The sequence below is a fragment of the Brevibacterium daeguense genome (assembly GCF_021729135.1).
In the GTDB taxonomy this organism is placed as follows: Bacteria; Actinomycetota; Actinomycetes; order Actinomycetales; family Brevibacteriaceae; genus Brevibacterium; species Brevibacterium daeguense.
Window position 1 is genome coordinate 1 of sequence record NZ_JAJTWW010000019.1, and the last position, 57,111, is coordinate 57,111.

The following is a 57,111-nucleotide window of genomic DNA, read 5'->3' on the forward strand; positions in this document are numbered from 1 at the left end:
CTAGGCTTGCGGTCGAGATCGAGACCTGGCCCTGGGCGCGGCGCCCGCCGACGGTCGAGACCGACAGAAGGATGGAACACTGACCATGCAGCTGCTGACCAATACGGTGCGCGACTACGCCTGGGGCAGCCCGACGGGCATCCCCGAGATCCTCGGGCGCGAGCCCGACGGAACTCCGGCGGCCGAGCTCTGGGTCGGCGCACATCACGGCGCCCCGTCGCAGATCGATGACACCGGCCTGGACGCGTGGATAGAGCAAGCCCCCGTCGACCGCCTCGGGCAGTCCTCCGTCGCCGCCTTCGGGGAGCGCCTGCCCTTCCTGCTCAAGATCCTGTCGGCGGAGACCGCGCTGTCCATCCAGGCTCACCCGACTCTTGAGCAGGCGCGAACGGGCTTCGAACAGGAGACCTCGACCGGAGTGCCGCTCGATGCGCCGCACCGGAATTACAAGGACGCCTGGCACAAGCCGGAGCTCATCCACGCCCTCAGCGACTTCTCCGCACTGTGCGGATTTCGTCCGATTCCGGCCGTGCTGGCCACGATCGCGCGGTTCGAGGTCGCTGCCGACGACGCGGACCGGGGGTTCCTGCGGGAGTGGCGCCGGACCCTGGAGCGGCCCGAGGAGTCCGAAGCGCTGCGCACCGCCACGAGTCTGGTCCTCGGCCGGGCGAGCGAATTCGGCCGACTGGCCGATCGCTTGGCGGCCCTCGAAATTCCCGAGGCGCCGGCCGACGATCCGTCACGGGTGGGCTCCGCAGTCGATCCGGTGGAGACGCTGCGCCAGGTGAACCGTGACTTCCCGAGCGACGCAGGAGCCCTCGTGGCTCTCATGCTCAACCGCATCAGCCTCCGGGCGGGGGAGTCGATGGCGCTCGACGCCGGAGTGCTGCACGCCTACCTGGGCGGCCTGGGCGTGGAGATCATGGCCTCGTCCGACAACGTCATGCGCGGCGGCCTGACGTCCAAGCACATCGACCTGGCCGAGCTCGACACCGTGGTGCGGTTCGAGAGCGCAGAGCCGCAGCTCGTCAGCGCGGACGATCGTGGGGTGCTGCGCGGTGTCACCGAGGACTTCGCGCTGCAGCGGATCGATGATGCCGCCGACGTGCCCGTGGCCCGCAGCGGCGCGGTCGTGCTGCTGTGCACCGCCGGCTCCTTCCGGGTGTCCTCGGGTTCCGAGACGCTCGAACTGCGCAGCGGGGACGCCGTCTTCATCGGCGCGGACGAACCCCAACCCGTCGTCACCGGATCCGGCGCACTGTTCGCCGCGACCACGGGACTGCCGCCCGAGGAGTGAGCCTCCCTGCTGACAGACTCAACGCCCCGCTTCCGGTGGGAAACGGGACGATGATCCGGGATCCGGTCCTTCTCGCAGTGGTCAGCCGACGTGGGCGGGAATGCGCATCTCCGGCACTTCTGCGGGCACTTCGAGGCTGCCTCCGGTCTTCTCGCGGATCTCGTCGATCTCGATGCCGGGGGCGCGCTCGACCAGGCGGAACCCATCGCCGGTGACGTCGAGGACTGCGAGGTTGGTGATGACCCGTTCGACGACTCCCTTGCCGGTCAGCGGCAGCTCGCAGGAGTCGAGCAGCTTGTGCGAGCCGTCCTTGGCGACGTGCTCCATCACGACGAGGACCCGCTTGGCGCCGTGGACGAGGTCCATCGCCCCGCCCATGCCCTTGACCATCTTGCCGGGGATCATCCAGTTGGCGATGTCGCCGTTGCCGGCCACCTGCATCGCCCCGAGGATCGCGACGTCGATCTTGCCGCCGCGGATCATGCCGAAGCTGGTCGCCGAGTCGAAGAAGCTGGCGCCGGGCAGCACCGTGACGGTCTCCTTGCCGGCGTTGATGAGGTCCGGGTCCAGCTCGTCCTCGGTGGGGTAGGGGCCGACGCCGAGCAGACCGTTCTCCGACTGCAGCACCAGGTGCACTCCGTCGGGCACGTAGTTCGGGACCAGGGTCGGCAGCCCGATGCCGAGGTTGACGTAGGCGCCGTCGCTGAGCTCGGCGGCGGCACGGGCCGCCATCTGGTTGCGTGTCAGTGTCATGTCAGGCCTCCCGCAGTGTGCGCTTCTCGATGGGCTTCTGAGCCGCCTGCTCCGGGGTCAGGGCGACGACGCGGTGGACGAACACACCGGGCAGGTGGACGTCGTCGGGAGCGATCTCGCCGGGCTCGACGAGCTTCTCGACCTCGGCGATGGTGATCTTCGCGGCCTGGGCCGCCGGGGGATTGAAGTTGCGGGCCGAGCGGTGGAAGACGAGATTGCCGTGCCGATCGCCCACCGCGGCGCGCACGAGCGCGAAGTCCGGGGCGAGCGCGTGCTCGAGGACGTACTCCTGCTCCTCGCCGAAGGTGTCGAGCACCTTCGTCTCCTTCGCCGGGGAGGTCTTGGTGACGTTGCCCTCGCTGTCGTAGCGCCAGGGGATGCCGCCGTCGGCCACCTGGGTGCCCGACCCGGTGATGGTGTAGAACGCGGGGATTCCGGCGCCACCGGCGCGCAGCTTCTCCGCGAGAGTGCCCTGGGGAGTGAGCTCCAGCTCGAGCTCGCCCTCGAGGTACTGGCGGGCGAATTCCTTGTTCTCGCCGACGTAGGAGGCGATCACCCTGCTGATCTGATGCGTTTCGAGCAGCTTCGCCAGGCCGAAGCCGTTGGCCCCGGCATTGTTCGAGATGACTTCCAGGTCGCCGGTGCCCTGGTCGCGCAGCGCTTCGATGAGGGTCTCGGGCACTCCGACGAGCCCGAATCCGCCCACCGCCAGCTGCGCGCCGGAGAAGACGTCGGCAACCGCTTCTGCGGCTGATGCAACTACTTTGTCCATGTGCCGATTGTGCCATGGACCACCTGCTCACCGTCCAACCTGCGCTGCAGCCGTGAGTCGTCGGCGATGTCGGTGAGGATCAGTGTGCCGCGGATGAGCACGTTCAGCAGCTCGGACCATTCGTCGGCGCTGCGGGGAAGCCCCGCCAGGAGCGCCGTCCCGCTGGTGTCTGCTGTCCGGGAGTCGGGACCGGGTGCGCTCTCACCGGCCGACGCGCTGCCGGTGGCGCCGCCGGCACCGGCGACCCGCGCCCCCGCTCCTGCCTCAGCTTCCGGAACCGGGATGCGATGTGCTTCCCCGGACACATCCACGAGATCGAGGTGCGTGGGCGCACCGAGGGCTGTGACGTCCGGGTAGGCGCGGACTGCGGAGTTGTAATCGATGCAGCCGGCTGGCGCCTCGGCGCTCAGGGCGAGGGCACCGGTGGCGTAGACCAGCACCTCGGCGGCGGAGTCGTCGACCGGCGGGGGCGAGGCCGGTGCCCGGGAGTCGTCGAGGTGTTCGGGCCGCATCGCCACCCACTCGTCCTCCGGCGGTTCGCCGTGCGGGTCGAGGAGCGACACCTGCGCGCCCAGCGACCAGGCAGCCAGCATCGCTGCCAGCACCCGCCAGTGGAGATGCGGTGGGCTCGGGCACACCACGCCGAATCCCACCTGCGGCCCGACCCCGAGCTCGCCGAGCAGGCCTGCGGTCTTGTAGACCCAGTTGGCGCTCACGCGGCCGGTGAGCTCGAGCCGCTCGCCGCTCTCGGCGAGGAAGACCAGGGCCGGGTCCGGCCGAGCAGACAGCTGGGCGATGAGATCTCTCATGCATCCTCCATGACGAGTTCGATGGTGAGTTCGGCCCCGGACGGGGCGCCGTTCGATGACCAGGTGTAGCGGACGCGTGCGCCGAGCTCCTCGGCGAACAGGGCCGAATGCAGCCGATCGACCAGCGCCCCCAGGCCGATCGCCGCCTCCACGAGGCGATGACCGCCGGCCTCGGAGCTGCGGCCGGACCCGCTGGGGGAGATGAGGATCCGCGAGCCGGCTCCGGTGACCCGCATCCGCCAGTGGTCCTGCCCGGGAGTGCGAGCTCGGGTTCCCCGCGCCGCCGCCAGCGCGCGCGAGACCCGCGTCAGCATGTCGTCATCGCCGTCGGCAGACGCCGGGGGAGCGGCGGGTTCCGAGCCCAGTGCGGCGTGCACGGCCTCGACGTGCCCGTGGCGGAACCAGTCCTCGGCTTCGTCCCGATTGAGCTCGCCGGCTCCGGGATGGTCGGAGTCGAGCAGGTCGCCGAGTCCGCGCACCACTGCGACCGGCAGGCCGCGCGCCGCGCCCTTGACGAGATCTGCGGCAGCGGCGATCTCGTCGGCCACGGCACGCTCGGTGACCTGCTGGGTCCGCCCGGAGTCATCGGGGCGGCCGCGCTGGGAGTCCAGTCCGCGCACCCCCGAGGCGCCGAGAGCGAAGTCGACCACTCCGCGTCGCCAGGGGCGGGACGTGGTGTCGGAGACGATGACTCCGAGCCGGACGCCGAAATATCGCTCCAGTCCGGAGCGGAGCTGGGCAGCGGCCGCATCGGGATCACTCGGATGCAGCACCACCGCGCCGTCCGCATTCGATCGGTCGAGCCCGGCAGCCGCCTGCACCGTCCCGGCGCTCGTGCGGACGATCGCGACCGTGGCGGGGCCCTGCGCGGAGGAGAAGCTGCGCGCGGCGATCACACCGTGGGAATGCTGCGCGACGAGGTCCTCGAACTGCGCACGGTCGCCGACCTGCGCCAGCCGGCCCTCGGCCTTGGCGACCACCTTCGAGGCGACCACGAGGATGTCGCCGTCCTTGATCTCCACCCGGTCGCGGTCGATCGCGCTGCAGATCAGGGCAGCGAGCTCACCGCCGGGCGCGACTGCGCCGATCCCGGCCACTGCGTAGACGGTCAGCAGCCTGCTGGGGGAGAGTCCCATCACCGGTCCCAGACGGTCCGCGTCGCGGTCGAGGTCGGCAGGTCGGAGCATGCCTCGGCGATCGTGCCGGTGACCTCGCGGCCGCCGAGGCGCCTGCGCAGCTCGTCGGGGAGGAACTCGGCTCCCAGCGTGAGCAGGCGGGCGCGGGTGCCGGTGAGCGCGTCGATCACTCCTGGCAGCTGGAGCATCGGAACGGTGTCGTAGGCGGCGAACTCATCGGCGCGGACGAGCACCACATCCGCTTGGCGGATGGCCTTGAGGACGCCCGGGGCCGCCTTGGCACCTTCGAAACCGCTGCGGACGACGCGCTGGACCGCCGGCGAGGGATCGGCGCGGTAGCGGCGGGCCGGCCAGGCTTCCTCGTGATCGTCCTGCTTCACCACCACGAGGGTCTCCACGGAGTCATCGGAAGCCGGCAGCAGCGTGAACGACGGGGTGTAGCGGGTGGCCATCGCCTGGACGACCTGCGACAGCGGATAGCCCAGCCCGAGCAGCCGGGTGCGCAGCACAGCTGCGGCCAGCGAGGCCTCCGTCATGCGGAACCACTCCGCGTCGACGTGGTAGGCGGCCAGCTCCTGCACCGCGCCCCCCGGCACAGCAGTGCCGGGCGGGAGCAGGCAGGCGTCGAGATCCGGAGTGAAGCGCAGCCCATGGACGGTGACATCGGTGAAGGTCGATGCGATCACGGTGGCCTGGGACCGGGGCAGCGACGCGGCGAAGTCGACGACGTCGGCGAGCACGCCGGTGGAGGTGTCCGTCAGAGGGAGAGCGGTGATCTTCATGGTTCCCATGATCCCAGGAAATCTCCTGTGATTCGTACGACTTCCGGATCCAGTGCTGAATCAACCGGGAAAAATCTCGGGAGGCACAGATTGTGGTCACCGGGCGCTCCGTCCACCAAATGTAGTGGTCGAGCAGTGGGCGCCTGGGAACGCGCGTTCGAATACTGAGACGAGGGGGCGCGGTCATACCAGGTCGAGGGTTGACTAAAGTCGAATGACACGCGTGTAATTTTCATAGGGGGAAGTCGGAGCGACGCCGGGAACACGGTGTCGACCCCGACGAAGAAAGGGGAGGAACTCGTGTCAGAAGCGCGGAAGTACGCCGAGGAGTGGCGAACATCACAACAGCCTGGAGTGATCTCCCGGACTGCCGAAGACTGGTTCGTGGACCCGACCCGACCGGAACCGTCCTTCGTGCCGGATCCGCTGTCGCTGGATCCGACGAGCCTGCAGCCTGTGCCGACTGCAGAAGAATCATATGCCGCAGTCTCGCCGTTGTCACTGCTCCTCAGCGGTGCCGGAGAGGGAGTGTTGGGATGGCAGGACCAGGCGCTGTGCGCCCAGACCGATCCGGAGGCGTTCTTCCCGGAGAAGGGCGGGTCCACCCGTGAGGCCAAGAGGGTCTGCGCCTCCTGCGATGTGCGTGCTCAGTGCCTTGAGTACGCGCTGGAGAACGACGAGCGGTTCGGCATCTGGGGCGGACTGTCCGAGCGTGAGCGCCGCCGGCTGAAGAAGCGGGTTGTGTGAGCTTTGCCGTCACAGCAGTCGTCGACATCGACGACTGCCCTGCCGAGCCCAGCCGGCTGCTCGCGCTGCGCGAGCGCTTCGCCGACCTCACCACAGTCGTGCTCGCCTCAGCGGCCGGTTCGCCGGGTGACGCGGCGGGTTCGGCGAATTCCGTCCTGCAGCCCGGTGTGCTCCACGTTGCGGACTCCGAGGTGGCACAGCTTCCTTCCGTGGCCGGCGCCCAATTCGTATGGTTCCTCCCCGCAGGTGCAGTGCCGGACCCCGAATCCCTCCCCGCGCTCATCGAAGCACTCACCACCGCGGAGTCCCTCGGCGCGGCCGGCCCCAAGCTGCTTGCCGGCGCCGAGGGCGACAGGCGCAGTCTGGTCTCAGCCGGCGTCACCACCACCCCCCAGGGGCTGCGGGTCAATCCGGTCGCCCCCGGGGAGGTCGACCAGGGGCAGTACGACAGACGGCAGGACACCCTCGCTGTCGATGTGCCCGGCATGCTCGTCCGCGCAGAGCTGGTGTCGTCTATCGGCGTCCCCTCCCGAGTTCTGTCGAGCGCTTATCGAGGCATCGAGTACAGCCGCCGCGTGCGCGGAGCCGGATATCGCGTGGGCCTGGTGCCCCAGGCGAGCGTGCGCCTGCCCGCCGCTGCCGCCGCGGGCTATCGGTCTTCCGCCCGGCCGCTGACCGGTCAGCAGGCGCTGCGCGAGGAGCACCGCTACCGACTGGCGGTGACGCCTCGCAGTCGCGTCTCGTGGACGGTGCTCAAGCTGTTCGCCGCCGCGCTGCTGGCCGGTCTCGGCAGACTGCTGGCCAACGACCCCAGCCGTGCGCTGTGGTGCCTGCGCAGCGCATTCGCCCTGCCTGCCGACGTGCGCGCCACCTCGAAGCTGCGTCGCTCCCGGTCCGGGCACGACGGCTCGGCGCAGCTGTTCGCCGGCCGGCGTGAGCTCGAGATCATCCGCCGGGAGCTGCGGGGGAACCCGGCGACCGAACAGCCGGACGAGGACGCCGGCGGCGCCCGTCGAGACGTGGCGCTCAACACCTCCGGCGAGGTCGCGGGCTTCTCCGGGATCGACACGCGCAGCCGCCGCAGCCTGCTCTTCCACCCGCTGACGGCCGTGCTGTTCGTGACCCTGCTCGGCTCCGGACTGCTCTTCCATTCGCTCATCGGCCCCGGTGCCGTCGGCGGCGGTGCACTGCCGCGCTTCGATGTCGCCTATCCAGCGCTCATCGAGCGCATCCTGGTGCCCGTCTCCGAGCTGGGGCTCGGCAGTGTGACGGTGGCAGACCCGGTGCTCAGCGTTTTCGCGGTGCTCGGGCTGCTGTTCCTCGGAGACCTCGACCTCATGATCCGGGTCCTGTGGTTCGCGGCACTGCCGCTGGCGGCGCTCGTCATGTACCTGTGCGCCGGCCGGATCGCGCCACCGTCCGGAGTCCGCGGCCTGCTCGCTCTCGTGTGGGCCTGCTCCCCGGCATTCCTCTTCTCCCTGATCGAGGGTCGCTACGGCACGGTGCTGGCCTGGATCTGCGCCCCAGCCGCCTGCTGGGCGCTCGAGCGGGCTGTTCGACTGCGCCGCTCCACCGCCGCCGCTGGAGCAGGACTGGCACTGGCAGTGATGCTGGCCGGCAGTCCCGTCCTCGTGGTGCCGGTGCTGGGGGGACTCATCGTCCTGCTGGCAGTGCTGCGGCGATCCGGGCTCGTGTGGACCATCCTGCCGTCGCTCGCGCTGCTGGCTCCGTGGCTGCTGGCGGCGGTCGATCACCTCGACGTCTTCCTCACCAATCCCGGCCGGGTGTTCGACTACGCGACGCCCGCGAGCTTCGAGCTCGCATTCGGCTACCCCGCGCAGCCGCAGTCGGCGCTGCTCGCAGCCCTGCTTCCCGACGCTGCGGTGCCGTGGGTGCTGTTGGCGATCATGCTGCCTCTCCTGTTCGCCGGAGTGCTCGCCCTGACCCGGATCCAGAACTCCCTGGCTCTGCTCGCGGCCTCCACCGTGCTCTACGGCACGGGACTGGCGGGCGGGGTCCTGCAGGCCGCGTTCGGGTCCGGACTCACCGCGGACGGCCTCGTCGCCTCGTTCACCGGCGACTCCCTGCTGATCATGGGTCTCGGCGCCGTCGGATTCGTCGCGTCGGCTCTGTGGCCGACGGACTATGACCGGGCCTCCCGGCTGCGCGCGCTGTCGGTGCGCCTGCTGGTGCCGGCAACCGCGCTCATCGTCCTCACCCTGTTCGTCGGGCAGTCGCTGCTGGCCGGAATCGCCCTCCAGCGGTCGACGTCCTCGGTGCTGCCCGCCTTCGCCGCCGAGCGCAGCGCCGGTCCCCTCGGTCAGCGCACCCTGGTGCTGCAGGAGCGGGGCGGGCAGCTCTACGGCACGCTCGCCTCGGCGTCCTCCGGCACCGTGGTGCAGACCGCGACCCTGCACGAAGCGGCCGCCGTCGACGGCGGATTGCTCGAGCGCCGACCCGTGGCACTCGACGAGGCCGATACGGCGCTGGCGATCACGATCGGCCGACTCACCGCCGGCGACGGCGCCGACGCCCGCGACGGGCTGAGGTCCATCGGCGTCGGATTCGTCGTCGTCACCCCCGATTCCGGAGAGTCGCTCACCAGGCTGGTCTCCGTCTCCCCGGGGCTGACCCGGCTGGGCGACACCGACCTGGGCCACCTGTGGCAGGTGGTCTCGGAGACGGCCCCGATCTCCTACGCCTCGGTCGTCGCCGATGACGGAGCGGTCGAGGCGGTCGAGGTCCGTGACGGGACCGCGCAGATCCCGCCCGGAGACTCCGAGCGGCGGCTGGTGCTGGCGGAGCGGGCGGGGCTCACCCGGGCCGCGATCGACGGCACGGAGCTGCCGGTTCTCGATGGGGACTGGCAGGCCGCCTTCGCAGTGCCTGCCGACGGCGGTGAGCTGCGCCTGACCGGCACGCGCCCCGCTCATGCGGCGACGGTGCTCGTCGGGTGGGCTGTCGTCCTCGTGGCCGTGCTCGTCGCGATCCCGTTCGGCGCGGCTGCGCAGACGAATGGTCGGGCAGGCGGCGGCAGTCGTGCGAGCGATCGTGCGCCCGTCCTCGGCTCCCGGGGGAGTGGTCGGGCAACCGCCGACGGCCCTCCTGCGGGCGATCGTGAACCCGTCCGAGACACTGTGAGCGCCCGCTCCGGTGCTCGCAGTGGAGATGGAGACAGCTGATGGCGCTGAATCGACGCAATGGGCGATCGCTGGTGACCTTCGCGGGCTTCGCGGTGCCCGGCCTGCTGATCGCGACCACCGGCTTCCTCACGCCGTTGGCGAGCGGCTCGATCAATCGGGGAGCGGAGCAGATCCGCCTGCCCGCCTCCGACACTGTCTCCTGGTGTCCCGGTCCGCTCGACGTCGCCGGTCAGGCGGCCGGCACCGACGAGGAGTTCACGACGTCGCCGGTCCCGCCGACCACCGTCCAATCGGCCTCCGTGCAGACCTCCGCCCCCGACGGCAGCCGCGCGGCCGCAGGCGTGAGATCGCAGGCACTGGGCGGGCAGGAGAACTTCACCGTGGGGTCGTCAGGCGGGTTCGCCTCCGGTGACGACTCCGTCACCGAGCCGACACTCGTCATCGGTCAGGCGGAGTCGGAGCATCCGGCGCTCGTCTCGGCCGGGCAGACGGTGCAGGCCTCGGAGGGCGACTTCGCCGGGCTGGCTGCGCTCAGCTGCGTGCGGCCGCGCACGCAGGTCGACTTCACCGCGGGGGACACCTCGACGGGGGTCGACTCCCGGCTGCTGATCGCCAACCCGTCCCAGGCGCCCATCACCGTCGCGATCTCCCTGACCGGCGAGATGGGGCCGATCACCCCGGCCGGTGACGACACCCTGAGCCTGCAGCCCGGCGAGCAGCGATCCGTCGTGCTCGGCGCTCTCGCCCCTGAGCAGACGGTGCTCGGCGTCCGAGCGGAGGCGACAGGCGGGCTGATGGCGGCGGTGCTGCAGCAGACCCGGCTCGACGGACTGACCCCGCGCGGGATCGAGTACGAGGCGCCCGCCCGCGCCGCTGCGGAGACTGCCGAGGTGCCGCTGGCCGTCGACGGGCGCGGCGTGGTGCGCGTGACCAACACCGGTGACGCCGCGACGACTGCCACCATCGAGTACATCGGCACCGAGGGTCCAGTGGAGATCGAACGCGACTCCGCGGCCGTCCCGGCTCACGCCACGGCGCAGATCGAGCTCGGCGAGGTGCCCGCCGGTGTCGTCCGCATCACCGCGGCGGCTCCCGTCGTCGCCGGCGCCGAGGTCGAACGCGATATCGGTGACAGCGGCAGTGAGTTCGCCCTCATGCCCGCGGTCGAGCCATTGGGCGCCGGTCAGCTGCTCGCGCTGCCGCGGGGCCCGGAGGCCACGCTGATGTTCGGCCCCGCAGCAGGAGAGGTGTCGCTGGCCGGTGTCCGGGAGGACGGCACCGTCACCGACGCGCGCGCTCTCGGTCTGGCGAGGGATCGCAGCTCGGCCGTCCGTCCGGACGAGCTGTTCGGCGAAGCCGTCGTCGGCGTCGTCCTCGATTCGCCCGGCGGCACCGCCGTGCACGCCGCCGCAGCGGCTGCCACCGAGACCGGGCTGAGCGGACTCGTGATCCCCGCCGCCCCGACCGGGATCGGCTACCGGGACATCCGGCTCCACAACTGACCGGGTTGACACCGCACGAGCGCGGCCGACCGGGTTCCGACGCGCGCCGGGGGATCAACGGCCGGCCGGGTTCCGGCAGCGGCGGGGGCCGATCGAAGTGCCGGGCAGCCGGTCAGCGCGTGGGCCGTTCAGCCGGTCAGCGCGGCCACAGCTCCTCGGGGTCGCGCCCGCACAGCAGCCCCGCCTGCTCGCTGATGACTTCGCCGAGCAGCTCCAGCAGCTCCGAGCGCGAACTGCAGCGCGAGACGATCGGCATCCGATGCAGCACGATCGTCGCCGGCCGCTCGGGGGTGGCGGGGAAGACGCGCCCGAGTTCGATTCCGTCAGCTGCCAGCGGGGCGATGTCGAAGGCCAGGACCACCTCGTCGAGCTCACCGGCCGCGCGCCTGCGGATGCGATCGAGGATGCCGGCAGCCAGCCTGGAGAAGCGCTGCGTACGCGTGGAGGCAGCCGGGACCGAGGCGCGGAAGAGTTCGGAGCGCATCCCGCGGCCATGCCGGTCGCGAGCCGTGGAGCGGGACATGAAGCCGATTGTATTAGACTCGGGTGCTGTGTCCGGTGTGAGATTGTGTTCCAAGGTCAAGTGCGGCAGCAGCGCGACTTGGACTCTGACGTATGTGCATGCCGACGCCTGTGTCGTGATCGGCCCCCTGGCGATGCGCTCCGAGCCCGGGGCCCACGACCTGTGCTCGTTCCACGCCGAGCGCCTGACGGCCCCGCAGGGCTGGGAGCTCATCCGACTGGGCGGTGGAGATGCCGCCCCGGAGCGCAGCCGCGATGATCTGCTGGCGATCGCCGACGCGGTGCGCGAGGCCGCCAAGCCGAGGCCTTCGCCGAGCGATCGCCCGCACGGCCATCTGCGGGTGGTGGGGGACCCCGACGAGTGACGGACCGGGTGAACCGCTTCCGCCGAGTGCTCAAGGCCTACGACTTCCGCGGGCGGATCGGCGCTGACCTCGACGAGGACCTGATCTTCGCGATCGGATTCGGTACCGCCCGAGCGATGGCGGAGCTCCACGGAGCGCAGCGGCTGCTGATCGGCTCCGATATGCGACCCGACTCCCCGCGCTTCGCGGCGCTGCTGGCCGCGGGCGTGAGCGCAGCCGGAGGCGATCCCGTGGTGGTCGGACTGTGCTCGACGGATCAGCTGTACTTCGCCTCCGGTCTCTGGGACCTGCCGGGCCTCATGGTGACCGCCAGTCACAATCCCGCCGACTGGAACGGGATCAAGGTGTGCGGCCCGCGCGCCGGGGGAATCGGCCGCGACTCCGGCCTCGGACTGATCCGCCACCATGCTCTGTCCGCTCCCGAGGCGCCCCGCGCAGTGGCCGACCGGCTGCCGGAGCCGGACGGTGCTGCGTCCGCTGAGCTGACGGCGGAGTACTCGAGGACGGTGCGCCGTCTCACCGGAGTCGCACGCGTCACCCGGCCCCTGCGCGTCGTCGTCGACTGCGGCAACGGCATGGCCGGCAAACTCCTGTCCGAGGTCTTCGGCACGGCAGCCGGACTGCCCCCGGTGCCGTTCGAGGTGCACGGGCTCTACACCGAGCTCGACGGCACCTTCCCCAACCACCCCGCCAATCCGCTCGACCCGGCCAACCTCCTCGACGTGCGGCGGGAAGTGCTCGCACGCGGCGCCGATCTCGGGCTGGCCTTCGACGGCGACGCCGATCGCTGCTTCTTCATCGACGAGACCGGCCGCGCCGCCTCGGCCTCGGCCGTCGGAGCCCTGGTGGCGCAGCGGGAGATCGGCCGCGCGCGCCAGCAGGGCGAGGACCGACCGGTCGTGCTGCACAACCTCATCACCTCGCGGGCGGTGCCCGAGGCGGTGCGCGCCGCGGGAGGCCGCCCGGTCCGGACCCCGGTCGGCCATTCGGGGATCAAGCGCCTGATGGCCGAGCACTCCGCGGTCTTCGCCTGCGAGCACTCCGCGCACTTCTACTTCCGCGACTTCTTCGGTGCCGACACCGGGATGCTCGCCGCGTGCCACGTCATCGCCGCGCTCGCGGAGACCGACGCGTCGCTCGGCTCCCTGCTCGCCGGATTCGATCCCTACAGCGCCTCCGGAGAGATCAACTCCGCGGTCGCGGATCCGGACCGAGCGCTCGACCGGTTCCGCTCGGCGGCCGAATCCGGGCTTCTCGGCGCGGGGACGGTCGACGACCTCGACGGGGTGATGTTCAACGGCGAGGACTTCTGGTGCAATGTCCGCAAGTCGAACACCGAGCCGCTGGTCCGGCTCAACTGCGAGACGGGCTCCCCCGAGGGCACTCGCAGGCTCAGCGAGAAGGTGCTGGCGATCGTGCGGGCGGAGGACGCGGCGGAGGATGCGGCGGAAGGTCGCGCCGCAGAGCCTCGCGGCTAGACTGGACCACGTTCGTCGAACCCCGAACTTCTCGAAACGCAAAGGATTCTCTGTGCTCGAATACCGCATTGCCGACATCAGCCTCGCGGAAGCGGGGCGCCATCAGATCCGCCTGGCGGAGCGTGAGATGCCCGGCCTCATGGCCCTGCGCGAGGAATACGCCGACCAGCAGCCGCTCAAGGGAGCGCGGATCGCCGGTTCGCTGCATATGACCGTGCAGACCGCAGTCCTCATCGAGACGCTGGTCGATCTCGGGGCCGATGTCCGGTGGGCCTCCTGCAACATCTTCTCCACGCAGGACGAAGCCGCGGCGGCCGTGGTCGTCGGCACGGGCACCGTCGAAGAGCCGGCCGGCGTCCCGGTGTTCGCATGGAAGGGTGAGACCCTCGAAGAGTACTGGTGGTGCACCGATCAGATCTTCCGGTTCCCGGAGGGCGCGAACCTCATCCTCGACGATGGCGGGGACGCCACCATGCTCGTCGTCGACGGCGCCGTCGCCGAGGCCGCCGGGGGAGTGCCCGAGCCGGGCGAGGACGCACCCGAGGAGGCCAAGGTCTTCGCTGCTCGCCTGCGCGAATCGCTCGCGGAGGATCCGCAGCGTCTGACCCGCATCCGCGACGGGCTGCTCGGCGTCAGCGAGGAGACCACGACCGGTGTGAATCGGCTGTACCGCCTCGCCGAGGTCGGTCAGCTGCCGTTCCCCGCGATCAATGTCAACGACGCCGTCACCAAGTCGAAGTTCGATAACCGCTACGGCATCCGCCATTCCCTGCCCGACGGGCTCAACCGCGCGACGGACGTCCTGATCGGCGGCAAGGTCGCCATCGTCGTCGGCTACGGGGATGTCGGCAAGGGCGCCGCCGAGGCGCTCCGCGGGCAGGGAGCACGGGTCCAGATCGTCGAGATCGACCCCATCTGCGCCCTGCAGGCCGCGATGGACGGCTACGAGGTCGTCCACCTGGACGAGGCGATCGGCGCCGCCGACTTCGTGATCACCACGACCGGCAACACCAGGGTCGTCAGCACCGAGCAGCTCGCGCGCCTCAAGCCGGGAGCGATCGTCGGCAACGTCGGCCACTTCGACGACGAGATCGATCTGGCCGGGCTGGCCAAGCAGCCCGGAGTCGAGGTCGTGGAGATCAAGCCCCAGGTGCACGAGTGGACTGTGCCGGTGCCTGCTGACCTCGGCCTGGACCGGGAGACCACGTCATTCATCGCGCTGTCGGAGGGCCGTCTGCTCAACCTCGGCAATGCGACCGGACACCCGTCATTCGTGATGAGCGCGTCGTTCACCAACCAGGTGATGGCCCAGCTGGAGCTGTTCGCGCGGCACGACGCCTACCCGCCGGGCGTGCACCGGCTGGCCAAGGAGCTCGACGAGAAGGTCGCCCGGCTTCACCTGCCTGCCCTCGGCGCGAAGCTCACCGAGCTGACCAAGGAGCAGGCGGAGTACATCGGAGTGGACGTCGCCGGACCCTACAAGGCCGACCACTACCGGTACTGATCCTGCGGCGGCCGGCCGTGCGGCCTGCGCTCAGAGTCGCAGGCCGTGCGGCAGGGCGCCCACGCGGGAGCGGAACTGAGCCGTGGTGCGCGCTGCCCGCGCTATCCGGCGAGAGTGCTCCCAGCGCAGGTGACCGACGATGGCTGCGAGGAAGTCCTCGGGGTGGGTGCCTTCCGGCGGCGCGGGTGCGACGTAGGGGTTGACCTCCTCGGCCAGCTCGATGGCGCGCTCCAGCCGCGACTCCGGTGCCCGCTGACTCGCCGTGGTGAGGAATTGAACGATTCGGTAGTGCAGACCGCTCGGCAGCGCCGACACATCGGCGCGGCTGATCCACGGCACCAGATGCCGGGGGACCCCGATGGACGCCGGCCGGGGAATCGCCGCCCGCTCGTTGACTGCGAGGGTGCCCGCCAGATAGTCGCCGAGCCGCTTGCTCTGCGGCGACAGCAGTCCGACGAACGCGGCGACGCCGCCGCCGGTCGCCAGCACCTCGAACTGCCACAGGAGGGCCCGCAGGAAGGCGTGCCGGAAGGCGATCGCGCCCCCGTCCTCCCGGACGATGCGCAGCCCGCACACGAGCTTGCCCAGTGAACGACCGCGAGTGAGCACTTCGATCGTGCAGGGCACCAGCACGAGGGTCAGGACGGTGAGCAGGATAAGCGCCGCCCGGGCGAGCAGAATGTCGATGAAGTTCAGCCGGTAGAGCGCCCACGCGGCTGCGATGAAGATGCCGACGTACCCCGTGACGTAGACGATGGCGTCGATCGCGCAGGAGACGGCGCGGGCGGCCAGAGAGGCGGCTCGGATGTCGAGGACGACCGCTTCCCCGGTGACGATGCTGGTGCTCACGGGACCATCGTGGCACACCCGGCGGCCGGTGCCGCGCAACGCGGCGCCTCGACTACGCTGGGATGCTATGGACCCGGCACTGCTCGCCGAGCTCCACGGACCGGCGTGGGACCGGCTGTCGAAGCTCGCGAAACGCAATTCGCTCAGCGCAGCTGAAGCCGAGGAGTTCCTCTGGCTCTACCGCTCCGCGTCCAAGGACCTCTCCCGGATCCGGACGGTGGCCCCCGACTCCGAGGTGTCGGTGCGGCTGTCGAACATCGTCCACCGCTCCCGGATGCAGCTGACGGGAGTCCCGCAGGGGTTCCATCAGTCGATCGTGCAGTTCTTCACGGTCTCGCTGCCGGCCGCGCTCTACTCCACCCGCTGGATGTTCCTGGCGGTATTCGTCTTCTTCGTCGGCCTCAGCGTCGCCACGACGGTCTGGGCCCACAGCGATCCGCAGGTGCTCGGCGCCTTCGGCACTCCCCAGATGCGCCGGCAGCTGGCCGAGGAGGACTTCGTCGACTACTACTTCGAACATCCCAACGGCTTCTTCGCCGTCGGGGTGTGGGCGAACAACGCCTGGATCGCGGTGCAGTGGGTGGCGCTCGGCATCACCGGGATCTATGTGATCTACGGCCTCATCGTCAACGCCGTCAACGTCGGCCTGTCCGGTGCCATCATGTTCGAGTTCGACCAGGGCGCCGACTTCTTCAGATACATCCTCCCGCACGGCATCCCCGAGATCACCTGCATCCTGATCGCGGCTGCGGCCGGGCTGAAGATCTTCACCGCCTGGGTGGTGCCGGGGCCGCTGCCCCGGCGCGCGGCGCTGGCGCGGGCCGCCCGTTCGCTCATCACGGTTGCGCTCGGCCTGGTCCTCTTCCTCTTCCTGTCCGGCCTCGTCGAAGGGTTCATCACGCCGTCATCGCTTCCCGACGTGATCCGGATCGGCACCGGCGTCCTGCTCACCGCGGCGATCTTCGCCTATGCCATCGCCCTCGGCAGACCTGCATTGGCCGCCGGTGACAGCGGCGATCTCGCAGCCGACCGCGCGGGCTTCCAGATCGTCGCCGCCGACTGAGCGGGTTCGGATCGGGGGACGAGCATGGGACCCCGCGACCGACGGCCGTGGTCAGGACAGGCTCACAGCCGCCCGGTGGCCTTGAGAGCGATGTAGAGATCTGCGAGGCGGGGCGCCAGCTCATCGGGTTCCTCATGGACCGAGCGGATTCCCATCTCGGACAGGGCGTGGATGAGCGAGCGGGTCTCCAGCAGCTCCCGCTCGGCCGCCGCGGCGCGATAGGCCTGTGCGGGGCTGAACACGTCCTGGCTCATGTCCGCCAGTTCCGGATCCGCGACGGAGGCAATCGCGATCGTGTGGCGTGCGCGCAGCGCCGGCAGCGCCGGCAGCATGTCCTCCGCGATCGTCGCCGGGTCGAGTGCGGTGATGAAGACGACGAAGGCATGCTGCGCCGAGATGCGCATGACCGCCGAGGTGATCGCGTTCCAATCGGCGTCGATGAGCTCGGGTTCGACCTCGGTGAGGACGGTGGACACCTTGCTCAGTGGATCATGAGCGGTAATCGGTCCCGCGGACGTGCGGACCCGGGCGTCGGCGACGAGCAGGTCGACCCGGTCCCCGCCCCCGGCGGCCAGCGCACTGAGGAGCATTCCCGCCTCGAGCGCCGCGTCGAACACCGTGCCGGCGCCGCTGCGCCGAGCCGCCAGCCGAGAGGAGTCGATGACGATGACGACCCGGCGATCCCGCTCCGGCCGCCAGGTCCTGACGGTGAGCTGCCGGGCGCGGGCGGTGGCGCGCCAGTCGATGGACCGGACGTCGTCGCCTCGGACGTACTCGCGCAGCGAATCGAACTCGGTGCCCATGCCCCGGATCATGGTCGCGGTGCGGCCGTCGAGCTCGCGCAGCTTGGCGAGCTTGGACGGCAGGTGACGCCGGGACAGGAACGGCGGCATCACCCGGATCGCGGCGGGTACAGCGAAGCTGCGCTGCCGGTTGAGGATTCCCAGCCACGAGGACGAGCGCAGCGTGAGCCTGTCCGCGGGCAGCACTCCGCGGCGCCGGGGCACCAGCCGCAGCACTCGCTCCTCCCGCTCGCCCGCGCGCAGGCGGGTGCGGAACCGGACGTCCTCGGCGCCGGCGCTCGGCACCCAGGCATCGCGCACCAGCAGCCGCTGGGTGCGTCCGCCCTCGTTGACGAGCGTGAGCGTGCTCGTGGTCTCCTCGCCGAGGCGCACCTGTCGTCCCGGCGTGCGCTGGGCCGCGATCGCGGCCGGGTTCGGCGTGAGGAGCCAGTCGAGCGCGGAGATCAGGAGCACCCCGGCGATCACCAGGCCGGCGGCGTGCCAGCCGGGAACCAGCATGACCGGCACCGCGGCGAGAGCCACCAGTGCCGCGAACCGCCAGGTGGGCGCCATCAGCGGGGGACTCGGGTGGTCTCGATGATGGAGCTGAGGACCTGGTCGACGGTGATCCCGTCCATCTGCGCCTCGGGCCGCAGCAGCACCCGGTGGCGGAAGGTCATCGGGATCAGCGACTTGATGTCGTCCGGGGTGGCGTAGGCCCGCCCTGCCAGCCACGCCCGGGCCTGGCCCGCGGCCAGCAGCCGGGTGGCCCCGCGCGGCGAGATCCCCAGCGACAGGGAGGGGGCCAGCCGAGTCGCCTGCACGAGATCGACGATGTACTCGACCACCTCGGGCGCGACATGCACGGTCCCGGCGCGCTCGGCGGCCTGCAGAAGCGTGGGAATGTCTGCGACGGCCTGGACCTCGCGGAGGTCGTGCGGGTCGAATCCGGCCGCGTGGCGGGTGAGGATCTCCATCTCGGTGTCGCGAGGCGGCAGCTCGAGGACGAGCTTGAACAGGAACCGGTCGAGCTGCGCCTCGGGCAGGGGGTACGTTCCCTCGTACTCGATCGGGTTCTGGGTGGCAGCCACGAGGAACGGCGCCGGGAGCGGACGGGTGGTGCCGTCGACGGTCACCTGGCGCTCCTCCATCGCCTCGAGCAGAGCCGACTGGGTCTTCGGCGGGGTGCGGTTGATCTCGTCGGCGATCAGCAGATTGGTGAACACCGGGCCCTCGCGGAACTCGAAGTCCCCGGACCGGGTGTCGTAGATCATCGAGCCGGTGACATCCCCGGGCATCAGGTCCGGCGTGAATTGGACGCGCGCCGACTGGAGCTCGAGTGCGTGTGCCAGGGTGCGCACCAGGAGCGTCTTCGCCACCCCGGGCACGCCCTCGAGCAGCACGTGACCGTGGCACAGCAGGGCCAGCAGGATCCCCTCGACAGCGTGCTGCTGGCCGACGACGACCTTGCCGACCTCGAAGCGCACCGCTGCGATGCGCTCTCGCAGCTCGTGGTCGAGCGGGGAGAGACGGTGGCGCTCGGCGAGCCGGGCCTCCAGGGTGGGCGGAGCGAACTGCGTGTGATCTGTGCCCGCAGCCTGCCCTTGCGCGAACCCGCCGGGCGCGGGCGGAGCGGGGGCGAAGCCGGGCATCGGCGGCTGGCCCTGCGGGATGTGCACCTGTCCCTGCGGGATGTTCGGCGGTGCCTGTCCGAAGGGCACCGGCAGCTGTCCGTCCGGGGACGGCTGCTGCTCCTGCGCGCCCGAGGCGGGGAACTGGCTCATGGGTGGGAGACCTCGCTTTCGATGTTCGAGATTTCGGTCGCGATGTCGACGAGCTGCCTGTCGGACGTCGGGACGGCTTCGATGAATGCCCGATGCACCTGCGCCCGGTCATGTCCGGTGTGCGCGGCCACGGCATCGCAGATGTCGGCGGCTCGGGCCGACGGCGGCAGGCCGAGGCGCCGGGCCAGCCGCAGCAGTGCCGCCGTGCGCAGGGAGTGGAGCGCCTGTTCGCGGGCGCCGGACCGCTGCAGGATCCCCGCCCGGCCGATCACGGTCTCCACCGGCGGGACGATGACCGGCAGGCGCTCGACGGCCAGCGGTCCCAGCCGGCGGCCGCGCCACAGCATGAGCGCCGCCAGCAGCGGGATGAGCCACAGGAAGGCGACACCGAACCAGGTCGGGACCAGGGCGAGGGGATTCGCCGGCCGGCCGTCCTGCTGGGCCCAGGGCTGGTCGGAGGCCTGCGGGTAGTAGTAGACGACGCGCTCATGCCCGCCCAGCGCACCGAGTGCGAGTGCGGCGTTCCCCTGCTCATCCAGGCCGGCGTTCGACAGCCAGTGCGGATCGGCCAGAACCGTGATGTCGTGGCCGGGCAGCTGCTCGCGGGCCACCGCGCCGTAGCCGGCCTGATCCCAAGGGTGGTGATAGCAGATCGTCACACGGCCCTCGCTCAGGCCGGTGCTCGCGTAGCGGTTCGCTGTCCCGGAGACGGCTCCGGCGCGGCGGGCCGGCTCCCATTCGCAGTCGGGCGGCATCGGCTCGGCGGAGTTCTGGGCGTCGGTCACCTGAGTCGCGGTCGTGATGCCATCGGTGTAGCCGTCGACGTAGAGACCCGGTGAGACGAGCACGAGGGAGTTCTCCCCGTCGGCTGCCGCCTGCGCGAACTCGCTCTGCGTGCTCGGCTCCAGATTGCCCGAGGGGTCGTGGATGAGGACGGTGGTGCCGGGTTCCGCGGCCAGGGTCTGCGCCTCGGTGAGGGATTCCGTGGTGGTGACCTCGACGCCGTGGTCGCGCAGCACCTCGACGATGGCGCGGCCGCCATCGGGAGCGGACGAGTCCCAGTGGAGGGGCCGGGAGTCGGCGCTGCCTGCCGAGAGCAGGAACCCGACGATCGTCACCAGCAGCAGCGCAACCGCCGCCACCACCCACACGGTCGCGGATCTCGCACCGGTCCTGAGGACGCGCAGACGTCCCGGACCCGCGGCTCGCGCGGTTCCGCGCACCGCCACGTCGATTCCGGCGCTCACGCTGTCACCGACCCGTGAAGCTGGTCGTCGAGCCTCTCGATCCGGCGGTAGGCGGCCTCGTCGGCGCTGCCCTCCCCGAAGGTCACGGCATCGAACACCGCGCCGGCGTCCAGCAGGGGGACCGCATGATCGGGCCGCGCGGCAGCGGCGGCGCGGGAGAGCTCCGAGGCGGTGCTGGCGGCTCCGATGTCGATGTCTCCCGACCGGGCGAGCGCGGCGAGGAGCGCGCGCACTCCTTCCTGCACCGCAAGGTTCCAGTCGCGGGCGGCGGCGGCGCGGCGGGCGCGCGCACGCAGCTCGTCGGGATCGAGTCGGGCGTCGGCCACCCGCACGTCGTGGCGGGGGACGCGCAGGCTGCCGCCGGAGCCGCGCCCCACCCGCCAGGCGATCAGGACCACCAGGGCGATGACGAGGGCGATCACACCGAACAGCAGCCAGGGCGACCGGATGTCACCGGCTGCGCCGAACAGGTCGCTCAGCAGGTCGCCGAAGGCGCGCCCGAGGCGCTCGAGCAGGGTGAGATCGGATTCCCGGTAGACCGGGTCGGCGAGCTCGTCCTCGGCCCACTGGCGGGCCTCGTCCCGGCCCGGGGCGAGCACCGGGTCCTCCGCTGTGCTCACCGGGCGGCCCTCCGCTCGGCCTCGCGCAGGAGGATGAGGTCGTAGCCTTCGGTGCGCATCAGCCGGTCGAAGTAGACCACGGAGACGAGGCCTGCCAGGTACGCGAACAGGGCGGCGGTCGCTGCGAGCGTGACGAAGACCGTGACCAGGGCCACGAGCGTGAGCGCGATCGCGCCGAAGGCGGTCACCGACGCGGTGCTCAGCATCGTCAGCGACACGATGATCAGGGCGACGTAGACGATGATGATGATCGGGGTGATGACGATCGACACGAGCTGGTTGGACAGCGCATAGCCGAGCACCAGCTGCCCGGCGGTGCGCCAGAAGCCGTGGCGAGTCAGGCGCCAAGAGCGGCGGAAGGCCTGACCGACAGTCGCCTGCTCGTGGCTGATGACGCAGCCGACGAACGCGGTCCTGATGCCGAAGTACACGGTGAACGCCAGCCAGCCGAAGACGCCGAGCAGGAGCACGATGGCGCTGCCGGTTCCCGACCCCAGGCCTGCCAGCAGCAGCGCCGGTGCCGAGAGCGCGATCAGGGCGCCCAGATGGAGGGCGAACAGCAGCACGGTGGTGAGCACGAGGCGGAGGCGGACACCGCGCAGGGCGGCCCAGCCCTGCTTGAGCGTCATGCGCTCCGAATCGAAGGCGGCGCGGGTGCCGACGGCGGTGACCCCGGCCAGCAGGTGGACCAGCGACAGCGCGGTCAGGGAGGCCACGAGTGCGCCGACCTGGGTGATCACGGCGAACCCGGCGGTCGCATCGGGGTCGGCGAACACCTCGGCGAGGAGGCCCGCGGATGCCCACACGACGGCCGATCCCAAGGCGGCGAGCGCGAGCGCCCACAGCGTGAATACGATCAGTGCGAGGCCGACGGTCAGCGCCGGCGCGAACCGGAGGAGGCGGAATCCGCCGTCGAGTCCCTCGAAGAAGCGCTGCGGACGACGGGCCAGCACACCGGGCTCCGGAGCCGGCCTCCACAGCGATCGGATCGGCTCCGGATCACGGAGCTCGTGGCGACCGGTCCGCCAGTTCATCCGCGCGTCCCATGCGGCGCCTCGGGCTTCGAACACGCGACACCACCTCGGAACCGGTCGGGACTGACAGCCCAATCATGCCAGGCAGTCCGGAGTCTGTCGCGACTGACGTGAGCTCGGGCCACCGGGTTCGAGCGCCGAGACCTGCCGGGACCCGAAATTCCGCAAATGCGTCCCATGCGCGACAATGGACTCCATGACTTCTCGGATTCTGGTAGTGGACGACGACACCGCCTTGGCGGAGATGATCGGCATCGTGCTCAAGAGCGAGGGCTTCGAACCGCACTTCTGCGCGACCGGGGACGGCGCACTCGACGCGTTCCATGCGGTGCGACCGGATCTCGTGCTCCTGGACCTCATGCTGCCCGGCAAGGACGGACTCGAGGTGTGCCGCGAGATCCGCGACGAGTCGGGCGTGCCGATCATCATGCTCACCGCCAAGTCCGACACCGTCGACGTGGTCCTCGGACTCGAATCCGGTGCTGACGACTATGTTCCCAAGCCGTTCAAGCCCAAGGAGCTCGTCGCACGGGTGCGCGCGCGGCTGCGCGAGTCGGAGCCGAGCGCCCCGGAGATCCTCGAAGTCGGCGACGTCCGGATCGACGTCGCGGGCCACAGCGTCACGAAGGGCAGCAGCCAGGTGTCGCTGACGCCCCTGGAGTTCGATCTGCTGGTGGCGCTGGCGCGTCGGCCGTGGCAGGTGTTCTCCCGGGAGACCCTGCTCGAAGAGGTGTGGGGATACCGGCACGCCGCTGACACCCGGCTGGTGAACGTGCACGTGCAGCGGCTGCGCTCCAAGATCGAGAAGGACCCGGAGAAGCCCGAGATCATCGTGACGGTGCGCGGCGTCGGATACAAGGCGGGCCAGGGCACGTGAGTCGAACCCCGGCGCTCGCCGGGTTCCTGCGGACTCTCGAGCGAGCCTTCACCACCGGCTACCGGTGGATCGCCGGCGCGTTCACCCGTTCCCTGCAGTTCCGGATCGTGGTGCTCACGATCGTGCTGACGATGGTGGCGATCTACGGCGTCGGCACCTACATGTCCCAGCAGATCGCCCGCGGCCTGTTCGAGGCGAAGCTCACCGCGGTGTCCGCGCAGACCGCCGGCTACACCGCGGAACTGCAGTCGCTGTCCGCACTGGATGACGACCAGGCGCTGGCGGAGGCTCTCAACACCCAGCTGCGCTCGATGCTGTCCCGCTCGCCGACGCCGCTCCGGTCGATCGCGCTCGAGCCGCAGGAGCGCTCCGCCTCGGTCCCGCCCCTGCTGACGCTGGTCAGCGGCGAGGAGTCGATCCCGGTCTCCGACCTGCCCGACGCCTACCTGGCGGCGGTGGACCGCGCCGGCCCGGGTGAGCAGCTCTACCAGTCGGTGACGCTGCCGGACCAGTCGCCCGGGCTCGTGGTCGCCCAGCAGGTCGCCATCCCCTCGGCCGGGCAGTTCGAGCTCTTCGTCGTCGCCGAGCTCCAGGAGGAGCAGAACACACTCGACTTCGTGCTCCGCGCGATGCTGGTGGCCGCGCTGGTGCTGGTCGTGCTCGTCGGCGCGGTGGCCTGGATCGTGACCCGACTGGTCGTCGTGCCGGTGCGCACCGGCGCCGAGGTGGCCCGCCAGCTCGCCGACGGCGACCTCGACCAGCGCATGCCCGTGCAGGGCCAGGACGAGATCGCGACGCTGGCGCAGAGCTTCAACGACATGGCGGACAACCTGCAGGATCAGATCACCCGGATGGAGCAGCTCACCGTGCTGCAACGGCAGTTCGTCTCCGACGTCTCCCACGAGCTGCGCACCCCGCTGACCACGATCCGCATCGCCTCCGACATGATCTACGAATCGCGGGACGAGTTCGACGAGTCGACCTCCCGCAGCGCCGAGCTGCTGCAATCGCAGGTGGAGCGCTTCGAAGTGCTGCTGGGCGACCTGCTGGAGATCTCGCGCCACGATGCCGGAGCCGCCGCGCTGGATGCGAAGCCGACCGACATCGGCGAGGTCGTCACCTCGGTGCTCGACACCCTGTCGGTGATCGCCGCCCAGTCCGGCACCGACCTGCTGCTCCACGCCCCGTCCTCGCCGGTGATGGCCGAGGTCGACAGGGTGCGGATCACCCGCGTGGTGCGCAATCTCGTCGTCAACGCGATCGAGCACGGCGAGAAGGAGCGGATCGACATCTACGTCGCCGCCAACGCCGAGGCGGTCGCCGTCAGCGTCCGCGACCACGGGATCGGAATGACGGAGGAGCAGGTCGAGCATGTCTTCGACCGGTTCTGGCGCGCCGATCCCTCCCGGCGGCGGACATTGGGAGGATCCGGTCTGGGCCTGGCGATCTCACTGGAGGACGCCCGGCTGCACGACGGCTGGCTCCAGGCCTGGGGCCGGGCCGGCGAGGGCTCGTGCTTCCGCCTCACCCTGCCGCGCCGGCAGGGGCAGGCCATCACATCGTCACCGCTGCCGCTGCCGCCCGCGGACGCTCACATCCAGGGCACCTCGCTCGTGGCCGGACCGAGCACCTCGGACGGCTCCGTCCGGATCCAGACCGGCAGCATCCCGATCGTCGTCGACACCTCGGAGTCCGACCATGAAGCCGAATAGTCTGCTGGCCTGCGGTCTGGCCCTGGTGCTGCTGCTGAGCGGCTGCGTGTCGATCCCGCGCGACGGCGGGATCGGACGGATCGACGTCGGCGAGGACTACGGGGGCGTGCAGTCGCGCGTCGATCCCGACGGACCCGTGCCGGGGGCCGGGCCCGATGAGATCGTCCGCGGCTTCCTCGCCGCCGGGGCCGGCTACAGCAACAACTTCGAGGTCGCCCGCTCGTTCCTCACGGAGAGCTTCGCGGGGGAATGGGACCCGCTCGCCTCGGTGCGGGTGATGCCTGCGGGCACCGGGCTGGATGAGGTCACCAGCGAGATCACCTCAGACTCCCAGAACGTCTCCCTCGCCGTGCCGGTCCAGGCGGTCCTCGACGAGCGCCGGATCTACCGCGAGCCCAGCGACGCCACCCACCTCGACCTGGATTTCTCGCTCCGCCAGGTCAACGGGGAGTGGCGGATCTCCTCGGCACCGGCGGGCATGGTCGTCTCCGCGACGAGCTTCAGCAGCATCTTCCAGTCCTATCCGCTGTACTTCTACACACCCGGCTACGAGTACCTGGTGCCGGACGTCCGCTGGTTCATCCGCTCCCCGGCCACTCCCACAGAGGTGATGAGCGAGCTGCTCCTCGGTCCGGCCGACCACCTCGGCGGCGCTGTGGTGTCCGCCGTCCCCGAAGGCACTCAGCTGAATCCGCGGGCTGTCGGCGTCACGGAGGGCACCGCCGAAGTCGGGCTGTCCGACACGGTGGAGGGGCTCGACAGTCAGACCTGGTCGCGGCTGCACACGCAGGTGTCCGAGACGCTCACGGAGATCGGTGCGGTCACCGCGGTCGAGATCTCCGCACCTTCCGGCGTGGTCGACCCCGAGGCGAGCTCACCGGCGAAAGCGCTCGTCGAGATCGATTCCCGGCCGGTGGTGATCTCGGACGGGCGCCTCGCCCGGGGTTCGGGCACGCAGATCGAGCCCGTGCCCGGCAGCCCCGAGCTCGCCGCCGGCGCCTCCGATCCCGCGGTCGCAATCGACGAGTCGATGTACGCCTACCTCGGCGCTGAGGGTGCTGAATTGCACCGGCTCCGGGGCGCCGACATGAGCGACGTGAGCATCCTCACCGGAGACCAGCTGGTGGGCCCCAGCTTCGACCGCTACGGGTGGACCTGGACGGCCGAGGCGGAATCGGAGGGCATGCTGCAGGCAGTGGACTCCGGTGGGGAGCTTGCGCGGGTCGACGCGCCGTTCGCGGACGGCCGCCGCATCATCGCGCTGCACGTGTCGCGGGACGGGACGCGGCTGGGAGTGCTGAGCGCGGACGACGAGGATCAGCCGCGCCTCGACATCATCGGCATCACCCGCAATTCCTCCGGAGCGCCCACCGGCACCACAGCGGCGAGTCCGATCACGGTGGCCGCAGGGTTCGAGCAGATCGTCGACTTCTCGTGGGCGGGCAGCGGAGCAGTGGTGCTGCTCGGTGCGCCCGGCGACGGCGCCATCCAGCCGTACAGCGCGCCGGTCTCCGGCCCGGTCGAGTCGCTCGGGACGGTCGACGGCGGTTCGCGGATCACCGCCGGCAACGACCTGCGCTCCCTGCGAATCAGCACGCCGTCGGGGGAGATGCACATCTACGGTGCCGGCAACTGGCAGAAGGTCGTCGACGCCCGCGCATTCGATCCCGCATATCCCGGCTGAGCCGGAAGCAGGGACGGTTGCGAGGTCACAGCGGTGCGGTGCCGCTTGTGCGCCCATCGGCTCCCGGGGGACAGTGGCGGCATGCGCCAGGTCCTCACCGAGATCCTCGAACTGCTCGTGCCCCGCAGCTGTGCGGGCTGCGGCGCGGAGACCGTGACGCTGTGCGGCCGCTGCCTCGAGCAGCTGGCCGGCCCGGTCAGGGCGACCGTCCCGCGGTACGGCATCCTGCCGGTGGTCGGCGCCGGCGAGTACGAGGACGTGCTGCGAAGCTGCCTGATCGCCTACAAGGAGCACGGCCGGCGGGATCTGATCCCGGTGCTGGCCGGGCTGCTGGCCCGCTCGGTGGTCACGATCCTCGAGCACTCGCCGGATCCGGGCGCAGGCGCTCTCCTCGTCCCGGTGCCCGCGGATCGCTCCGCGATCAGGCGCCGCGGCGCCAACCATGTCTCCGTGCTCACCGAGCGCGCCGCCGGGATGCTGCGCTCGGAGGGCCTGCGGGTCGAGCTCGCCGACATCCTCGAAGTCGCGGCTCACCGCGACCAGGTCGGGTTCGGCTCGCTGGGGCGGCGGCGGAATGTTCGCGACACCCATCGGGTCCGCCCGGGGACCGGCTTCCCGAGCGGACTGTCCGACAGAGCCGGCGGGCTCGACAGGTCGGGAGCCGGCGAGCGCGCGAGGTCGAGAACCGATGAGCGCGCCGGGCCGGGAGCCGGCGAGCGCGGCAGGTCGGAAGCGGGCGAACAGCCTCGGGTCATTGTGCTCGACGACATCTGCACGACAGGCTCGACCGTAGCCGAAAGCGCCCGGGCGCTCCGCAGATCTCGCATCCCGGTCCACGGGATCGCAGTGGTCGGGATTGCTCCCGGGGGAACTCGATTCGCCCCGGGGGATGGTATTTAATGGAATGTACCCATCTCTCAAGCGATGGGCACGGAGCGATCCGTTTCCCGACGTGTAAAGGAACGCACAATGGACATCGTCGTCAAAGGTCGTCAGCTGACAATCTCCGACAGCTTCCGAGCACATATCGAGGACAAGGTCGCGAAGGCCGAACAGCTCGCCCCCCGCGCGCAGCGGATCGAGGTCCAGGTCACCAGCCAGCCGAGCGCCCGTCAGCCGGACACCGCGGAGACAGTCGAGCTCACCGTGGTCGGGAAGGGGCCGGTGCTGCGGGCGGAGGCCCACGCCTCCGACAAGTACGCGGCGCTGGACCTGGCATGGGCCAAGCTCCTGGAGCGGCTCCGCCGTGCGCGTGATCGCCAGAAGGTCTCCCGCAGCGGTCACCAGCGCCCCCAGTCCACGGGCGAAGCGCTCGCCGCGATGGATTTCGTTCCGCCGGAGGACAGCGATTCCGACGCCCGGACCGAACAGGCGCCGGTGGACCGCACCAACGGCCGCATCAAGGCGGAGGGGGATTCTCCTGTCATCCTCCGCGAGAAGAACTTCCCGGCCTCGCCGATCGGCATCGAGGAGGCACTCAATCGGATGGAGATGGTCGGACACGACTTCTACCTCTACATCGACGAGGACACCCAGAAGCCCTCGGTGGTCTACCGCCGCAAGGGCTGGAGCTACGGGGTCATCGCCCTGGATCCGGAGCTCGCCGAAGAAGCCCACTGATCGAGCCGGATCGAGACGGTGATCCGCTCGATGACCCCGGAGGCGGCCAGGCGCGCAGCGCTGGCCGCCTCCGGCTTTGCCTCCGGGCGGCCGAACTCCGTCACGCGCCGACACCTGAAGAGGGTGTTCGGCAACCTGGGCCTCGTGCAGATCGATTCCGTGGCCCGCGTGGTGCGGAGCCACTACCTGCCCTTCTACTCCCGCCTCGGGCCCTACCCGATGCCGTTGCTCGACTCCCTGCTCCACCAGCCGGAGCGGATGGGTGTGGAGTACTGGATGCACGAGGCCGCCTATGCCCCGCCGTCGACGATCGCCCTGGCGCACGGACGCCGCGCTGATTGGTGGGTGCGGGACTACGGGCAGCGCGACCCGCAGACCGGTCGCGCGTTCGTCTCCCTGATGGCGGACCTGGAAGCCGAGCTCACGGCCGGACCGGGCACCGCTCGGGAGCTGGCCGCCCGCGTATCCCACGACATCCCCGAACGCCCCCGCGATCACTGGGGCTGGAATCCGAGCCGGGTCAAGGCGGGTCTCGAGGCTCTGTTCCGGGCAGGAAGGATCTCGGTTGCCGCGCGCAGCCCGGCCTTCGAGCGGGTCTTCGCGCTGCCCGCTGACGTCCACAGCGGACTCCCGGTCCCCGAGCTGCGCTTCGGCCCGCCGCACGACCCCGAACTCGGTCTGCGACCTCACGCACCGCGCCGGATCCGAGGCAGCAGCGGGGTCAGCGACGATATCCCGGCGCTCGTCCGCATCGCGGCGGCGGCGCTGGGAGTCGCGACCGCCTCGTGCCTGGCCGACTACTTCCGGATGCCGGTGAAGCCGGTGCGGGAGGCGGCGGCAGAACTCGCCAGGACCGGCGAGCTGATCGAGGTCGACGTGGCCGGGGTGCACGCATTCCGATGGCACGCGGCGGTCGTGCCCCGACGAATCGACGCCTGCGCCCTGCTGGCGCCCTTCGACCCATTGGTCTTCAACCGGCGGCGGATCAGCTGGCTGTTCGACTTCGATTACCGGATCGAGATCTACACCCCGGCGCACGCACGGGTGCACGGATACTATGTGCTGCCCTTCCTCTTGGGAGAGGAGCTCGTGGGCAGAGTGGACCTCGCGGCAGACAGGGGGCGGGATGCACTCGTCGCTCACGGGGTGCACTGGGAGCCGGGTCACCGGCATGAGCCGGAGCTGATGCAGGAGCTGCATCGGATGCGCGAATGGCTCGGGCTGTCCTCGCTGGTGATCAGCGGCTGAACTGGCGGTGGCGCTATGCTGATGGACGGACGACAGAGATGAAGGACTAGAACCGGTTGCCCACCGGTCATCGAGGAGAAACGTGGCCAACTTCCTGGAAAAGCTGTTGAGGTCCGGTGAAGGCCGAACTCTCAAGAAGCTGCGCAACTACACCACGGCGATCAACAGCCTCTCGGACGAATTCGCGGAGATGTCGGACACCGAGATCCGCGAGGAGACCGATCGCTTCAAGGCGCGCATCAGCGATGGCGAGACCCTCGACTCGCTGCTTCCGGAGGCGTTCGCCGCAGTGCGCGAGGCGTCGAACCGGACACTGGGCCTGCGCCACTTCGACGTCCAGCTGATGGGCGGGGCCGCCCTGCACCTCGGGAACATCGCCGAGATGAAGACCGGCGAGGGAAAGACCCTCGTCGCCACGGCGCCCGCCTACCTCAATGCGCTCGCGGGCAAGGGCGTGCACATCGTCACGGTCAATGACTATCTGGCGGGCTACCAGTCGGAGCTGATGGGCCGCGTCTTCCGCTTCCTCGGCATGGAGACCGGCTGCATCCTCTCGCAGCTGAGCGCAGACAAGCGACGTGAGCAGTACCGGGCCGACATCACCTACGGCACCAACAACGAGTTCGGGTTCGACTACCTGCGCGACAACATGGCGTGGTCGGCCGACGAGATGGTGCAGCGCGGACACAACTTCGCGATCGTCGACGAGGTGGACTCGATCCTGATCGACGAGGCGCGCACCCCACTCATCATCTCCGGCCCGGCCGAAGGGGATGCCAACCGCTGGTATGCCGAGTTCGCCACCGTCGTCCGGCGGCTCAAGGCCGGCAGCGACTACGACGTCGACGAGAAGAAGCGCACCATCGGCATCCTCGAGCCCGGCATCGACAAGGTCGAGAACTACCTCGGCATCGACAACCTCTACGATTCCGACAACACCCCGCTCATCAGCTTCCTCAACAACGCGATCCGCGCCAAGGAGCTGTTCAAGAAGGACAAGGACTATGTCGTCCTGAACGGCGAGGTGCTCATCGTCGACGAGCACACCGGCCGCATCCTCAAGGGCCGCCGCTACAACGAAGGTCTCCACCAGGCCATCGAGGCCAAGGAAGGCGTCGACGTCAAGCCGGAGAATCAGACGCTGGCGACCATCACGCTGCAGAACTACTTCCGCCTCTACGGCAAGCTCTCGGGCATGACCGGCACGGCTGAGACCGAGGCCGCCGAATTCATGTCCACCTACCAGCTCGGCGTGGTCCCGATCCCGACGAACAAGCCGATGCAGCGCGTCGACCAATCCGATTTCGTGTACAAGCACGAGACGGCGAAGTTCGATGCGGTCGTGGACGACATCGCTGAGCGCCATGCGGAGGGCCAGCCGGTCCTCGTCGGCACCACGAGCGTCGAGAAGAGCGAGTACCTGTCGAAGCAGCTTGCGAAGAAGGGCATCCGGCACGAAGTCCTCAACGCCAAGAATCACGCGCGTGAGGCGGCGATCGTGGCGATGGCCGGCCGCAAGTCCGCGGTCACCGTCGCGACCAATATGGCCGGCCGCGGCACCGACATCATGCTGGGCGGCAACGCCGAGCACATCGCGGTGGCAGCGATGGCCGAGAAGGGCCTCGACCCCGTCGAGGATTCGGAGGAGTACGAGAGGCTGTGGCCCGAGGTGGTGGCCGCTGCCGAGGACCGGGTCGAGGAGGAGGCCGAAGAGGTGCGCGAAGCGGGCGGTCTGTACGTCCTGGGCACCGAACGGCACGAGTCGCGCCGGATCGACAACCAGCTGCGCGGCCGGTCGGGACGCCAGGGGGACCCGGGTGAGTCCCGCTTCTATCTGTCGCTGACCGACGACCTCATGCGGCTGTTCGGATCGGGCGCGGCAGAGCGCATCATGGCCACGGCCAACGTGCCCGATGACGTGCCCCTGGAGTCCAAGATGGTCTCGCGGGCCATCCTGTCGGCTCAGACGCAGATCGAGCAGCGCAACGCGGAGCAGCGCAAGAACGTTCTGAAGTACGATGACGTCCTCAACCGGCAGCGCACCGTGATCTACGAGGAGCGGCGCCGTGTGCTCGAGGGTGCCGACCTGGCCGAGCAGGTCCAGCTCTTCCGCGACGATGTGCTCGAGGCCTACGTCACTGCCGCGACCGCCGGCCCGCCGGAGACCTGGGAGATCGACCAGCTCTTCGCGGCCCTGAGCGAGCTCTACGACCCGTCGATCACTGCCGACGACCTCATCGAGGACGTCGGCGGCAAGGGCAACCTGACGCGGGATAAGCTGCTGCGCGAGATCCGCGCGGACGCCGATCTGGCGTACGACCAGCGAGAGGAGACGCTGGGCGAGGAGGCCATGCGGGAGCTCGAGCGGCGCGTGGTGCTGTCCGTGATCGACAAGCGCTGGCGCGAGCACCTCTACGAGATGGACTACCTCAAGAACGGCATCGGCCTGCGGGCGATGGCCCAGCGCGACCCGTTGGTGGAGTACCAGCGCGAGGGCTACGAGATGTTCAGCACGATGCAGGAGGGCATCAAGGAGGACGTCGTCCGCCTGACCAACAAGCTCGAGGTCAAGGTCAAGGTCAATCCGGGCGAGGACCTCGAGGATCCCTCCGACGATTTCGTCGAGGTCGAAGCCGAGGAGCTCAAACCGCGCAAGCCGAAGCTTCAGCTGTCGGCACCCTCGGATTCCGGCGGCGTCCAGGTGCGATCCGCGGACGGCGGTCCGAGCACCGCCACAGCGACAGCGCCCGCGGCAGCAGACGCCGGCAACCGCGCTCAGCGCAGAGCGGCCAGGAAGCACTGACCGACCGAGGAGCCGGAGGCCGCCGGCTCATCACACCGTGACGAACTGGGTGATGAGCCAGCGGCCTCTCTCGTGTTCCAGCCGCATTGCGACAGCGCGATGACGGCGAGCGCTCCGGACGACTACCGCTGCCTCGACGACGTTCTCGGAGATCGCGCAGAGCCGGGGCGTGCCTGCTGCGAATGTGCTGGTGCGTGGAGCGACTGCCCGGGCCAGGTCCTGACGCAGGGCTGCGTGGGTCCGAATCCGCTCACGCAGCGCCGGGGCGATCCAGCGCGCCACCGATCCCGCCGGCCGAACACCATTGAGCACTTCGACGACTGCCACAGCAAGTGAGCGGACGGTCGCGACGAGCAGTTCCGAGGGGTCGGCCTGTCGGCGGACCGGCCGCGACGGCTCACGGTGCGGGGGAGTGCGGACGATCTCGTGTCGCGGGGACGGACGGCTGAGGGTGAGGGGGGTATTCACAGGGTCTCCAGTCGCATTCCGGGGATGATGAGGTTGGGATCGGGTCCGATCCGGTCCTGGTTGGCGTGGTACAGGTCCTCGACCGTGTCCGCGACGGGCGCGGAGCCGGCGGCAGGGCGCAGATCCGCTGCGATCGACCACAGGGTGTCGCCGGGAGCGACGACCACCGTGGCTGCGGCAGGCTCAGTCGCCGGGTCCGGTCGGGGCTTGGTGTCAGGACCTGGATCAGGACCGGGCGGCGGCTGCTGCTCGGTGGGCGGCGGTGCGGGGGAATCGGTGTCTGCCTCCTGTCGGGGGAGGTCGGCCGCAGCGCTGTCACCGGCGACGCCGGCTTCCTCGGTCGGCGAGCCGGGCGACTGATGCGAATCGGGTGGTTCGCTCACCGGCCAGCCCGGAGACTCCTCTGGATGCGGCGCGCCGGGTTCATTCGCCGGCCAGCCCGGAGACTCCTCGGGATCCGGCGATGCTGATCCCTCAGTGGGCCACCCGGGGGACTGCGCAGCCGCCGGTGTCGCACTGACAGTGGATGACGACGGAATCGCGCCGGCTGGTGACGACCAGGCGGGGGAGTGAGCCGCGGTCGTCGCCCCAGGATCGGGCTGGTGGGGCGCGGCAACGACCGGCGACCACGCCGCAGAGCCGACCACGACAAGACCCGCTGCCGAACCGATGAGCGATCTGCGCAGGTGACTCGGACTCACGGCGATTGCCAGGCGGGCGAGCCCGCGTCCGGTCGAACTGCTGATCAGAGCTGCGAGACGGGCTGCGAGCAGCAGCAGGACTGCGGCGGAAGTGCGGGCGCCGACGACGATGAGCGCACCGCCGAGGACCAGGACCATGCCGGCGCCGGCGTCGCCGCGCAGCAGCATGTCCCACAGTCCTGACACCTGTGTCAGCAGCCAGGTGGAGGCCGCGAGATGCGCGGCCGCCGCGAGAAACGGCAGTGCTCGATTCATGGGACCCCCTCGTCTCAATGTCCAAACTATCGCAAACATCGTCAAAGGGTGTCAAACGGAGCTTTATGCCGGTGACGAACGAGATGCGGCGAGTTTTGCGTTCGGCGCCCCCGAGGGACAGGATGAGGGGCTATGAGCGAGGACAGATTCGACCGGCTGTTCGCCGACCTGAGTGCGGCGCACGACGGCGCCGAATTCCACGAGCGGGTCGGCGAGTTCGGCGATCTGGTCGCCGGAGAATTCGCCGACAGCCTCCTGGTCAGCCGTCTTGCGGGCAGCCTCGGCGACCGCGTGGAGCTGGTCGTCGCCGGACTGCCGCTGTCGGGAGTGCTCAGAGAGGTCGGCGGTGACTGGTGCCGTATCTCCGGTGGCGGTCCGGATCCGACTGATGAGGCGGTGGTGAGCCTGCGAGCGCTCGACAGTGTTCGGCTGCGATCGACTGCGCAGGCTGGAAGCTCTCGGGTTTCGGTCCTGTCGATCGCGTCGCCGCTTCGCGGCTGGGCCGCGGACCGCACCGAATGTCGGATCGTCTACGGCGCGGAGAGGCAGGCCGCCGACGGAAAGCTCGACGCGGTGGCGCGGGACTACGTTCAGCTCCGGCGGCCGGGAGGCCGGTTCGAGCTGATCCCCTTCTCTGCAATCGCGCTGGTCAGGTGCGTGCGGCACAGCTGAGCCGGAACGGTCGGCACTCGAGCTGACCGGAACCGCGCCCGGCCCCGGATGGTCGGAACCGGCGGATGCTGCTGCGGCTCAGATGTCGGTGTGTCCGGCCTCGACTTCGGCGCGGGTCTGCTGGTACATGCGCTGGATGTAGTCCTCGAGCTCGGTCTTCTCGACCCGCCATTGGCCGCGGCCGCCGACCTTGATCGCCCGCAGCTCGCCGGAGCGCACCAGGGCGCGGGCCTGGGCGGCGGAGACGTTGAGGATCTCGGCAACGTCGGTCAACGGCAGGAAGCGTGCTTCTACGACCATGTCCAGTCCTCCCAAGGGTGGACCCGGGATCGGTCCGGGCCCGTCTCAGATTCGTCCGCGACTGTTGATTCGGGGACGTTTGTGTATGAACAATAGCACTTGAGTGCATTTGCGCACCTCCCCTCCTGATCCCCGAACCGAAGGTCATCCCATGTCCCAGCTCCCCATTCGCCGTGCCGAGCGACTCCGCGCGCCGCGCTGGCGCGACCCACGCCTGGTGATCGGTGCAGTCATCGTGCTGCTGTCCGTGCTCGGCACCTGGTTCGTGGTGCAGCAGGCAGCGGCCACCACGACCGTCTGGGCCGCCTCCCGGCCACTCGTGCCGGGCAGCGTGCTCACTCCCGAGGACGTGGTTCCCGCCGAGGTGCGCCTCGGCGAGGAATCGGGGGTCTACCTGAGCACGGAGAACAGCATCCCCGAAGGCGCGACCGTGCTCGCGTCCGTCGCGCCGGGAGAGCTCGTGCCGGCGTCTCAGCTCGGCTCCCCGGATCAGCTGGCCGGACGCGTGATGGCGCTGTCGGTGCCGGATGCGCTTCCCGCCGCGGTCCAGCCCGGCAGCAAGGTCGATGTCTGGGCGACCGACGCGGAGGTCGAACCCGTGGATCCGCGGGAGATCCTCACGGCCATCGACGTCATCGCGGTGCAGCGGGAAGCGGGCGACTTCTCCTCGTACGGAGGCCAGCGGATCGAGATCTTCGTTCCCAACCAGCAGGTCGGCTCGGTGATGCGGGCACTCGCGGCCGGCCACCACATCTCCGTGGTCGCGGTGCCCCAGCAGGCGGCTGGGCGATGATTGAGGTGGTCGCAGCCGTCGACGTCGAATTCGAATCCGCGATCGTCGCGAAGCTGGCGGCGACTCCGGACATCGAGGTCGTGCGCCGGCCGGCCGACGATGTGGAGCTCCTGGCAACCGCGGCCGCAGGGATCGGGTCGGTCATCGTCCTAGGCAGGTATTTCACCGGAGTGGACTCCGAGGTGGTCCGTCGGCTGCAGGGCCTCGGCGCCCGGGTCCTGGGACTGGCCGCCGATCCAGAGGTGCTCAGCTCGTGGGGAATCGCCGCTTGCGTCTCCCCGTGGGCCGGGAGCGAGGAACTGGCCGCCGCGGTCCGCGATTGCGCCGCCTCCACCGTCGCCGCACCTCCGCCGGAGGCGTCCCCGGAACCGAACGCAGAGGCACACCGCGGACCGATCATCGCGGTCTGGGGAACCGGCGGGGCGCCGGGCCGGAGCACGATCGCCGGTGCACTCGCCCACATCCTCGGTGACGACGGCAGGTCGGTCCTCGTCGATGCGGACACTGTCGGCGCCTCGCAGGCTGCCATGCTCGGGCTGCTCGACGACACCCCGCAGCTGGCGGCGCTGTGCCGAGCGGCTGCCAGCGGTGCGGTGGGCGGAGTGCTCTCCCGCCACGTCTCACTGGTCGACGAGCGGCTGAGCGTCGTCACAGGGCTCAGCCGCGCCGAGCGCTGGCCCGAGATCAAACCGGCAGTCCTCGCCGAGGTGCTCACCGCGCTGAGCGCCGAGTACCGCCGGGTGGTCGTGGACGTCTCCGACCGCATCGACCCCGATGACGACTACGCAGACCCCCACTACGACCGCCATGCGGCCACGCGCGCGGTCCTGGACTGCGCCGATCACGTCGTGGTCGCGGCGGCTGCGGATCCGCTGGGACTGCAGCGTCTCGTGCGGCTGCTGGAGACGCCGCGAGGGCTTGCCGTCCGCGACGACTGCACCGTGGTCGTCAACAAGGTCCGCGCGACTGCGGTGGGCCAGGGGGCCGAGGAGCGGATCCGCAGCACGCTCCTGCGCTTCGCAGGCCTCGAGCAGGTGGTGCTGCTGCCCGACGAGCGCGCGGTGACGGATGCGGCGCTGCTCGCCGGCCGGACCGTCCCGGAGTCCGCGCCGCGCAGCGCGCTGGCTCTGGCGCTGGGGGAGTTGGCCGGGAACCTGCCCGGTGCCTCCGTCCCCACCCGCCCCCGCGCCGGGCGACCGAAGCGGAGGTGGAGAATGTGGGTATGAGTGCTGCCGCAACCATCCGCGCATATGTGCCCCTGACCCATCAGCAGCTGGCTGCCGCCTGGCCGCAGATCGACAGCGCACTCGGCTTCGCGCCCGATTCCGCCGGCCGTGCTCAGCACGGGGAGGCGCTGGAGGAGGCCGAGTGGATCGCGATGGTGACCGCTGCCGAGGTGATCACCGAAGAGGCCGCCGCGCAGCGCTGTGCCCGCGTCGTGCTGGCCTGTGACCTGCCCTCCGGCCTCCAGGTCAGGCCGGTCGCCGCCGGAGTCGACGCCTTCGGACCCACCCCGCTGGACCCGTCCTGGGTGGTCTCCGCGCACATCGACGCCCCGGACGTGGTCGCGACGCTGCCGGACGACACCGACGGTGCCGCTGATGCGCTGCAGGATTCCGCCCTGCTGTGGTTCGACGTCTCAGAGATCGCCGAACTTGTCGAGGCGTTCGATCAGCAGTGATTCCACGTACGGCTCGAGTGCTGATTCGACCATGCCGCCGAACATCGGGACCGAGGAGACGATCCGGGTCACTGCGTGCAGGTCCGTTCCGCTGACGGCTGCCGCCCGCAGCGCGATATCGATGCTGATGTCGACCGGAGCGCCGCGCACCTCTGCGTCGATCCGCAGGTCGGAGGCAGTCGCATCATGTGCTGTCGGCGGCGCTTTGACCTGCTGGACGAGTTCCGCGCCGGCGCCCAGGAAGCGCGTAGCGATGGCCGGCAGCCGCTCCGGTGGGATCACGGTGAGAGTCGTCAGCCGGATTCCCTCGACCCGCCCCGAGTGGACCGTCACCGTGGTCCTCTCGCTCAGCCACGTCCGCTCATCAGCGATTCGGTCGAGGATGTCGGCCGGGAGCAGCGGAACGCGGCGGCGGAGTTCGATCGTCTTCATGGCATCAGTCTGTCACGACTCGGGTGTCGGGATCCTTGCCCGGCGAAGGTGGCAGCACCGCCCCGGACCGGCGCGCGGAGGCAACCAGACCTGTCGAGTCCACCGGCGGTGGCAACCCTGCCGGTGGAACATAGAGTAGAGGGTGGGAGTCGATGGCGACGCCCCGACTGCAGTCCGCGACGAACATGAGGTGGCACCGTGACCGAGGTCCGATCGGCCGAGATCGCTCAGCACTGGCTCGAGCTCACTGGCAGCGCTCCCCCCGCCAATCTGCTGGCGGCCTACTTCCCCAGACCGGATGCGGTCGACCCGGACTCGTACCGCCCGCGGGAATGGGCGGCGGCAGCTGTGTCCCACCTGCGCACTGCGCTCCGTCACCGTCCGGGGATCCCGACCATCGACATCTACAATCCGGGCCCCGATGACCCGGAGAACGTCGGCAACCGCACGGTGATCAACATCGTCACCGAGGATATGCGGTACCTGCTGTCCTCGGTCGTCGCCGAGCTCACCAGCTCAGGGCTGTCGGTCCGTGAGGTCCGTCATCCGATCCTCGTCGTCGAGCGCGGCGCAGGCCTCGCCGTGGTGGCTCCCGGCGAGCTGAAGCGCACGGTCACCGACACCACGGCGCTGCCGGTGATCTCCGCGGACAACGGACCGGGGGAGAGGGCCGTCGAGTCCTGGATCCACCTGGAGGTCGACCGGATTCCCGACGACCGATTCACCACCGTGATCGACACCATCCAGCAGACGATCACCTTCGTCACCGCCGCCGACCGCGACCGGGAGCAGATGATCGCCGGCGCTCGTGCCATCGCAGCCGACCTGCGTGCGCGCCCGCCGCGGCCGGAGCTCGCAGCAGAGGCCGTCGAAGCAGCTGAGCTGCTGGAATGGCTCGAGGGGCGCTTCGCCTTCATGGGATATCGCGAATACCGGCTGACGGAGAAGGGCGGGGAGAAGATACTCGAGCCGATCGAGGACACCGCGCTGGGCATCTCCGCACTGCGTCCCACCATCTCCTCGCCGCTGTCCCGGGCGGTGTCGGCGAAAGCGGAGGAGCCGCGGGTCCTGGTCCTGACCAAGGCGAATTCCCGCTCCAAGCTCATCCGGCGCAGCTTCATGGACTACGTGGGCGTCAAGACCTTCGACGAATCAGGGGCGATCGTCGGCGAGCGGCGATTCGTCGGGCTCTACACATCGGGCATGTACACCGCTTCGGTCCTCGAGATCCCGGTCGTGAAGTCCAAGATCCGATACGTGCTGCAGAACTCCGGCCTGCAGCGCCACACCCATTCCGGGGATGAGCTGCTGTCGCTGCTGGAGAGCTACCCGCGTGACGATCTCCTCCACGCCGACGCCGAGGAGATCCTCGACGTCGTCCTCAAGGTCCTCGGTCTGGAGGAGAAGCGCGAATCCAGCGTATTCATCCGGCGCGATCCCTACGAGCGCTACGTCTCGGTGCTGGTCTACGTTCCCCGAGATCTGTACGACACCGCGGCCCGCCTCCGCGTGCAGGCGGTCCTGAGCGAGCGCTACTCGGCCCAGAGCGTCGACTTCGACGTGCTGCTGAGCGATTCGGCGCTCGCGCGCCTTCACTTCGTGGCGCGTCTGCCGCGTGACGGGGTGCTGCCGGACATCCCGGCCGAGGTCGTGTCGGAGGAGATCAAGGCGGCGCTGCGGTCCTGGGAGGAGGACGTCTCCGAGTACCTTGTGCCGTCGCAGGTGCCGACCACAGCCGAGGAGATGGCCAGGCACGACCTGTGGGCCCGCGCGTTCCCCGCCGGGTACCAGGAGTATCACAGCCCCCAGCAGGCGGTCGAGGACATCTCCCGCTTCGAGTGGCTGAGCTCCGACGAGGAGCCGCTGGTGCGGATCTACCGGCCGGAATATCCCGACGATGCCGATGTCCGGCTGGCGTTCTACCGGATCGAGCCGGCAGGCCTGTCCGACATCCTGCCGTTCCTGGCGAACTTCGGGGCGCGGGTGCTCGACGAACGGCCCTACGAGTTGGATCTCGCCGACGGCACTCACCGGTATCTCTACGACTTCGGCCTCAGCTTCGAGACCGACGTCACCGAAGCGGACTACCGGCGCATCGAGCAGGCCTTCACGGCGGCGTGGACGAACCAGCGGGAGACCGGGGGAATGGACCGGCTCATCGTGTCGGGGATGCGGTGGCAGGACGTCAGCATCATGCGCGCCTTCACGCACTACCTCCGCCAGACGGGCTTCCAGCTGACCGAGCGCCACATGGGCCAGATCTTCACCTCCCACCCGCACATCGCCGCTCGGCTCATCGACTGCTTCCACGCGAAGTTCGACCCGGACCTCGAACTCGACGAGGGCGGCCGAACGGAGCTCATGTCGACCATCCGCGAGGACATCGTGGCAGCGCTCGCCGAGGTGCCGAGCCTGGACGCCGACCGTGTGCTGCGTGCCGTGCTCGAACTCATCGACGCGACCGCGCGGACGAACGTGTTCCAGCCGGCGGACGGCAGCATGCCCGCGGCGGCAGTGTTCAAGTTCTGCCCGGCCGAGCTCGATTTCGTGCCCAAACCGCGGCCCGCGCTGGAGATGTGGGTGTACTCGCCGGAGGTCGAGGGCGTGCATCTGCGGTTCGGACCCGTCGCCCGGGGCGGTCTGCGCTGGTCGGACAGGGCAGACGACTTCCGCACCGAGGTGCTCGGCCTGGTCAAGGCCCAGATGGTCAAGAACGCCCTCATCGTGCCCACCGGCGCCAAGGGTGGGTTCTTCCCCAAGCGGCTGCCCGATCCGGGGAAGGACAGGGAGGCGTGGGCGGCAGCCGGACAGCGCGCCTACGAGCTCTTCATCGGCGCGCTGCTCGACATCACCGACGATCTCGACACTTCCGAGCACGGCACCCGGGTTGCCCGGCCGGAGCGCACGATCGTCCACGATGGGGAGGACAGCTACCTCGTCGTCGCGGCGGACAAGGGCACTGCGCGGTTCTCCGATGTCGCCAACTCGATCGCGCTGGAACGCGGCTTCTGGCTGGGAGATGCCTTCGCCTCGGGCGGGTCGGTCGGCTATGACCACAAGGCGATGGGCATCACGGCGCGCGGCGCCTGGAAGTCGGTCGAACGTCATTTCCGCGAACTCGGCGTCAACACCGCCGAGCAGGAATTCACCGCAGTCGGCATCGGCGACATGAGCGGAGACGTGTTCGGCAACGGGATGCTGCGCAGTGAGGCCACTCTGCTCGTGGCGGCGTTCGACCATCGCGACATCTTCATCGATCCCGCTCCGGATGCGGCTGCGTCCTTCGCAGAGCGGAAGCGGCTGTTCGAGACGCCGCGGTCCAGCTGGCAGGACTACGACCGGAAGCTCATCTCCGCAGGCGGCGGCGTCTTCTCCCGGGCGGCGAAGTCGATCGACCTCAGTCCCGAGGCGGCCGAGCGACTCGGGATGCGGCCAGGTGCCTACGCGCCGAACGAGCTCATCCGGGGCATTCTCCAGGCGCCGGTGGACCTGCTCTACAACGGCGGCATCGGCACCTATGTCAAGGCCGAGTCGGAGAGCCACAGCGCCGTGGGCGACAAGGCCAACGACCCGATCCGCGTCAACGGTGGTCAGCTGCGGGTGCGGGTGGTCGGCGAAGGCGGCAACCTCGGATTCACCCAGCTCGGCAGGGTCGAGGCGGCGCTGGCAGGCGTCCGTCTCAACACCGATGCCGTCGACAACTCCGCAGGAGTCGACAGCTCCGACCACGAGGTCAACATCAAGCTCATGCTCGACGCGCTGATCCGGCGCGGTGACTTCCCCGAGGAGCAGCGCGAGTCGGTGCTGCTGTCGATGACCGATGAGGTCGCCGACCTGGTGCTGGCCAACAACTACAGCCAGAACGTGGCCCTCGGCGAGGCACGCGACCGGGCGCGGCGCATGACGGGGACCCAGCGGAGGCTGATGCGCTACCTCGAGCGCAACGCCGACCTCGATCGCCAGGTGGAGTTCCTGCCCGACGACAAGCAGCTGAGGCGGCGCGCGGAGAGCGGCGGCAGCTTCACCTCGCCGGAGCTCGCGGTGCTGCTGGCCTACGTCAAGATGGATGCCGCCGATCGGATCCTGGGCAGCGAGGTCCCCGCCGAGGACTGGATGACCCGTCACCTCGTCGGGTACTTCCCCCGCAGCCTCGCCGAGAAGCACGCACACGGGTTCGGCGCCCATCCGCTGCGCCGCGAGATCGCGACGGCGCGGCTGGTCAATCGGGTCGTCGACCGGGGCGGCCTGACCTACCTGTTCCGGATGCAGGAGGAGACGGGTGCTTCGATCCCGCATATCGCCCGCGTGTTCACGGTGGTCAGCGACATCTACGACCTCGATGAGCACTTCGAGGCGGTCTGTGCCCTCGACAACCAGGTTCCGGCCGAGGTCCAGGTGCTGATGCTCCATGGGTATGTGCGCCTGCTCGACCGGGCGTCGCGCTGGATCGTCCACCAGGCGCCCGACAGCCTGGACGTGACAGCGGAGATCCTCCGCTACGGCCCGGTGGTCCGTGAACTCCGGCCGCAGGTTCCCGCCCTGCTGCGCGGCGAGGATCGGGCGGAGCTCGAGGAGGCCGCCCACCAGCTGATCGGGCACGGAGTCCCGCAGCCCCTCGCCTTCCGCTGTGCCGCACTGCTCGACGAGTTCGCCCTCCTCGACATCGCGCAGACCGCGGCTCGGTCCGGCGTTCCCGCCAACGATGTCGCCGAGGTGTACTACGCCATGACCGACCTGCTGGCCGGAGCGGCGGTGCTGGGGATGATCGGGGAGCTCGACCGCAGCAACCGCTGGACGGCACTCGCGCGGGGGGCGATGCGCGATGACTACTACCAGGCCGTGACGGCGATCGTGCTGGCCGTCCTCGACTCGACGGACAGCGATCGGCCCACCGCGGCCGAGCGTGCCGACGACCGCATCGCGCAGTGGCGGGCCCGCAACGACACAGCGCTGCGCCAGGTGCTGTCGACGATCGAGGAGGTCAGGCGACTCGACTCCGTGGACCCCGCACCCCTGTCGGTACTCTTGCGGATGATGCGATCGGTGGTCCGGTCCACCGTGTGGCGCTCGGAGAGCGCCTGAGCCGAGGAGGAACATGAGTCTGCTGAGCGACCTGCTGGCCGCCGAGGGGATCGTCGACGAGGAGGATGTGGAGTGGCTCCACGTCCTGGTCGGCGACTGGCAGCTGATCGCCGACCTGTCGTTCGCGGACCTCGTGCTGTGGGTGCCGGTCGGCGACGAAGCGCGGCGCGCCCAGGGCGCCTCGGAGGAGGACTTCCGGATCATCGCCCACTGCCGGCCGACGACCGGGTCCACCGTCTACCCCCACGACGAGGTCGGCTCGATCTCCAGCGTCGAGGAGCGGGAATTCCTGCACACGGCGATGTCGGAGAAGCGGATCGTGATCTCGCCCGAGACCTCCACGCCGCTGTCGGGGGCCGAGGCGGTGCCCGTGGTGCGCGCCGGGCGCGTGGTCGCGCTGCTGACCCGCCACACCGAGGAGAGCCGCCGGACGGGAACCTCGCGGCTGGAGCGGTACTACCGCAGCTGCGCCTCGATGCTGCTGTCGATGATTGCCGAGGGCGAGTTCCCGGACCTGTCGGCACCATCGGGCGCGCGCCGCGGCGAGCCGCGCGTGGGCGACGGCCTCATCGTGCTCAACCGCGAGGGACGGGTGCGCTACGCCTCGCCCAACGGCGTCTCCGTGCTGCACCGGCTGGGCCACGAGGGTGAGATCGAGGGCAGGTATCTGGCCGAGGTCGTCTCCGGCCTCATCGAGCAGCTCAGGCCGGTGGACGAGACGCTGCCGCTGGTGCTGACGGGGCGGGCGCCGTGGCGGACGGAAGTCGAATCGGGACGGGTCAGCGTGTCGCTGCGGGCGATCCCGATCAAGCGGGCCGGCAACCGCACGGGTGCGATCATCCTCGCCCGCGACGTCTCCGAGGTCCGGCGGCGGGATCGCGAGCTGCTCAGCCGGGACGCGATGATCCGGGAGATGCACCACCGGGTCAAGAACAATCTGCAGACGGTGTCTGCCCTGCTGCGGCTGCAGACACGCAGGATGTCCAGCCCTGAGGCGCGCGATGCGCTGCAGGAGGCGATGCGACGAGTGTCGATCATCGCTGTCGTCCACGACGTCCTCAGCCAGGGGATCGAGAGTGAGGTCGATTTCGACGAGGTGGTCGACAAGGGCCTGCGGCTGACCCGTGAGCTGGCCTCGCCACAGGTGCGCGTGACGCTGAGCCGGAACGGCAGCTTCGGCCCCATCTCCTCCGGCGACGCGACCGGCCTGGCCATGGCGCTGATGGAGCTGGTGACGAACGCGATCGAGCACGGCTTCCCGGTCACCTCGGAGCCGCAGGCGCCGGGCGAGACGGTGCTGGGCATTGTGACGGTCACCCCCGAGCGCGACGACGATCGCCTGCGGGTGACCATCGCAGACGACGGCGTCGGGCTGCAGCCCGGAGAGGGCCCGGGGGCCGGCCTGGGCACGCAGATCGTGCAGAGCCTGATCGCCAACGACCTGGGCGGCAGCATCCAGTGGCGTCCGCGCGAGGGTGGGGGCACCGAGGCAGTGATCGACGTGCCGCTGAGGTCCGACCGGCTCTGAGACCGGACACGAAGACGGCGGGACCGGAGCCCCCAGGGTTCCGATCCCGCCGTCTTCGGGCGAGTGTCAGCCGGCGCGGCGGGCGCGGGCTGCGCGCCGCTTGAGCGCGCGGCGCTCGTCTTCGCTCAGGCCGCCCCAGACCCCGGCATCCTGGCCGGTCTCCAGAGCCCACTGCAGGCAGGTCTCCATGACCTCGCAGCGACGGCAGACGCTCTTGGCCTCTTCGATCTGCAGAAGAGCGGGGCCGGTGTTGCCGATGGGGAAGAAGAGTTCGGGATCCTCATTGAGGCATGCCGCACGATGGCGCCAGTCCATGGTGTCCTTTCCTGAAAGGAATATCGCCGATCAAGTCCCCAGGGAACTGAAATCGCTGAATCGCCCGGCTCGCGGGCATGCGTGATCGGCGTTCGAGATGAAGTGATCAACTCAAGGTTCACACATCTCGGACAGGGCGCACAAGAGGTCACCAGTGTGAAATCACTGACATCTCCCCATTCTGAGCCGAACAAGGACGCTTGCGCAAATCGAGTCGCGCGCCGCTCGGCACGGCAGCTCCGAGGATCGCTCAGCATCAGCTCCGAGGATCGCTCCGGACCGCTGGGCGGTCAGCGCTTGTGCGTGTGCTCGCCCTCTGCTTGGCTGGGGAACATGACACCTGACACATCTGCAGAATCTGCCGGCCGGCGCCTCGGCGACCTGGCCGATGTCCGCCTGATCTCGATCGACGGGGTCGCTCCGCAGATCGACCCGAGCGCCTTCGTCGCCCCCGGCGCCACCCTGATCGGGGACGTGCGGATCGGACCGGGCAGCAGCATCTACTACGGCTGCGTGCTGCGGGCGGATCGGAACTCGATCACGATCGGGGCCGGCACGAACGTGCAGGACAGCACCGTGATGCACTCCGACCCGGGCAAGCCCGTGGTCGTCGGCGACCGGGTCTCCATCGGCCACCGAGCGCTCGTGCATGGCTGCATCGTCGGCGACGACGTGCTGGTGGGGATGAGCTCCACCCTGCTCAACGAATGCAGGATCGGCTCCGGCTCGCTGGTGGCCGCCGGAGCCGTCGTCCTGGAGGGCACCGAGGTGCCCGAGCGGTCGCTGGTCGCCGGCATCCCCGGCAAGGTGCGTCGGCAGCTCACCGACGAGGACCTGCTCCGAGTTCACGCCAATGCGCAGTCCTACGAGGAGATCACTGCCCTGCACCGGGAGCGCGGCCGGCTCCTCTGACCGCAGTCGACGAATGAGGATCGCCTGGCCTTGCTGGAGCGAGTTCGGGAACCGGGAGAGAATGGAGCCATGAAGGTCCTGCGATTCTTCCGACGCTATCCACTCGTCGCGCTCGCCCTGCTCGCGCTCGCGGCGGCGCTCATCCTGCTGGCCGTCGGACAGCCGACAGCGGCGCAGATCCTCGCGACCGCCGTCATCGCGTTCGTGGTCCTGCACACCGGCTGGGGGATGATCAAGGACATCCTCGCCAGCCATTGGGGTCTCGACATCCTCGCCGTCGTCGCAATGGTGTCCACCATGCTGGTCGGGGAGTACATCGCCGGGCTCATCATCGTGCTGATGCTCACCGGCGGCGAGGCGCTCGAGGATCTTGCCGCGACCCGTGCCGGACGGGAGCTCGACGCGCTCATCAGCCGAGCTCCGCAGTTCGCCAATCGCATCGAAGCGGACGGGCAGATCACGCAGATCCCGGTCGGCGAGGCGGAGGTCGGCGATGAGCTGCTCGTCCGCCCGGCAGAGGTGGTGCCGGTCGATGGCGTGCTGGTCAGTGAACATGCCTCGATCGACGAGTCGTCGCTGACGGGCGAGCCGCTGCCGGTGACGAAGTCCGGTGGCGAGGAGCTCTACTCGGGTACGGTCAACGGCACCTCGGCGTTCACACTGCGCGCCACCGCCTCGGCCGCCGACTCGCAGTACGCCGCGATCGTGGAGCTCGTCAGCGAGGCAGTGGAGTCGAAGGCGCCGCTGGTGCGGCTGGCGGACCGCTATGCGGTTCCTTTCACGGTGGTGTCGCTGCTCATCGCGGCCATCGCCTGGGCGGTCAGCGGCGATCCCGTGCGATTCGCGGAAGTGCTCGTGGTCGCGACGCCGTGTCCGCTGCTGATCGCCGCTCCGGTGGCGTTCATGGGCGGCATGAGCCGCGCGGCCCGCAGCGGGGTGATCGTCAAGAACGGCGGCGCGCTGGAGGTGATGGCGCGGGTGAGGTCGGCAGCTTTCGACAAGACCGGCACGCTGACCCGCGGTCGCGCGACCGTCCAGCGGGTGCTCCCTCACGAGGGCTCCGCTGACGAGCTCCTGACGCTGGCCGCGGCGGTGGAACGCTACTCCACCCACGTCTTCGCGCAGTCGATCATCGAGGCGGCTCGCGCGCGCGGCCTGGATCTTCCGGACGTCGCGGCGGCCGAGGAGATCGCGACCAACGGCGTGCGCGCCCGCGACGCCGGCGGGTCCGAGATCCGGGTCGGCAAGCCGGCTTTCGTCGCCGAGGTCATCGGCGAGTTCGACCGCGCCGAGCTGGAGTCGGGCGAGACCGCTGTCTACATCTCCCGTGCGGACCGCCTGGCCGGCGTGATCGTGCTGTCCGACCCGCCCCGCCCGGAGGCGGCGGCCACCGTCGCGACCCTGCGGCGCCTCGGCGTGGGTGAGATCCTGATGGTCACCGGCGATGTGGAGTCGACCGCGGAGTCGGTCGCGCAGGATGTGGGCGTTGATCTCGTGCATGCGGAGGCCACGCCGCAGAGCAAGGTCGAGATCGTCGCCGGGATGGCGCACCGCCCTGTCGTCATGGTCGGCGACGGCATCAACGACGCTCCGGTCCTGGCGGCCGCCGAAGTCGGGATCGCGATGGGTGCACGGGGCGCCACGGCGGCCAGCGAGTCGGCATCGGCCGTGATCACGACCGAGGACCTCTCCGCTGTCGCCCGGGTCGTCGACATCTCCCAGCACACGGTCCGGATGGCGCTGCAGAGCATCTGGCTGGGCATCGCGATCTCCGTCGGGCTCATGCTGGTGGCGGCATTCGGATTCCTGCCTGCCGTCGTCGGAGCCATCCTGCAGGAGGGTGTGGACCTGGTCGCGATCCTCGGAGCGCTGCGGGCGCTCGGCGGTCCGGAGCTCAGGCTCGAGGACCCGCAGCGGGATTTCGCCAGGCCCGCCCGCGTTTGAGAGGATGGGCGCGTGAAGAACGTTCTTGATCCTGCGCAGAATCGTGTCGTCATCATCGGAGGCGGCCCCGGCGGCTACGAGGCCGCGCTGGTCGCGGCGCAGCTGGGCGCCGACGTGATGCTCATCGAACGGAACCGCTGCGGCGGCGCGGCCGTCCTCACCGATGTGGTGCCCTCCAAGACGCTGATCGCCACTGCCGAGCTGATGGGCGACATCGCCGGCTCCGACGCACTCGGCATCAGAATCAGCGACATCGACTCCGCCGAGGCGACGGAGTCCACGGGCGGGCAGGTGCGAGCCGACCTCGGAGCGATCAACCAGCGCATCCTGGGCCTGGCGAACGCGCAGGCGACCGACATCTACGACGGGTTGGTGCGGGCCGGTGTCAAGGCGATCAAGGGGGAGGCCACCCTCATCGGCCCACGCGAAGTCTCGGTGGTCGAGAAGAGCGGCGCCGAGTACACGCTGGACGCGGACACCATCCTGATCGCCGTCGGCGCGCATCCGCGCGAACTGCCCGACGCGCAGCCCGACGGGGAGCGGATCCTGACCTGGACCCAGCTCTACGACCTGCAGGAGCTGCCGGCCCACCTCGTGGTCGTCGGCTCCGGAGTCACCGGTGCGGAGTTCGCATCCGCCTACAACGCCCTCGGCTGCGAAGTCACCCTGGTCTCATCGCGGGATCGCGTGCTCCCGGGCGAGGACGCGGACGCCGCCGAGGTGCTCGAGAAGGTCTTCCGCGGGCGGGGCATGAACGTGCTCTCGCGCTCCCGTGCCGCGACGGTCAAGCGCTCCGGCGACGGCGTCGAGGTGCAGCTGGTCGACGGTCGGAAGGTCCACGCCTCGCACTGCCTGATGGCGGTCGGGTCGGTCCCGAACACCGAGGACCTGGGACTGGACGCGGCAGGCGTGCAGACCGAGGACTCGGGACACATCGTCGTCGACGGCGTCTCCCGCACCTCGGCGCCGGGCGTCTACGCGGCCGGCGACTGCACCAGCGTCCTGCCGCTCGCCTCGGTCGCGGCGATGCAGGGGCGGATCGCGATGTGGCATGCGCTCGGCGACGCCGTCTCCCCGCTCAAGCTCCGCAACGTCGCCTCCAACGTCTTCACCGCCCCGGAGATCGCGACCGTCGGCTTCACGCAGGCGAACTACATCGAGCATCCCGATGACGTCGAGACGGTGACGCAGGTGCTCAGCACCAACGCCCGGGCCAAGATGCAGGAGATCACCGACGGCTTCGTCAAGATCTTCGCCCGCAAGGGTTCGGGCTCGGTGCTCGGCGGCGTGGTCGTGGGTCCCAAGGCCAGCGAGCTGATCCTGCCGATCACCCTTGCGGTGGAGAACCGGCTGACCGTCGATCAGCTCTCGGCGAGCTTCGCCGTGTATCCCTCGCTGAGCGGATCCGTGACCGAGGCGGCCCGCAAGCTGCATCACCACGGCCACTGAGCCCGGCTCCCGAGCACACCGCGCCCCGGCCGAGGACGAACCTCGACCGGGGCGCGCCGCTGTCCGGAGTGCTCAGGCCTCGAACTCGACGAGCGCGGCGCCGGCGCGCACCGACGCACCCGGTTCGACCAGCACCCGGGCGATCGTCGCCTGGTGAGTCGCGGTGAGCGGCTGCTCCATCTTCATCGCCTCGATCACGGCGAGCCGGTCTCCGGCTGACACCGTGTCGCCGGGGGAGACGTCGATGGAGACGATGGTGCCCTGCATCGGGGCCGCCAGCACCGGCGAGCTGTCCTCGCGGCGGGATCCCCGGCGCCGCAGACCCCCGCGCCGGGGCTGAGCACCGGGAGCTGCCGGTCGGGCGAGATCGGCCGGCACCTTGACGGTCATGCGGTGGCCTTCGACCTCGACGACGATGTCGATGACGTCCTCGGCGGGCTGAGCGTGCGGGGTCATGTGATCCTCCGGGGTGTCGAACTGGGTCATGTACTCGGACTGCAGCCAGTGGGTGGAAACGGTGAAGTCGTCGGCGAAGGCGGGTTCGTCGACCAGGCTCCGATGGAGCGGAATCAGCGTCTTGACCCCGTCGACGACGAACTCGTCGAGAGCGCGACGAGCCCGGGCAAGCGCCTGCCGGCGGGTGTCACCGGTGACGATGAGCTTGGCCAGCATCGGATCGAAGTCGGTGCCGACCTCGGTGCCGGTGTCGACCCCGGAGTCGAGGCGGATGCCGGGGCCGGCCGGCGGGAGGAACCGGGTGATCCGCCCGGTCGCCGGGAAGAAGCCGCGGAAGGCGTCCTCGGCATTGATCCGGAACTCGATCGCATGGCCGCGCGGGGCGGGCAGGCTCTCCGGCAGCGTGTCCCCGGCGGCGATCCGCAGCTGCCAGGCGACGAGGTCGACGCCGGTGACCTCCTCGGTCACGGTGTGCTCGACCTGGATCCGGGCGTTGACCTCCATGAAGGTCAGGGTGCCTTCCCGCCCGAGCAGGAATTCGCAGGTGGCGGCGCCGACATAGCCCACGTGGCGGAGGATGCTGCGTGAGGCCTCCGCCAGCACGGCCTCCTGCTCCGCGCTGAGCAGCGGGGCCGGGGACTCCTCGATGATCTTCTGGTTGCGCCGCTGGAGCGTGCAGTCCCGGGTCGACACCACATGGACCGTTCCGGCGGAGTCGGCGATGCACTGGGTCTCGATGTGACGCGGGTCGATGATCTGCTGCTCGAGCAGGCACTCGCTGCGGCCGAAGGCCTTGAGCGCCTCGCGGGAGGCCGATTCGAGCGCTGCGGGAAGCTGCGCGGCGTCGGCGGCAGTGCGGAAGCCGCGCCCGCCGCCGCCGTACACCGCCTTGATCGCGACCGGGTACCCGATCTGCTCAGCGATCTGCAGCGCCTCGGCGGTGTCGGCGACTGCTCCGCCGGAGCCCCGGGTGATCGGGGCGTCGACCGCCTCGGCGACCGCTCGAGCCCCGGCCTTGTCGCCGAGGCGGGCGATGGCGGCAGGCGGCGGGCCGACCCAGACGAGACCCGCGTCGATCACCGCCTGCGCGAAGTCCGGGCTCTCGGCCAGGTACCCGTAGCCGGGATGGACGGCGTCGGCACCGGCCCGCTGTGCGAGGTCGATGAGCTGGGAGATGTTGAGGTAGGTGGCAGCGGGTCCGAGACCGTCGAGCAGCCAGGCGTCGTCGGCCAGCCGGACGAAGGCGGATTCCGAATCGGGGGAGGTGTAGGCCGCGACTGCCCGCAGCCCGAGATCGTGGCAGGCGCGGACGATGCGCAGTGCGATCTCCCCCCGGTTCGCGATGAACACCGTCCTGATCGGGCGGTGCGTCACGCTGGCGGAGTACTCCGCCGCCGTCTGTATCATCTGGCTCTCCTGACGAGATCATGGTGGACGAAGCCAATCTAGAGAACATCACCAAAGGCTTGTGGGCAGACGACAAAACTGTCGTCGGAAATTCTCAGCGGCGTCCGGAGTGTCACATGACGGAGCCGTCACCTCACTGGGCGGGTTCAGCGATTGACGTCCCAGAGCGAGGGCCAGAAGAATCCGAGTGAGGTGACGAGCTCGCGCACCAGCGGCAGGCTCAGCCCGATGACGTTGTTGTGGTCGCCCTCGATGCCGGTGACGAACGCTCCGCCGTAGCCGTCGATCGTCAGCGCCCCGGCGACTTCGAACGGCTCCTCGGTGGCGATGTACGCCTCGAGCTCGGCAGACGTCGGGGCCGCGGTGTGGATCACCGAGGTGCCGACCGCCTCGGCGGAGCCGACGCGCCGCCAGCCCGAGGTGCGTTCGAGCCGGGCGGCGAAATGGCCGGTGTGGAGGTGCGCGCCGGCCCCGCCCATCCGCCGCCAGACAGTCCGCGTGGCCTCGGCGGTGTGGGGCTTCCCGACCGCCCGACCGGCGAGCTCCAGGATCGAGTCCGAGGCCAGCAGGACCAGCGGCCCGGGAACGTCGACCAGCTGGGGATCCGCGCAGATCCGCTCGATCACCGCCTCGCCCTTCGCGCGGGCGAGCAGCGCGGCGAGCTCCGGGACGCTCGCGTCGGGATGGGCCGCCTCGAGGGCGTCCTCGTCGACGTCGGAGACGATGATCTGCGGTGTGATGCCGGTGCCTTCGAGGATCCGGCGCCGGGCGGGGGAGGCGGACGCGAGGACGACAGTGGTCACGAGGGGATCTCCTCCGGGTCCGGCGCCGGCCGCCGGTCGTCCGGGGCCTCCCGGAGAGTCGATGTGCGCGGACCGGAAGGCCCTGACGGGTGGGCGAGCTCTGCGCCCTCGTTCGCGGGTGGTTCTTCGCCACCGGGGAGGACAGCGCGGGGGAGGTCGAGGTCGGATGCGATTCTGCGCAGCACCGCGGCCGACAGCTGAGCGTAGCCCAGCGGGCTCGGGTAGCGGCCCTCGATGCTGATCAGGCCGATCCTGCTGGTGCCGGCCAGCGCACGGTTGGTCGACACGGGCACCGCGCCCGTGCTTACGGCCGCCAGCCACTGCGAGCCGGACAGGACCCGGGAGCTGCGCCGGAGGACGTCCCGGAGCGGGCGTGGGGTGCCGGGCAGACCAAGATTGGGGCAGGTGAGGACGATGACGCGATAGCCGCCCTCGCGCTGCAGCCGGTTGATCGCATTCGACAGGACCGGAATCCCGATCGAGCCGGTGATCGGGTGGATGAGATCGGCCGTTCCCATCGAGATGACCGCATACCGCGCTTCGCCGGCCCCGGAGCGCGAGCGGCGCAGCCGCCGGTCGGACAGCACCGCATGCACCTGGTCGACGATGTCGTCGGCGCGCGCGGACGGCCGCGCGACCGAACGCAGCCGAACCGGGCGGTCCAGCATGGTCGACAGCCCACGGGCAAGGAGCAGGGGTGGGGTGCGCCGGCGGTGACCGACGCCGAGCCCGGCGAGCCAGGAATCGCCGAGCACTGCCAGGGCCGGGAAATCCTCTGCGTCCCGGTCGGCCGGCGGGAGCGGCTCGAAGCGGCCGAGGCGGGAGTCGACGAGCAGATCGAGGTCGGGGATCCGCCGACGGGAGTCGAGGTCGACTGCGCGCCGCAGGCGTGCAGACTGCATCCGGAGCAGTACGCTGCCGACTCCCGCGAAGCTCAGCGGCAGGCCGACGCCCAGCGCCAGCGTCCAAGCTGTAGTGCGACGCATTCAGGTCCTTTCCGCTCCCCGGGAAAGTCTAACGATACCGGTGGACGGGAGCGGATAAGGTGGCCACATGGCCAATGAGACCGGGCGCGGAATGACCAAGCGGCTGCGCAGCGTATGGGACGATTTCCGAGCGAAGCGGGACGAGGCCGCCCAGCGGCCGGGCGGAAGCTTCGGCACGCTGGAGACGGGCCCGGTGGTGCACACGGGGCCGAGCGAGGAGGAGCTGGCGCGCGGGGCCTACGAGCCGTATGTGGCACCGCCGTTCCGGTTGGCCGCGGCGTGGAGCTGGCGCGGGTTGGTGGTGCTGGCCGCCATCGGCGTCGCCGTCTGGCTGCTGTCGAGGATCAGCGTCATCGTGCTGCCGGGCCTCATCGCCCTGCTCATCGCCGCGCTGCTGTCCCCGCCCACGGCCTTCCTGAGGCGCCATGGCTGGCCTCGGGCGCTGGCGGCGGCGGCGACGTTCATCGGATTCCTCGTGTTGGTGGTGGGCCTGGTCTCCCTGACCGGACAGCAGCTCGTCGCGGGCTTCTCCGACCTCGCGGACCAGGTCGTGGCAGGCTTCCGCACGATCAGCGACTGGCTGCTGGGCAACCCCTTCGGGCTCGATTCCACTCAGATCTCGAAGGCCATCGACGACGGTGTCAACCAGCTGATGGAGACTCTGCAGTCGAACTCGGGTCAGATCCTCGGCGGCGCGGTGGGCGCCGCGACTTCGGTGGGCAGCTTCTTCACGGGCCTGCTCCTGACCCTCTTCACCGCGTACTTCTTCCTCTTCGACGGGCGGCAGATCTTCAGCTGGTTCATCGGCCTGCTTCCCAAGCCGGCGCGAGCGCGGGCGGAGGGCGCATCGCTGCGCGGTTGGCAGACCCTCGTGCAGTATGTGCGGGTGCAGATCATCGTCGCCGGTGTCGACGCGATCGGAATCGGCCTCGGAGCGTTCTTCCTGGGTCTGCCGCTGGTCATCCCGCTGACGGTGCTCGTGTTCATGGGTTCGTTCATCCCGATCGTCGGTGCGGTCGTCACCGGCTTCATCGCCGTGGTCGTCGCCCTCGTCTCCCAGGGATTCGTCTCCGCGCTCATCATGCTCGGCGTCGTCCTGCTGGTGCAGCAGCTCGAGGGCAATGTGCTGCAGCCATTCATCATGGGCAAGGCCGTGTCCGTGCACCCGCTGGCGGTAGTGCTCGCGGTCGCCGCCGGCAGCTTCCTCTACGGAATTCCCGGTGCGCTGTTCGCTGTTCCGGTGATCGCCGTCATCAATACGGTGGTGCTGTACCTGGCCGGTCGGGACGTGTTCGCACCTGATTCCACGGCCAAGAGACTCCATGAGGACGGTGAGGAGAGGCCCCTGCTGGAGGAGGACCCGGAGGAGACCAGTCCGCTGCGCCCGACCCTCGAGGAGGAGCGGGATCCCGAGGAGGACGCCGCGAGGGCACGTCCGCTGGGTGGAGCCGGGAACGCATATGGCGCTGACCGCAGCCCGGGCGCCGAATCGGGGCGGGACGCTCAGCCGGGTCGGAACCCGCAGCCGAACGGTGAGCGCGGGGATCGCCCCTGACGATGATGAAGGCGGGCCGCTGCCTGCGCAGCGACCCGCCTTCATCGATGTCCGGGACGGGTCGACCACTCCAATGACGGAGCGACCACTCCAAGGTTGAGGCCTGGCGCTTCAGAGCCGACCCTCGCTGTTCAGCGCCGACCCTCGCAGCGGTCGAATCAGCCTTCGAAGGGCTCGACGGACTTCACGGTGACGGCGATGGTCTTGCCGTTCGGCGCCTCGTACTCGGTCGAGTCACCGACCTTGATGCCGTTGACCGAGGAGCCGAGCGGAGACTGCTCGGACACCACGTTGATCGACTCGTCATCGCCCACGATCTCGCGGGAGCCGAGCAGGAACCTCAGCTCCCGTCCGGCGGCGTCGACGACGACGACCTTGCCCGGGCTGACCATCGAGTAGTCCGTGTTCGCCTCGCCGACCTTGGCGGTGCGCAGCAGATGCTCGAGCTGCTGGATCCGGCCCTCCTGCTTGCCCTGCTCCTCGCGGGCTGCGTGGTAGCCGCCGTTCTCCTTGAGGTCTCCCTCGTCGCGAGCAGCCTCGATGCGCTCGGCGATTTCGACACGGCCGGGACCTGTGAGGTAGTCGAGCTCCTTCTTGAGCCGGTCGTACGCTTCCTGGCTGAGCCAGGTCTCCTCGCCGGTGATTCCCTCGGTCATGTCTCTCCTAACGGTGGCCTGGACGATGTGCAATGACAAAACCCGGATACCCTCAGGCATCCGGGGTGATGTTGTTGATCGCTCAGTCTAGCCGAGGAACCAGCAAGATTCCACATGGCCGCTTGCCGCCAGCTGCGTCGTGGAGATCTCCACTCGCAGGTGAGAAGGCTGCGATTCGTCCGCTGCGGGATCGGGGGCGATGGTGACCTCCCGGAAGCCGACGACCGCCTCGTTCTCGTTGGTGGCCTGCACTGCGCACCGGATCGCGCGCTGGGAGTCCGGCACCACGGACATCTGGGTGACCGTCAGGGTCGAATCGACGATCTCGTAGCTCACGGTCGTCGGGTTCACCGGTGTCCGGCTGGGGGCCAGCGCGTACCATGCAGCGAGCGCCGACATGGCCAGGATTCCGATCACCGCGGCCAGGATCTGCCGGCGCCGGCGGGACTCGGGCGGCTTCCGCCGACGAGCGGACCCGTAGCGGTCGCTGAGAGAGGCCTGTGCAGTCGTCATGTGTTCCTGATCCCGATTCGTCGCATGTCTGTGCAGCGCACTAATCTAGACTAGTCGAATTGTCCGATCCCCTGTCGCCCGGTCCCCGCCGGCGCCGTGCTTCATCGAGAGGTCTGCAGAACCCATGAGTCATCCGTCCCAGGCGTCACTGCCGTACCACGGCCTGCGTCTGCTGGCAGTTCACGCGCATCCGGATGATGAGTCCTCGAAGGGCGCTGCGACCACCGCCCTCTACTCGAGTCTGGGGGCGCGGGTGATGATCGCGACGATGACCGGCGGGGAAGCCGGCAGCATCCTCAACCCGGCCATGCTGCAGAGTCCGAAGGCCTCCCGCGACATCGCGGGCCTGCGCCGCGAGGAGATGGCCGCGGCCGTCGCCGAACTCGGCGCCGAGCACCGATGGATCGGGTTCGTCGACTCCGGTCTGCCGGAGGGCGACCCCGCCGTCGAAACCCCTCACGGCTGCTTCTACCGCACACCCGCCACGGTCGCGGCCCGTCCGCTGGTGCATCTCATCCGGTCCTTCCGTCCGCATGTCGTGACCACATACGACGAGGCGGGCGGCTATCCGCACCCCGATCACATCAAGACCCACGACGTCACGATGAGCGCTCTGGATGCTGCCGCGGAGGCAGGCGCCAACCCGGAGCTGGGCGAGCCGTGGCAGGTGCAGAAGGTCTACTACAACCAGGACCTGTCCCCGAAGAAGTGGCTGACGATCCACGAGCAGATGCTCGCGGACGGGCTGGAATCGCCCTTGGGCGAGATGCTCGACCGCTACCGGGAGTTCAACGAGCGGCGGAAGACCTGGCTGTCGACCCGGATCACCTGCGGGGAGCATTTCCCGCGGCGCGATCGGGCCCTGCTGGCCCACACCACTCAGATCGACCCGAACTCAGGATTCTTCTCCGACGCCAGGCGCACCGCAATGAGCTTCTGGGCCACCGAGGAGTTCGAGCTGGCTGTCGACGGGACCGGCAGACCGCCGCTGGACCGCAGCCGGGACTTCCAGGAGTGGGACCTGTTCGCAGGCGTGACCCGCGATGACGGGCGCCGCGTGCCCGACGAGGGAATGGACGTGCTGCTCCGTTCCGCGCCCCAGACAGAGAAGGATCGGTCGTGAACGCCCTTATCGCAGTCCTCGCCCAGACGCCGGTGCCCGAAGAGGACATCGTCTACCCGGATCCGGTGACGGTGACCCCCGGCACGATCGGCTTCCTCTTCACCTTCTTCGTGGCCGTCGCCGTCGTGCTGCTCGCCCGCGACGCTCTCCGTCGGGTCCGACGGGTGCGCGCAGTCGACAACGCTCAGGAGGTCTATCCGATCCCGATGCGCAGGCAGGCCGGTGAGAAGCCCGCCGCCGAGCCCGACGCCGGCTCCGCCGCAGGTGCCGGTTCTGCCGGCGTCGCGGACGCTGCAGCCGCCGGTCCGGGCGATGGCTCCGCCGGCACCGATGGCTCTGCCGGCACCGATGGTCAGGGCCCGGACGGCAGCACCGCCCAGCCGCACAGCGGACGCTGAGATCTGAAGTCAACCGGGGCGCCGCTCAGAGCTCCGGGTTGATCGTGACCGCCGCGACGATGAGTGCTGCCAGGTGGCTGCCGAAGCCCAGCACAGTGAAGGTGTGGAAGATCTCGTGGAAGCCGAACACACTGGGCGCAGGATCAGGGCGCTTGATGCCGTAGACCACGGCGCCCGTGATGTAGAGCGCGCCGCCGACCACGACGAGGATGCCGACGGCGAGGTCAGCCTGCCAGATCTGCGGGATGTAGCCGACGCCTGCGATTCCGATGCCGATGTACACGGGCACGAACAGCCACCTGGGCGCCGTGGTCCACACGAGGCGGAAGACCACGCCGAGCGCGGCACCCACCCACATGATGGTCAGCAGCACCACGGCGTCGCTCCGGTCGAGCATCATCACCGCCAGCGGCGTGTACGTGCCGGCGATGATGAGGAAGATGTTGGCGTGGTCGATGCGCCGCAGCAGCAGGCGCACCTTCGTCCGCCAGCGCCCGCGATGGTAGATCGCCGAGGTGCCGAAGAGCATCATCCCGGTCAGCGTGAACA

At 69.8% G+C, this 57,111-nt stretch carries 50 protein-coding genes (1 of these 50 only partly in view); 27 read left to right on the forward strand and 23 right to left on the reverse strand.

The window, feature by feature from the left end:
- Positions 1-85: 85 nt before the first annotated feature.
- Positions 86-1,297 carry a mannose-6-phosphate isomerase, class I gene (gene manA / locus LXN01_RS13340; RefSeq protein ID WP_236865899.1) on the forward strand — a complete coding sequence of 404 codons (1,212 nt, stop codon included), beginning with the start codon at positions 86-88 and terminating at the stop codon, positions 1,295-1,297.
- A gap of 81 nt (positions 1,298-1,378) precedes the next feature.
- Here the strand turns inward: manA and LXN01_RS13345 are convergent, their stop codons facing one another.
- The 5 genes from LXN01_RS13345 to LXN01_RS13365 are packed head-to-tail and all read right to left on the reverse strand — an operon-like array spanning position 1,379 to position 5,558.
- Positions 1,379-2,050, reverse strand: coding sequence for a CoA transferase subunit B (locus LXN01_RS13345; RefSeq protein WP_236865900.1), 672 nt, complete (start codon positions 2,048-2,050; stop codon positions 1,379-1,381).
- A gap of 1 nt (position 2,051) precedes the next feature.
- Positions 2,052-2,822, reverse strand: a complete 771-nt coding sequence (locus LXN01_RS13350; RefSeq protein ID WP_236865901.1) for a CoA transferase subunit A — start codon at positions 2,820-2,822, stop codon at positions 2,052-2,054.
- The gene (locus LXN01_RS13355) at positions 2,810-3,631 is read right to left on the reverse strand and encodes a TIGR03089 family protein (protein WP_236865902.1); all 822 of its coding nucleotides are present in this window, start codon (positions 3,629-3,631) and stop codon (positions 2,810-2,812) included. The genes LXN01_RS13350 and LXN01_RS13355 overlap by 13 nt, the downstream gene beginning before the upstream one ends.
- Positions 3,628-4,818, reverse strand: coding sequence for a coenzyme F420-0:L-glutamate ligase (cofE, locus tag LXN01_RS13360; protein ID WP_236865903.1), 1,191 nt, complete (start codon positions 4,816-4,818; stop codon positions 3,628-3,630). Before cofE ends, LXN01_RS13355 begins: the two co-directional genes overlap by 4 nt.
- Entirely contained in the window at positions 4,767-5,558 is a 792-nt protein-coding gene (locus tag LXN01_RS13365; protein ID WP_236865904.1) for a 2-phospho-L-lactate transferase CofD family protein, read from the reverse strand. Before LXN01_RS13365 ends, cofE begins: the two co-directional genes overlap by 52 nt.
- 291 nt (positions 5,559-5,849) lie before the next feature.
- Between LXN01_RS13365 and LXN01_RS13370 the strand changes: the two genes are divergently transcribed.
- From LXN01_RS13370 to LXN01_RS13380, 3 genes are read left to right on the forward strand one after another with little or no spacing between them, the layout of a single operon-like run.
- Entirely contained in the window at positions 5,850-6,296 is a 447-nt protein-coding gene (locus LXN01_RS13370) for a WhiB family transcriptional regulator (protein WP_336885274.1), read from the forward strand.
- Entirely contained in the window at positions 6,293-9,478 is a 3,186-nt protein-coding gene (locus tag LXN01_RS13375; RefSeq protein ID WP_236865905.1) for a glycosyltransferase family 2 protein, read from the forward strand. Before LXN01_RS13370 ends, LXN01_RS13375 begins: the two co-directional genes overlap by 4 nt.
- A complete protein-coding gene (locus tag LXN01_RS13380; RefSeq protein ID WP_236865906.1) occupies positions 9,478-10,941 on the forward strand; it encodes a DUF5719 family protein in 1,464 nt (487 codons plus the stop codon). Before LXN01_RS13375 ends, LXN01_RS13380 begins: the two co-directional genes overlap by 1 nt.
- Positions 10,942-11,077: 136 nt before the next feature.
- On the opposite strand, the gene LXN01_RS13385 is transcribed toward LXN01_RS13380, so the two are convergent.
- Positions 11,078-11,464, reverse strand: a complete 387-nt coding sequence (locus tag LXN01_RS13385) for a metallopeptidase family protein (RefSeq protein ID WP_236865907.1) — start codon at positions 11,462-11,464, stop codon at positions 11,078-11,080.
- A gap of 28 nt (positions 11,465-11,492) precedes the next feature.
- Here LXN01_RS13385 and LXN01_RS13390 point away from each other — a divergent pair, with 28 nt between their 5' ends.
- The 3 genes from LXN01_RS13390 to ahcY are packed head-to-tail and all read left to right on the forward strand — an operon-like array spanning position 11,493 to position 14,810.
- Positions 11,493-11,828, forward strand: a complete 336-nt coding sequence (locus LXN01_RS13390; RefSeq protein WP_236865908.1) for a DUF3499 domain-containing protein — start codon at positions 11,493-11,495, stop codon at positions 11,826-11,828.
- Positions 11,829-11,836: 8 nt separating this feature from the next.
- Positions 11,837-13,306: a phosphohexomutase domain-containing protein gene (locus tag LXN01_RS13395; protein ID WP_236865909.1), complete on the forward strand. Its 1,470-nt coding sequence runs from the start codon at positions 11,837-11,839 to the stop codon at positions 13,304-13,306.
- Entirely contained in the window at positions 13,269-14,810 is a 1,542-nt protein-coding gene (gene ahcY / locus LXN01_RS13400; protein WP_236865910.1) for an adenosylhomocysteinase, read from the forward strand. The genes LXN01_RS13395 and ahcY overlap by 38 nt, the downstream gene beginning before the upstream one ends.
- 30 nt (positions 14,811-14,840) lie before the next feature.
- Here the strand turns inward: ahcY and LXN01_RS13405 are convergent, their stop codons facing one another.
- A complete protein-coding gene (locus LXN01_RS13405; RefSeq protein WP_236865911.1) occupies positions 14,841-15,659 on the reverse strand; it encodes an RDD family protein in 819 nt (272 codons plus the stop codon).
- 67 nt (positions 15,660-15,726) lie between these two features.
- Between LXN01_RS13405 and LXN01_RS13410 the strand changes: the two genes are divergently transcribed.
- On the forward strand, positions 15,727-16,722 hold the full coding sequence (locus LXN01_RS13410) for a stage II sporulation protein M (RefSeq protein WP_236865912.1): 996 nt from the start codon (positions 15,727-15,729) through the stop codon (positions 16,720-16,722).
- A gap of 62 nt (positions 16,723-16,784) precedes the next feature.
- On the opposite strand, the gene LXN01_RS13415 is transcribed toward LXN01_RS13410, so the two are convergent.
- Genes LXN01_RS13415 through LXN01_RS16435 form a run of 5 tightly spaced genes read right to left on the reverse strand, consistent with a single transcriptional unit; the run spans position 16,785 to position 22,225 of the window.
- Positions 16,785-18,077 (reverse strand): DUF58 domain-containing protein, encoded by a 1,293-nt coding sequence (locus LXN01_RS13415; protein ID WP_236865913.1) that lies wholly within the window; start codon positions 18,075-18,077, stop codon positions 16,785-16,787.
- Positions 18,077-19,288, reverse strand: coding sequence for an AAA family ATPase (locus LXN01_RS13420; protein ID WP_236865914.1), 1,212 nt, complete (start codon positions 19,286-19,288; stop codon positions 18,077-18,079). The genes LXN01_RS13415 and LXN01_RS13420 overlap by 1 nt, the downstream gene beginning before the upstream one ends.
- Positions 19,285-20,535, reverse strand: a complete 1,251-nt coding sequence (locus LXN01_RS13425; RefSeq protein WP_236865915.1) for a DUF4350 domain-containing protein — start codon at positions 20,533-20,535, stop codon at positions 19,285-19,287. The genes LXN01_RS13420 and LXN01_RS13425 overlap by 4 nt, the downstream gene beginning before the upstream one ends.
- The gene (locus LXN01_RS16430; RefSeq protein ID WP_236865916.1) at positions 20,532-21,155 is read right to left on the reverse strand and encodes a DUF4129 domain-containing protein; all 624 of its coding nucleotides are present in this window, start codon (positions 21,153-21,155) and stop codon (positions 20,532-20,534) included. Before LXN01_RS16430 ends, LXN01_RS13425 begins: the two co-directional genes overlap by 4 nt.
- Positions 21,152-22,225 carry a hypothetical protein gene (locus LXN01_RS16435; protein WP_236865917.1) on the reverse strand — a complete coding sequence of 358 codons (1,074 nt, stop codon included), beginning with the start codon at positions 22,223-22,225 and terminating at the stop codon, positions 21,152-21,154. The genes LXN01_RS16430 and LXN01_RS16435 overlap by 4 nt, the downstream gene beginning before the upstream one ends.
- Before the next feature lie 160 nt (positions 22,226-22,385).
- Between LXN01_RS16435 and mtrA the strand changes: the two genes are divergently transcribed.
- The 7 genes from mtrA to secA all read left to right on the forward strand — a co-directional run bounded on the left by mtrA (position 22,386) and on the right by secA (position 32,133).
- On the forward strand, positions 22,386-23,066 hold the full coding sequence (gene mtrA / locus LXN01_RS13440) for an MtrAB system response regulator MtrA (protein WP_236865918.1): 681 nt from the start codon (positions 22,386-22,388) through the stop codon (positions 23,064-23,066).
- Complete coding sequence (gene mtrB, locus LXN01_RS13445; protein WP_236865919.1) at positions 23,063-24,778, forward strand: MtrAB system histidine kinase MtrB; 1,716 nt, start codon at positions 23,063-23,065, stop codon at positions 24,776-24,778. Before mtrA ends, mtrB begins: the two co-directional genes overlap by 4 nt.
- Entirely contained in the window at positions 24,765-26,462 is a 1,698-nt protein-coding gene (locus LXN01_RS13450) for an LpqB family beta-propeller domain-containing protein (RefSeq protein WP_236865920.1), read from the forward strand. Before mtrB ends, LXN01_RS13450 begins: the two co-directional genes overlap by 14 nt.
- Positions 26,463-26,543: 81 nt before the next feature.
- Positions 26,544-27,362, forward strand: a complete 819-nt coding sequence (locus LXN01_RS13455; RefSeq protein ID WP_236865921.1) for a ComF family protein — start codon at positions 26,544-26,546, stop codon at positions 27,360-27,362.
- Positions 27,363-27,431: 69 nt separating this feature from the next.
- A complete protein-coding gene (gene hpf, locus LXN01_RS13460) occupies positions 27,432-28,082 on the forward strand; it encodes a ribosome hibernation-promoting factor, HPF/YfiA family (protein WP_236865922.1) in 651 nt (216 codons plus the stop codon).
- 18 nt (positions 28,083-28,100) lie between these two features.
- On the forward strand, positions 28,101-29,330 hold the full coding sequence (locus LXN01_RS13465) for a winged helix-turn-helix domain-containing protein (RefSeq protein WP_236865923.1): 1,230 nt from the start codon (positions 28,101-28,103) through the stop codon (positions 29,328-29,330).
- Between the two features lie 82 nt (positions 29,331-29,412).
- On the forward strand, positions 29,413-32,133 hold the full coding sequence (secA, locus tag LXN01_RS13470; RefSeq protein WP_336885275.1) for a preprotein translocase subunit SecA: 2,721 nt from the start codon (positions 29,413-29,415) through the stop codon (positions 32,131-32,133).
- A gap of 30 nt (positions 32,134-32,163) precedes the next feature.
- Here secA and LXN01_RS13475 read toward each other — a convergent pair whose 3' ends face one another.
- Together LXN01_RS13475 and LXN01_RS13480 are read right to left on the reverse strand one after the other, a co-directional pair.
- A complete protein-coding gene (locus tag LXN01_RS13475; RefSeq protein ID WP_236865924.1) occupies positions 32,164-32,601 on the reverse strand; it encodes an Rv3235 family protein in 438 nt (145 codons plus the stop codon).
- The gene (locus tag LXN01_RS13480; RefSeq protein ID WP_236865925.1) at positions 32,598-33,557 is read right to left on the reverse strand and encodes a LysM domain-containing protein; all 960 of its coding nucleotides are present in this window, start codon (positions 33,555-33,557) and stop codon (positions 32,598-32,600) included. The genes LXN01_RS13475 and LXN01_RS13480 overlap by 4 nt, the downstream gene beginning before the upstream one ends.
- 132 nt (positions 33,558-33,689) lie before the next feature.
- Here LXN01_RS13480 and LXN01_RS13485 point away from each other — a divergent pair, with 132 nt between their 5' ends.
- Positions 33,690-34,229, forward strand: a complete 540-nt coding sequence (locus LXN01_RS13485; RefSeq protein ID WP_236865926.1) for a hypothetical protein — start codon at positions 33,690-33,692, stop codon at positions 34,227-34,229.
- Between the two features lie 78 nt (positions 34,230-34,307).
- Here the strand turns inward: LXN01_RS13485 and LXN01_RS13490 are convergent, their stop codons facing one another.
- A complete protein-coding gene (locus LXN01_RS13490) occupies positions 34,308-34,529 on the reverse strand; it encodes a helix-turn-helix domain-containing protein (RefSeq protein ID WP_236865927.1) in 222 nt (73 codons plus the stop codon).
- Between the two features lie 151 nt (positions 34,530-34,680).
- Between LXN01_RS13490 and LXN01_RS13495 the strand changes: the two genes are divergently transcribed.
- The 3 genes from LXN01_RS13495 to LXN01_RS13505 are packed head-to-tail and all read left to right on the forward strand — an operon-like array spanning position 34,681 to position 37,003.
- Positions 34,681-35,322, forward strand: a complete 642-nt coding sequence (locus LXN01_RS13495) for a CpaB family protein (RefSeq protein ID WP_236865928.1) — start codon at positions 34,681-34,683, stop codon at positions 35,320-35,322.
- Positions 35,319-36,548, forward strand: a complete 1,230-nt coding sequence (locus LXN01_RS13500) for a CpaE/TadZ family protein (RefSeq protein ID WP_236865929.1) — start codon at positions 35,319-35,321, stop codon at positions 36,546-36,548. Before LXN01_RS13495 ends, LXN01_RS13500 begins: the two co-directional genes overlap by 4 nt.
- Positions 36,545-37,003 (forward strand): DUF6912 family protein, encoded by a 459-nt coding sequence (locus LXN01_RS13505; protein ID WP_236865930.1) that lies wholly within the window; start codon positions 36,545-36,547, stop codon positions 37,001-37,003. The genes LXN01_RS13500 and LXN01_RS13505 overlap by 4 nt, the downstream gene beginning before the upstream one ends.
- On the opposite strand, the gene LXN01_RS13510 is transcribed toward LXN01_RS13505, so the two are convergent.
- Complete coding sequence (locus tag LXN01_RS13510) at positions 36,962-37,435, reverse strand: DUF2505 domain-containing protein (protein ID WP_236865931.1); 474 nt, start codon at positions 37,433-37,435, stop codon at positions 36,962-36,964. The genes LXN01_RS13505 and LXN01_RS13510 overlap by 42 nt on opposite strands.
- A gap of 198 nt (positions 37,436-37,633) precedes the next feature.
- Between LXN01_RS13510 and LXN01_RS13515 the strand changes: the two genes are divergently transcribed.
- Together LXN01_RS13515 and LXN01_RS13520 are read left to right on the forward strand one after the other, a co-directional pair.
- Complete coding sequence (locus LXN01_RS13515; protein ID WP_236865932.1) at positions 37,634-42,517, forward strand: NAD-glutamate dehydrogenase; 4,884 nt, start codon at positions 37,634-37,636, stop codon at positions 42,515-42,517.
- Between the two features lie 13 nt (positions 42,518-42,530).
- Positions 42,531-44,045, forward strand: coding sequence for a sensor histidine kinase (locus LXN01_RS13520; protein WP_236865933.1), 1,515 nt, complete (start codon positions 42,531-42,533; stop codon positions 44,043-44,045).
- A gap of 66 nt (positions 44,046-44,111) precedes the next feature.
- On the opposite strand, the gene LXN01_RS13525 is transcribed toward LXN01_RS13520, so the two are convergent.
- The gene (locus LXN01_RS13525) at positions 44,112-44,360 is read right to left on the reverse strand and encodes a WhiB family transcriptional regulator (RefSeq protein ID WP_236865934.1); all 249 of its coding nucleotides are present in this window, start codon (positions 44,358-44,360) and stop codon (positions 44,112-44,114) included.
- A gap of 333 nt (positions 44,361-44,693) precedes the next feature.
- On the opposite strand from LXN01_RS13525, the gene LXN01_RS13530 reads away from it, so the two are divergent.
- From LXN01_RS13530 to LXN01_RS13540, 3 genes are all read left to right on the forward strand, one after another.
- Positions 44,694-45,272: a gamma carbonic anhydrase family protein gene (locus LXN01_RS13530; RefSeq protein ID WP_236865935.1), complete on the forward strand. Its 579-nt coding sequence runs from the start codon at positions 44,694-44,696 to the stop codon at positions 45,270-45,272.
- A gap of 69 nt (positions 45,273-45,341) precedes the next feature.
- Positions 45,342-47,216 carry a heavy metal translocating P-type ATPase gene (locus tag LXN01_RS13535; RefSeq protein WP_236865936.1) on the forward strand — a complete coding sequence of 625 codons (1,875 nt, stop codon included), beginning with the start codon at positions 45,342-45,344 and terminating at the stop codon, positions 47,214-47,216.
- Between the two features lie 12 nt (positions 47,217-47,228).
- A complete protein-coding gene (locus tag LXN01_RS13540) occupies positions 47,229-48,665 on the forward strand; it encodes an NAD(P)H-quinone dehydrogenase (protein ID WP_236865937.1) in 1,437 nt (478 codons plus the stop codon).
- Between the two features lie 72 nt (positions 48,666-48,737).
- On the opposite strand, the gene LXN01_RS13545 is transcribed toward LXN01_RS13540, so the two are convergent.
- The 3 genes from LXN01_RS13545 to LXN01_RS13555 form a co-directional block, all read right to left on the reverse strand.
- On the reverse strand, positions 48,738-50,528 hold the full coding sequence (locus LXN01_RS13545; RefSeq protein ID WP_236865938.1) for an acetyl/propionyl/methylcrotonyl-CoA carboxylase subunit alpha: 1,791 nt from the start codon (positions 50,526-50,528) through the stop codon (positions 48,738-48,740).
- Between the two features lie 146 nt (positions 50,529-50,674).
- Entirely contained in the window at positions 50,675-51,331 is a 657-nt protein-coding gene (locus LXN01_RS13550) for a Maf family protein (protein WP_236865939.1), read from the reverse strand.
- Positions 51,328-52,317: an SGNH/GDSL hydrolase family protein gene (locus LXN01_RS13555; protein ID WP_236865940.1), complete on the reverse strand. Its 990-nt coding sequence runs from the start codon at positions 52,315-52,317 to the stop codon at positions 51,328-51,330. Before LXN01_RS13555 ends, LXN01_RS13550 begins: the two co-directional genes overlap by 4 nt.
- A 67-nt stretch (positions 52,318-52,384) precedes the next feature.
- Between LXN01_RS13555 and LXN01_RS13560 the strand changes: the two genes are divergently transcribed.
- Entirely contained in the window at positions 52,385-53,872 is a 1,488-nt protein-coding gene (locus tag LXN01_RS13560) for an AI-2E family transporter (RefSeq protein WP_236865941.1), read from the forward strand.
- Between the two features lie 158 nt (positions 53,873-54,030).
- On the opposite strand, the gene greA is transcribed toward LXN01_RS13560, so the two are convergent.
- Complete coding sequence (greA, locus tag LXN01_RS13565; protein WP_236865942.1) at positions 54,031-54,528, reverse strand: transcription elongation factor GreA; 498 nt, start codon at positions 54,526-54,528, stop codon at positions 54,031-54,033.
- Between the two features lie 87 nt (positions 54,529-54,615).
- Positions 54,616-55,041 carry a DUF4307 domain-containing protein gene (locus LXN01_RS13570; RefSeq protein WP_236865943.1) on the reverse strand — a complete coding sequence of 142 codons (426 nt, stop codon included), beginning with the start codon at positions 55,039-55,041 and terminating at the stop codon, positions 54,616-54,618.
- A gap of 124 nt (positions 55,042-55,165) precedes the next feature.
- On the opposite strand from LXN01_RS13570, the gene mca reads away from it, so the two are divergent.
- Together mca and LXN01_RS13580 are read left to right on the forward strand one after the other, a co-directional pair.
- Complete coding sequence (gene mca / locus LXN01_RS13575; RefSeq protein ID WP_236865944.1) at positions 55,166-56,164, forward strand: mycothiol conjugate amidase Mca; 999 nt, start codon at positions 55,166-55,168, stop codon at positions 56,162-56,164.
- Positions 56,161-56,562 (forward strand): hypothetical protein, encoded by a 402-nt coding sequence (locus tag LXN01_RS13580; RefSeq protein WP_236865945.1) that lies wholly within the window; start codon positions 56,161-56,163, stop codon positions 56,560-56,562. The genes mca and LXN01_RS13580 overlap by 4 nt, the downstream gene beginning before the upstream one ends.
- A 25-nt stretch (positions 56,563-56,587) precedes the next feature.
- Here the strand turns inward: LXN01_RS13580 and trhA are convergent, their stop codons facing one another.
- Positions 56,588-57,111, reverse strand: the 3' portion of a protein-coding gene (trhA, locus tag LXN01_RS13585) for a PAQR family membrane homeostasis protein TrhA (protein WP_236865946.1). 238 nt of this gene lie beyond the right edge of the window; 524 of the gene's 762 nt are visible here — the last part of the coding sequence; the start codon falls outside the window, past its right edge — the gene reads right to left on this strand; it ends in the stop codon at positions 56,588-56,590.

Excerpts from the sequence above, each read along its gene's own strand:
- manA (WP_236865899.1), top strand. The coding sequence starts at position 86 with ATGCAGCTGCTGACCAATACGGTGCGCGACTACGCCTGGGGCAGCCCG.
- LXN01_RS13345 (WP_236865900.1), bottom strand. The coding sequence starts at position 2,050 with ATGACACTGACACGCAACCAGATGGCGGCCCGTGCCGCCGCCGAGCTC.
- LXN01_RS13350 (WP_236865901.1), bottom strand. The coding sequence starts at position 2,822 with ATGGACAAAGTAGTTGCATCAGCCGCAGAAGCGGTTGCCGACGTCTTC.
- LXN01_RS13355 (WP_236865902.1), bottom strand. The coding sequence starts at position 3,631 with ATGAGAGATCTCATCGCCCAGCTGTCTGCTCGGCCGGACCCGGCCCTG.
- cofE (WP_236865903.1), bottom strand. The coding sequence starts at position 4,818 with ATGCTCCGACCTGCCGACCTCGACCGCGACGCGGACCGTCTGGGACCG.
- LXN01_RS13365 (WP_236865904.1), bottom strand. The coding sequence starts at position 5,558 with ATGGGAACCATGAAGATCACCGCTCTCCCTCTGACGGACACCTCCACC.
- LXN01_RS13380 (WP_236865906.1), top strand. The coding sequence starts at position 9,478 with ATGGCGCTGAATCGACGCAATGGGCGATCGCTGGTGACCTTCGCGGGC.
- LXN01_RS13385 (WP_236865907.1), bottom strand. The coding sequence starts at position 11,464 with ATGTCCCGCTCCACGGCTCGCGACCGGCATGGCCGCGGGATGCGCTCC.
- ahcY (WP_236865910.1), top strand. The coding sequence starts at position 13,269 with ATGCGGCGGAAGGTCGCGCCGCAGAGCCTCGCGGCTAGACTGGACCAC.
- LXN01_RS13410 (WP_236865912.1), top strand. The coding sequence starts at position 15,727 with ATGGACCCGGCACTGCTCGCCGAGCTCCACGGACCGGCGTGGGACCGG.
- LXN01_RS13415 (WP_236865913.1), bottom strand. The coding sequence starts at position 18,077 with ATGGCGCCCACCTGGCGGTTCGCGGCACTGGTGGCTCTCGCCGCGGTG.
- LXN01_RS13420 (WP_236865914.1), bottom strand. The coding sequence starts at position 19,288 with ATGAGCCAGTTCCCCGCCTCGGGCGCGCAGGAGCAGCAGCCGTCCCCG.
- mtrA (WP_236865918.1), top strand. The coding sequence starts at position 22,386 with ATGACTTCTCGGATTCTGGTAGTGGACGACGACACCGCCTTGGCGGAG.
- LXN01_RS13450 (WP_236865920.1), top strand. The coding sequence starts at position 24,765 with ATGAAGCCGAATAGTCTGCTGGCCTGCGGTCTGGCCCTGGTGCTGCTG.
- LXN01_RS13455 (WP_236865921.1), top strand. The coding sequence starts at position 26,544 with ATGCGCCAGGTCCTCACCGAGATCCTCGAACTGCTCGTGCCCCGCAGC.
- hpf (WP_236865922.1), top strand. The coding sequence starts at position 27,432 with ATGGACATCGTCGTCAAAGGTCGTCAGCTGACAATCTCCGACAGCTTC.
- LXN01_RS13480 (WP_236865925.1), bottom strand. The coding sequence starts at position 33,557 with ATGAATCGAGCACTGCCGTTTCTCGCGGCGGCCGCGCATCTCGCGGCC.
- LXN01_RS13485 (WP_236865926.1), top strand. The coding sequence starts at position 33,690 with ATGAGCGAGGACAGATTCGACCGGCTGTTCGCCGACCTGAGTGCGGCG.
- LXN01_RS13490 (WP_236865927.1), bottom strand. The coding sequence starts at position 34,529 with ATGGTCGTAGAAGCACGCTTCCTGCCGTTGACCGACGTTGCCGAGATC.
- LXN01_RS13495 (WP_236865928.1), top strand. The coding sequence starts at position 34,681 with ATGTCCCAGCTCCCCATTCGCCGTGCCGAGCGACTCCGCGCGCCGCGC.
- LXN01_RS13500 (WP_236865929.1), top strand. The coding sequence starts at position 35,319 with ATGATTGAGGTGGTCGCAGCCGTCGACGTCGAATTCGAATCCGCGATC.
- LXN01_RS13505 (WP_236865930.1), top strand. The coding sequence starts at position 36,545 with ATGAGTGCTGCCGCAACCATCCGCGCATATGTGCCCCTGACCCATCAG.
- LXN01_RS13510 (WP_236865931.1), bottom strand. The coding sequence starts at position 37,435 with ATGAAGACGATCGAACTCCGCCGCCGCGTTCCGCTGCTCCCGGCCGAC.
- LXN01_RS13520 (WP_236865933.1), top strand. The coding sequence starts at position 42,531 with ATGAGTCTGCTGAGCGACCTGCTGGCCGCCGAGGGGATCGTCGACGAG.
- LXN01_RS13525 (WP_236865934.1), bottom strand. The coding sequence starts at position 44,360 with ATGGACTGGCGCCATCGTGCGGCATGCCTCAATGAGGATCCCGAACTC.
- LXN01_RS13530 (WP_236865935.1), top strand. The coding sequence starts at position 44,694 with ATGACACCTGACACATCTGCAGAATCTGCCGGCCGGCGCCTCGGCGAC.
- LXN01_RS13535 (WP_236865936.1), top strand. The coding sequence starts at position 45,342 with ATGAAGGTCCTGCGATTCTTCCGACGCTATCCACTCGTCGCGCTCGCC.
- LXN01_RS13545 (WP_236865938.1), bottom strand. The coding sequence starts at position 50,528 with ATGATACAGACGGCGGCGGAGTACTCCGCCAGCGTGACGCACCGCCCG.
- LXN01_RS13555 (WP_236865940.1), bottom strand. The coding sequence starts at position 52,317 with ATGCGTCGCACTACAGCTTGGACGCTGGCGCTGGGCGTCGGCCTGCCG.
- LXN01_RS13560 (WP_236865941.1), top strand. The coding sequence starts at position 52,385 with ATGGCCAATGAGACCGGGCGCGGAATGACCAAGCGGCTGCGCAGCGTA.
- greA (WP_236865942.1), bottom strand. The coding sequence starts at position 54,528 with ATGACCGAGGGAATCACCGGCGAGGAGACCTGGCTCAGCCAGGAAGCG.
- LXN01_RS13570 (WP_236865943.1), bottom strand. The coding sequence starts at position 55,041 with ATGACGACTGCACAGGCCTCTCTCAGCGACCGCTACGGGTCCGCTCGT.
- mca (WP_236865944.1), top strand. The coding sequence starts at position 55,166 with ATGAGTCATCCGTCCCAGGCGTCACTGCCGTACCACGGCCTGCGTCTG.